Raw genomic sequence first — 41,778 nt, 5'->3', positions numbered from 1 at the left:
TAGCTATAGAGGCGATAAAAAAGCTTCAAAAAGATGAGGGATAGAGGCAAAAAACTCAATAGAATCAAGATTCACCTTTTCCCTTATATTAGACATAACTATTTTATTTTACTTGCTTTTTATTTGCCTAATGAATATACTAACAACTTCATGACATTGGTAAAATTATCCGGCGGGCTATTATTAAAAGAATCAGAAAGTTTTTTGTAAAATTCTTTCCACAAACATTTTTTTCAATAAAGTCACCTAATTAATCAGCCTTAACTTTAGCAAAGATATAAGGCATGTGTTTCATTTATTAAAGCAAATTCTTTTCTTTCAAAAGGTTATAGCCTTCTATCTAACAGCGTTTTTGCTGTAAAATTCAAATTATCTATCTACTCAACTAAAGAACTTTTATTGTTTAGCTTTTGTGCTTTTTTCAAAGAGATGTGGGCTTTCAAGAATAAGCTTTTCTCGTGCTTTTTGTAACTGTTTAATGACTTCATCAATCTTTGACGGAGAACAAAAAGATTCTTGGCTATTCAACAAATGCAGCCTCTCCTTTCCCTCATATAAACATTGCATCTGAGATTGAAGTATTCTAACTTCTTGAAAAAAAAGACGTCCTGTTTCCTTAAAACCATTATTAAGTGCAAAAAGTTGATCAGAAATGGATAGCAGAATTTGTTTTAAAAAACGCTCATTTTCTTGGCGTTTACGATATTCTAAAATAAGAGCATGGCTTATCTCATCTAACTGTTTTTTTGTAGAATCAATTTGACGCAATAAATTTGGTTTTTCCCCCATATCACCTTTTCTCACCTTCACAAGCATAGCATGAATGTCTAATAACTTAATTGCGGAATGAGACAAATAATCAACAACTGTAGGCGTATTAACATAGCGTTTCCGTGCAATCATCACAAACTCACCTAATGACTGTTTTTTACATTCATCCCGCTATTTATTTTTCATTTTACAAGACCATTCTAAAGAAAGTGCTAAAAAATATTACCTCCAATACATTATTCGATGGAGCCCCTTCTCTCTTTTCACGATCAACGTGGAATCCGTGGAGAGAGAAAACGTACAGGTGTATAAAGGATAAGATGTGTTGTTTTTTCCAACACACTACTACCATCAGCAAGAAGGGCTTGACTAGGTGACAATTCTGTACCTTGCATAATTGTGGAAGCCAAAGAACCTTCTCGAGAAAGAGCCATCAACGTTGGCGAAGATGCAAAGACATTGTGTGCTCCCCCATCCACATGAGAAAAATCAAGAACAGCTATTCCATTTTTACGCAACATTTCAATATCTGAGCCATCGCCCACACGATGATGTCCACCCGTAAGACGTCCTGAAACCGCAAGAGCTTTATCTGCTCTGGATACTAAAATAGCGGTTGGCTGCGGAAGTTTTTTTATATCATTAAGTTGGCGCTCAAATACATCAACATCAATATCTGGTGCAGCCATTAATAAACTTGTAATACGACGAATAGGCCTATATTTTCCCTGTAACGCTAACGTTCTAAATGCTTCCATTATAACAAAATTGCCCATAGAATGTGCAATAACCGAAATTTGATCAGCATTGGTTTCACTAATAAGTGTTAAAAGCTCTATCAATCCGTCACGGGCAAAATTAGCACTGTCACGATCATAAATATAAAGAGGAACTGATCCGGCCGAAGGCCAAGAATAATGCACAGCGACAACATTTAAAGAATAATCGTGTGTAAACTGTGCTGTACGAAATGTACCATCTGCAAAATTATTATTATACCCATGGATAAAAAGAAAAATTTCTCTTTTTCCTTTTGGCTTTTTTGCTAAAGCAGCATTTAATTGCTGTTTAAACTGTTCTTTATTATCGTATTTTTGCAATGCTACTGCTGCAAAATACTTATCATGTGTAGGTTTATAGGCATTTATTTCAACAACTCCCTTTACATGTTGCTGAGGAATTCCTACGTCAACACGATTATAATGAACTTTATTTGATCGCTCTGCACCATAAGGTTGAGCGTAATTATTTTGCATCATACGACTCGTTGCAACATACACTGGAACGATGGCTTTTGGAGAAACTGGTTTCCCTTCAACTTCCCTTTCTACGGCAGTCATAGAAGGTGTTGCATGCACCCCATGCCAAAGTACAGCACGTGAATCACTACACGCTGATAATAAAGAAATACAAATAAGAAGTGTTAAATATCTCAGAATCATTATACTTCTCACTGCAACTTCACCCCACCTTATAAAAATATAACATTTCAAATGCATAGATAAAGTAATAAAAAACGAAATATTATTGGCAACACACCAACAAATAACATACAAAAAGATTTTTCTATAATGCCTATAAATCCCCTCTCTCTAACATAACTTCATCTCACTATGGAGAGACTCACTGCGAACTGGTGCGGTCGAGAAGACTCGAACTTCCACGGGTTGCCCCACAGCGACCTCAACGCTGCGCGTCTACCAATTCCGCCACGACCGCACGTGGAAAGAAAAAATCTTGGTTTTTAGCCTTTAACAAATCATAAAGAAAGGTACAAGCCAATTTTCTTTTTCTCATAATTTATTTTATCCGGATGCTTTATAACTTAATAGAGATTACGAGAAATGTGGGCTTTACTATGACCTTTGAACCATCATCATAAAATGTGCTTGTGCCGCTTGATCTTTTTCATAATAACCATGAAAGTTTTTTGTAATTGTTGTAGAGCCCTGTTTTTGGATTCCTCTCATAGCCATACACATGTGCTCAGCCTCAATCAATACTGCTACACCATGAGGCTTCAGATACGTTTTTAACGCGTGAGCCACTTGCGCTGTCATAGCTTCTTGAGTTTGTAAACGACGAGCAAAAATATCTACAACACGTACAATTTTTGAAAGACCAACAATTTTTGCATTAGGAAGATATGCTATGTGTGCTTTCCCAATAATTGGGATCATGTGATGCTCACAGTGTGAATAAAAAGGTATATTCTTTACGATTACGGCTTCATTGTATCCTGAAACCTCTTCAAAAACTGTACCTAAGGTTTCTTTAACCGATTGACTATAACCATTAAAAAGCTCGCGATATGCCTTGGCTATACGTTTTGGAGTATCTAAAAGCCCTTCTCTATTTGGATTTTCCCCTATCCATAAGAGTAATGTACGAATCGCTTCTTCCACCTTTTCAATACTCGGACGCTTTTCTTCAGATAAATTTGTGTCTTCTTTAACAACATTACGCATTCAAAAACTCCAAGCTTACTCTATACAAAGCATTTGCTCCATACCTATCTCATTTTGTATAATCTCTATATAAGCGAATTAAAAGTTTAAACAATCACGACTTTCAAAATTTCAGGCAATAGCGCATGATTGATACTATCTATAATGATAAAATACTTAAATATGCTGCACATATAGGCAAAATTGGGCGTCTTAATAATCCTGATGCAACATCAAGAAAACATGCACACCTTTGTGGTTCGACAATCACTGTAGATTTAAAAGTGGAAAATGGTATTATTACCGATTTTGCTCACGAAATACATGCATGTGTGCTAGGGCAAGCTTCAGCTTCACTTTTAGCATCTCATATCATCGGACAAACAACTCAAGATCTTAAAATATTGCGTGAAGTTATCTACCAAATGCTAACGCAAAATGGTCCTTCTCCTCAAGCTCCATTTGAGGATTTTTCTTGCTTACAGCCCATTAAAGACTATAAAGTGCGCCATGCAGCAACACTACTACCCTTTGATGCAATGATAGACTGCATTCAAAAAATTGAAGAAAAATAAATGTTCAAATCACAATCTAGACAAAAAAAGTTGACTCGGAATTACACAGGCACTTGGCAAAAAACACCCGGACGATTATTGGGTATTTCCTTAATACGTTTCTATCAAATAACACTTTCGAGCCTTATAGGTAATCAGTGCCGCCATGCTCCGACTTGTTCAGAATATACATATGAAGCGATAGCACGCCATGGGCTTTGGGCTGGTGCATGGATGGGACTCTTTCGTATCATGCGTTGTGGGCCCTTTGGAACAGATGGCTTTGATCCAGTCCCTCCATCGCTTGGAAATTCTTGCTGTTTTTATAAACCTTGGCGTTACTGGAAAATTTCTGACAAACACAACAAATAATCCTTTTCTTTTTTCACATGTATTGATAAAAAATTAGTCTATAAGCTTTTTACTCAATTTTCACGAAACCATCCGCAATCGTTAGCGGAATTGGATTAAGAGGGTGTTTTTATGTCTTGCTCTATTTCTCTTTTTTTTCCCGATGGTTCAAAACGTAATTACCCCGCCGAAATGACAGGCTTGGAATTAGCAGAATCTATTTCTAAATCACTTGCAAAAAAAGCAGTCGCCTATAGTCTTGATGGTATCACGCGAGACTTATCGGATCCATTGGGACAATCTGGTCAAGTAGAGATTATTACCCGAGAAGATTCACGCGCTCTTGAGCTCATAAGGCATGATTGCGCCCATGTCCTTGCTGAAGCAGTGCAAGAGCTCTTTCCTGAAACGCAAGTAACAATAGGTCCTGTCATTGAGAACGGATTCTATTATGATTTTGCACGCCAACAACCTTTCACATTAGATGATCTCACCGTCATTGAAAAGAAAATGCGTGAAATTATCCAACGCAATAAACCTTTTAGAAAAGAAATTTGGTCTCGTGAAAAAGCAAGAAAAGTTTTTTCTGAGAAAAAGGAATTTTATAAAGTTGAACTTATTGATAGCATTCCTGAAAATCAAGATTTAAAAATCTATTATCAAGGGGAGTGGTTTGATCTTTGTCGCGGACCGCACATGCAATCTACAGGGCAAATTGGGAATGCTTTCAAATTAATGAAAGTTGCAGGAGCTTATTGGCGTGGCGATGCCAATAATCCAATGCTCACGAGAATTTATGGAACAGCATTTGCAAATGAAAATGACTTAAAAGCCTACCTCCATATGCTAGAAGAAGCTGAAAAACGTGATCATCGCCGCTTGGGACGTGAAATGGACTTATTTCACTTTCAAGAAGAAGGGCCAGGAATGATTTTTTGGCACAAAAAAGGTTGGAAAATGTTCCAAAATTTGATCAGCTATATGCGTAGACGCCTTGATGATCATCAATATGCTGAAGTTAATGCACCACAAGTTCTCGATAGGTCACTCTGGGAAATATCTGGCCATTGGGGTTGGTATAAGGAGAATATGTTCAAAGTAATTTCAGCAGAAGAAGATTCAGATCATGGGAATGTTTATGCCCTTAAACCAATGAACTGCCCTGGTCATGTGCAAATTTTTAAACATGGTTTAAAATCTTATCGTGATTTGCCTATTAGACTTGCTGAATTTGGACTTGTTCATCGTTATGAGCCTTCAGGCTCTTTACATGGTCTTATGCGTGTGCGTGGTTTTACACAAGATGATGCGCATATTTTTTGTACTGATGAACAATTAGCCGATGAATGTCTCAGTATTAATGATCTTATTTTATCAACTTATGCCGATTTTGGTTTTAAAGAAATTAGTCTTAAGCTTTCAACCCGTCCAGAAAAACGAGTTGGATCTGATGCATTATGGGATCATGCAGAAAGTATCATGGAATCTGTCCTTAAAACGATTGAAACAAAATTTGCAGGACAAATCAAAACAAGCATCCTTCCAGGTGAAGGAGCATTTTATGGTCCAAAATTTGAATATACATTAAAGGATGCTATCGGTCGTGAATGGCAATGTGGAACAACACAAATAGACTTTAATCTCCCTGAACGTTTTGGTGCATTCTATATTGATAAAGATTCAGAAAAACGTCAACCTGTTATGATCCACCGTGCTATTTTGGGATCAATGGAGCGTTTTCTTGGTATATTAATTGAAAATTTTGCTGGACATATGCCACTTTGGCTTGCTCCTGAACAAATTGTTGTTGCAACAATTACATCCGAAGCAAATGAATATGCCAAAAAAATAACAGCAAAACTTAAAGCTGTTGGGCTTTCCGCAACAATAGATCTCCGCAATGAAAAAATTAATTATAAAATACGAGAACATTCTTTACAAAAAGTCCCCGTAATTTTGGTATGTGGCAAACGTGAAGCTGAAACAAACAGCGTAAATATGCGCCGCTTAGGAAGTACAAATCAAACCCTTTTATCTGTAGAAGATGTGATTAAACAACTCTCAAATGAAGCAACACCTCCAGATTTGCAACGTGTAATAAATGCATAATATCACGGAAGATGGTAATACGTTAATTTTTTACTATAAATCTTCAGTTTTTGTACAAAATGAAATAATTTGATATTGTAGTGTGTTTTTGTTTCATGCACAATGACCTGTCACCAGAAAGAATAACGTGCTCTCTCTCTACAAGGTGGATTGGTGAAAAAGTTGAATATAAGCTATGAGCTGTTTAAATGCAAAAATCATAGACAATTGAATATTAATAATAACATTAATCTTTTACCTTTATAATAAAAAAATTCTGCTATTATCATGGATAGATCATTACAATAATTATAGCAACATCAAGCAAGAAAACTGAAAACAAGATTATATTTATTAATAAAAAATATGTAAAATTAGCTGAACAATGGTATTTCTTATTCGTAAGATAAGCCCTTATAAAAAGGACAAGATATTGATTTATAATGATAATATATTGTTATTCATATTAAATAAGGTTTCGAATATCATAGGCTTCTCTTATTTTTAATATGTTTATGTTGAATCTATCAAAATCATTTGCTTGCACGAAACAAGCGGAATGAGTGTGTGGATAAAAATTATTGAGAAAGGACTTTTAAAATGCCTACAATGAACCGCCTAAAGTGCTAAGAATTGTTGCAGTCATTGAGAACAGGCTATAATTATAATGATGATGCCGACTTGAACCTTCATAAGTATAAAAATAGCGGTACTCAACGAATTTACCATTAATCATTCACGAGGCATTATGGTAAAATAAGATTAAGAAGCCTGAAGAAACATCTCTTTAAAACAAGCACATGAATTGGTAAGCTAATGGCATTCTACATCCCGCAATCTACACTGATGAGATATTACCTTAATTTTTATAAAGCCAAATCAAAAAAAATGGCAAAACTCAGCGTTTATTCTTTCTCTTCTTCATATTTTACCAAATGAAAAACTCTTATAAAAAACTCGTTAAATATACACATACGATATATGACTACTCGTTGAACGTATAAAATTCTGGGCACATCCATAAAACATCTAAATATCTACGAAACACATATAAAATAAAAAAATATTATTATCGTGCTCTATCAAGAACACGCTTACATTCAATGAGTTCAAACAGAATTTCTTGTAACAATGCTTTATCAGTTTTATCTTTGTAAAGATTCACAGAACCGACAGATGTTTCTCCCTCATTCCTCATGAAACTCAAAAGCCCAAAAGAAGATTTCTTAGGCTTATTGCTAGCATTTTCAGAAGTTTGTACTGCATGTTTCTTCTCTATGACCACATTCATAGCATCAAGATCACCATTACCCAATGCAGTCACAAAAGCAACACCATTTTCTTTCAAAAGGCGTTGCACACCTTTTATCGTATAACCCTGATCATATAGTAACTGCTTAATACCATTGAGCAAATCAACATCGACCGGACGATAATAGCGCCTTCCTCCCCCACGTTTCATTGGTTTAATCTGCCTAAAACGTGTTTCCCAAAATCTTAAGACATGCTGCGGAAGCTCCAATAACTCCGCTACTTCGCTAATTGTGCGAAAAGCATCAGAGCTTTTATCCATTTTGTAACACCTTATTTAAAACAAAATAAATTACTTCACAATGACTCATTCTGTCTCAATTTCTCAACAAGATTAGTCAAAAATAAGACCATCATTGATACCTTACTCACCAGTCTTTTTCTAAAAAATAAAGACCCTTATTTTATACATTTCTTTAACAAATACCAAACATACCATGGCATTTATTTATGAGATATCATTTTTTCTGTTTTGCACGATGCGAATCTAAAATTCTCTGTTTAAGGACATTGGCAGCCTTAAACGTCACAACACGTCGCGGCGGAATCGGTGCTTCAACACCTGTTTTTGGATTGCGTCCAACACGTTCATTTTTACTGCGAACCTGAAAAGTTGCAAAAGAAGATAATTTAACCGCTTCACCTCTTACAAGTGAGTTGCAAATCTCATCCAAAACCAATTCGACTAAAGCTGCTGATTCAGTATGTGACAAGCCCACTCTTTTACAAACTACGCTCGCTAAATCTGCACGCGTTACTGTCTTACTTGTCATTATAACCACCTATTAAAATATTAAAAATTACAAAATGACTTATACGTTTTCTTGAAATATGGTCAAGTAGCCATAATTTACCAACGAATAAGAATTGCTCCCCATGTAAATCCACCTCCCATGGCTTCTAACATGATAAGATCTCCTTCTTTTATTTTTCCATCGCAAACAGCTGTTGTTAAAGCCAACGGAACTGATGCAGCAGACGTATTACCATGTTGATCAACGGTAATCACAACTTTATCTAGTGAAATTCCCAGCTTTTTAGCAGATGCTTCAATAATGCGCTTATTAGCCTGATGAGGTACAAACCAATCTAGTTGTGAAGAATCCATACCTGCAGCTGCAAAACAATCATCAACCACATCCGTTATCATACCAACAGCATATTTAAAAACTTCTCGTCCTTCCATACGCAAATAGCCTGTCGTTTGTGTTGTTGAAGGTCCACCATCAACATATAGCTTATCTATATAAGCACCATTAGAACGCAATTTCGCAGACAATATACCACGCTCAAAAGCAATACCCCCCTCAGTTTCTAGTGCTTCCAAAATAACAGCACCAGCACCATCACCAAACAATACACATGTCGTACGATCTTCCCAATCTAAAATTCGAGAAAATGTATCGGATCCAATAACTAAAATTCTTTTAGCTCCCCCACACCGTAAATAAGAATCTCCTGTTGTTAAAGCAAAAATAAAACCAGAGCAAACAGCTTGAATATCAAAAGCAAATCCATGGCTCATTCCCAAAGCATGCTGAATTTCAACAGCAGAAGCAGGAAAAGTACGATTCGGGGTGGACGTTGCTAAAATAATACAATCGATGTCTTTTATTGTTAAACCAGCATTTGTAAGTGCTGCTTGCGCAGCCTCAACTCCTAAAGAAAAAGTTGTTTCATTTTCACTGGCAATATAACGTTGGCGTATTCCTGTACGCTGAACAATCCATGAATCTGACGTTTCAACAAACTTTGCAATCTCTTCATTTGATAAACTTCTTTTCGGCAAAGCACTTCCTACACCACGTATAATTGACCGAATCATTCAGCTCTTACCTTTTCTTCAAATTTTTCATTTCTATTATAAGAGCTTATCATAAGGACTCTCCATTCATCACCACTTCATCTTCTTGGTCAAAAAGTGTTTCTTTATTTTCATGAAATCGCCGTAAATCAGCCGTTATTTTTTGTAAAAGTCCATTATTAACCATTTTATAACCAACACGGATAGCAGAAGCAAAGCCATTAGCGTTAGCACTGCCATGACTTTTTATAACAACACCATTCAAACCTAAAAGCACTCCTCCATTCACCCTATCAGGATCCATTTTATGTTTCAGTATACGAAAAGCACCCCGTGATAAAAAATAACCAAGAGATGTTAAAAAAGAACTGCGCATTGCAGAGTTTAAAATCTCTCCTATCTGTCGCGCGGTTCCTTCTGCGGTTTTTAAAGCAATATTACCAGAAAACCCCTCTGTCACAACAACATCGACTGTTCCTTTTCCAATGTCATTGCCCTCAACAAATCCTTTATATTCCAATCCTTCTAATTGCACTTCACGCAATATCATTCCTGCTTTTTTTATTTCATAAAGTCCTTTAACCTCTTCCACCCCCACATTTAAAAGCCCAACACTTGGTCTTTCAGTGTGATATAAAGCGCGAAACATACCTGCTCCCATAACCGCCAAATCAACCAACTGACTAGCAGAGGCACCAATTGTTGCTCCAATATCTAAAACAATACTCTCACTGCGCAGTGTTGGCCAGATACCCGCAATACCAGGACGTTCAGCCTCTGCAAGCATTTTCAAACAAAAATAAGACATGGCCATGAGTGCACCCGTATTACCAGCAGAAATGCAAGCATCAGCTTCACCATTTTTTACCGCTTCAATGGCGTACCACATTGATGATTTACCACGTCCATTACGAAGTGCTTGGCTTGGCTTTTCATCCATGCGTGTATAACTTTCTGTAGGGCAAAAGCGCGATACAGAATCCAAACAGGGATATTTTTTTAAAACCGGACGAACAGCCTCCTCTACTCCATAAAATAGAAAATAAATATTTGATAAATATTTTTGTACAATTGCTGCTCCTGCAATAGCTGCTTCTGGACCGTAATCACCGCCCATGACATCCACAGAAATTCTAATCACGCTTGCATATCCCACATCTTCTCATTTACATCTTTAAATACATATTATGATTTTTAGCTCCTGAATACTCACACAGCACATCTTGCGAAAATCGCTCCGCAGAAAATACCGTTTAGCATACAATAGATATTTTTTGTATGCTTTTACAATCACTTCCAATTTTTCAAAACAGAAAATGGAGAGAATTTTCGCTCTGCTTCTTCTAAATTTTCAACCATATTCATCTTTATCCCTTCTTTACGTGGATAATGATTAATAGACAACTCAAAAAACTCTTCCATGATTGCGCCAATATCAATTTTATCATCATAAAACACTTCAGGAGTATCAAGCCCCTCCACATCTAAAAACAATTCCCCTGTATCCTCTGATATTTGGGGCTTCATCAAATTTGAATCTTCAGGAACAAAAACAACCTCAATATTTTCACAAAGGATATTTTCTAATGGTTCTAATGTAACAACACATAACTGTAGTATACGCGCTTGCAACAGACCTTTTATACGCACTCCGCGTTTTTTCCACGGGAAAATATGGAATTTTCCCTCACAAGATTTTACTTCAATTAAATCATGGTTCTGGGCTAAATGTGTACATTCTTTTTTGTTTGCACAAAAATGAACCCTTATACCTTTAGCAGGTAGAGAACGTACAGATATTGGATAAGCCAAAGCAAATGTCATTTGAGGAACATTTTGAACATTCATTGACAACTCCCAAACATAAAAACGCGTAAAGCACTATGTTTTTATTTATCTCAAGTATTTATGCATTTTTTTCTTTTCTAAAGAAATTCTATATGGCATAATTTGCTTTATAACAGGGAAACTCAGTGTAAGCTACGGTAGATTAAGTTAAAATTAGAAAAAACTTGAGGTTGCCTTCTTGTCCTACATCTCAGTATAAAAAGGAGATACCATTGTTTCAAATGCCTCACATAATAGCCTTAATCAAACGTAAATTATTGATTGGTCTATCAATAGCAAGCATAGGAATGCTTGCTGGGTGTAGCCTTCTTGATTCTTCAGGTTCGAGCCAAATTTATAGAGAGGGCTATGTTCTTGATAAAAATGCTCTAAGTTCTATCTCTATTGGCTCAAGTCAAGAGCAAGTTCTTTTAACTTTAGGGACCCCTTCATTAAAAACAAAATATGATAATGAAGTTTTTTATTACATCTCACAGACACGTTATCGTGGGATGCAGTTTATGAAAACAAAGATTATTGATCGCAAAGTTTTAGCCATTTACTTCAATAAAAATAATCAGGTTGCAAAAGTTGCAAATTACGGATTACAAGACGGTCAAGTGTTTGATTTTATTACACAAACAACGCCAACTGTAACGAAAGAACATCCTTTCTTAATTCAAATTATAAAAGGCCCTGCGAATTTGCCACCCCATAACTAAATTATATAGTCTGCATACCGTTTCAATATTATAGGTCTGATAATATCAGATCTATAATAGGGGGATTTGTAGCTCTTAGAGGCGGACTTTTTTTGCCATACTGTCGAGAACTGCATTAACAAGTTTTGGCTCATCACCTTCAAAAAACGCCTTTGCTATGTCAACATATTCATTCATGACAACTGCAACGGGAACATCTTTACGGTTGATCAACTCCCATAAACCTGCTCGTAAAATTGCTCGCAATATAGAATCAAGACGTGAAAGAGACCACTCTGCAGAAAGCTGTTGATGAAGCAGCGGATCAAGCTGCTTTTGATCTTTTACAACACCCGTTATAATAGCCAAAAACCATTGAAAATCAGCTTCAAGATATTGGTCTCCATCAATATCTTTTCCCAAACGATAAGCCTCATACTCAGCTGCCGTTTCCATCACCCCCGAACCCACGATATCCATTTGATAGAGTGCTTGAACTGCAGCGAGTCTTGCTGCTCCACGTTTATTGGCTGAACGCGAAAAATGTCTGCTTTTTATATCAGCCATATTTAACGATTATCTCCAAATCTCTTTTTTAGAGCGATCATACATAAAGCAGCTTCAGCCGCAAAACCACCTTTATTTTTATCATCTAGTTTTGCACGCACCCATGCTTGTTCTTCATTTTCAACAGTCAAAATACCATTTCCAATAGCCAAGTGCTGATGAACAGTTAAATCCATCAATGCACGACAAGAATCATTAGCAACAATTTCAAAGTGATATGTTTCACCCCGAATAACACAACCAAGAGCAACATAACCATCATACGATATCTTGTTTTGTTCAGCAAAAGCTATTGCACTTGGTATTTCTAATGCTCCAGGAACCGTTACAACATCATAACTTGCTTCAGCTTTTTGCAAAGTATTCACTGCACCTCTCAAAAGCGCATCAGAAATCCCCTCATAAAAACGTGCTTCAACAATCAATACGTGAGGCTTTTTACGTATCTCTTTCATCATAATGGAATTCCACAAAAAACGAATCAAAAAAATCAAGGTTATAAAGCATAAAATTCTGAAAACAATCAATAGAGTGTTGGCTTATTCACCTTCTCTTTTTAAAGTAAAAAGCTTTGCAGCATAACGAGCAAGTTGATCAATTTCCAAATTGACCCGATCTCCAATTTTAGCTTGTCCCCACGTTGTCATTTCAAGTGTATGGCGAATAATAAGAACATCAAAAACACAATCCTCAACACCATTAACAGTCAAAGATGTCCCATTAAGAGCAATAGATCCCTTATTAACAATGAAAGGCATAAATTGTCTTGAAACTTTTAAATAAAAGCGAATTGCATCCCCTTCATTTTTTTGATCAATGATTTCAGCCAAACCATCAATATGACCAGAAACTAAATGTCCTCCCATTTCATCACCCAATCGAAGCGAACGTTCCAAATTAACAAAAGTTCCTTTTATCCATTGTACAAGATTCGTTAAACGTAATGTTTCTTCCCACGCCTCGACAACAAACCAATTGGAATCTTCTTGCTTTAATCCTCGCTCTACAATTGTCAGACAAATTCCTGAACAAGCAATTGACGCCCCAATTGCTAAGCTTTCTATAGCATAGCGGGTAGAAATCTTTAAACGAATCCCCTGCTTTAAAGGTTGAACATCTTCAACACAACCAATATCCGTTATAATTCCTGTGAACATAATGTCTTACGTCTCCACTTATAAAAACGGTCATTTCCAAACATTCTTGTCTCAATCTCATGAAACTGCGAGAGATAATTTCCAAAATGAGGGGCTTCAATACGATTTTTGCCTAAAACAATGGGGGTATGAAAACATATCAAATGATCAACACAACCAGCATTCAAAAATTTTTCCCCTGTCTTGACACCCCCTTCCAATAAAACACTATTAATCCCATGTTTATAAAGCATCTGTAAAAGAGCAAAGGGTTCTACACAACCATTATTCATCTCGACCGAATAAACAGACACACCATATTGCTCCAATGCATTTTTTTTGCTTTTCTTTGAAATATCCACATCACAAATAACCCATGTAGGAATTTTTATGGCTGTTTGGACAACTTTTGCATCAAGGGGGATAGATAAATCTGCATCCAAAATAATACGAATTGGTGAGCGCATCTCCATCCCTGGCAAGCGGCAATTGAGTTGTGGATCATCTGCTAATATAGTACCAATACCAACGAGGATAGCATTATTTTGAGCACGTAGAATATGCGTATGGGCATGAGAAAGTGTTCCACTAATTTTTACGCTGCCCTTCTCTCTTTTTCCAACACCATTATCGGCAGAAATTGCCATTTTAAAAGTGACCGCACAGCGTTGTATCTTCCTTATGCACCAATGCGTCCATAAGGATTCAAAAGCCTCTTCAGCTAAAATGCCCTCAACCACTTCAATACCCGCCGCTCGCAAAAGAGCAATACCATGACCATCAACACGCTTGTCACAATCAGTCAGCGCAACAACAACTCGAGAAACACCTGAATCAATAAGCGCATTCACACACGGCGAAGTTTTTCCATAATGCGCACAAGGTTCTAAAGTAACATAAGCTGTCGCTCCTTGAGCCAAAGAACCTGCCATGTGTAAAGCTTGCACTTCCGCATGAGGACTCCCATGAATAGCTGTTACGCCATAGCCAACAATAAAAGCCCCCACAGCACCATTATCGTTTCGCACAATTAACGTACCAACGGAAGGATTCTCACCTGTAAGACCGACATGACGTTCTGCTAAACGAATAGCTGCAGCCATAAACCGTTCATCTTGCACTTTTTTATTCATCAAAACGAGATTCTGTATCCGCGATACCCTTTGACAATTCATCTATAACATCGTGAAAATCGCTTGCATTACGAAAATCTCGATACACAGAAGCAAAACGAATATAAGCAATATCATCAATTCTTTTCAATGCTTCCATCACAAGATGCCCAATTTTTTCTGAAGAAATCTCTGGTTCTCCCAAACTTTCAAGCTGGCGTACAATGCCAGAAATTGCTCGTTCAATATGATCAGGATCAATATTGCGCTTACGTACAGCCACATCAACTGATCGCATTAACTTATCACGATCGAAGGGTTCACATCGTCCACTTTTTTTAGCAACCAAGAGCTCACGCAACTGAACACGTTCAAAAGTTGTAAAACGACCACCACAAACGGAACACACACGGCGGCGGCGAATCACTGCCCCCTCTTCTGCTGGACGAGAGTCTTTGACCTGTGTATCCTCATATTGGCAGTAAGGACAGCGCATCCTTTGTATCCTTAACGAGTGGTAAGATAAGAGTAAAGAGGAAATTGATTCGTTATATCTTTTACCTTTTTCTCAACAGCCATTTCAACGGCATGATTATCTTCATCACTTTTTGCACTCCGAAGACCATCAAGAACTTCTGAAATCAGATGACCAACTTGAATAAACTCTTTTTCTAAAAAACCACGCGTCGTGGCAGCAGGTGATCCCAAACGAATTCCCGATGTTATAGATGGCGTTTCAGAATCAAAAGGAATGCCATTTTTATTGCAGGTAATATGAGCACGTCCCAAAGCCAATTCAGCACGTTTACCTGTTAGATTTTTGGAACGTAAATCAACCAACAACAAATGATTATCTGTACCACCAGAAACAATATTAAAACCATTACCCTGTAATGTTTTTGCTAAAGTTTTCGCATTAGCGACAACATTGGCACTGTAACTCTTGAAAGAGGGACGCAAAGCCTCCTCAAACGCAACAGCCTTTGCGGCAATCACATGCATTAAAGGACCACCCTGAAGACCAGGAAAAATTGCAGAATTAATTTTTCTGGATAAAGCCTCATCATTTGTCAATATTAAACCACCACGAGGACCTCGAAGCGACTTATGTGTTGTTGTTGTTACAATATGCGCATGTGGAACAGGTGAAGGATGCACGCCACCAGCAACAAGACCAGCAATATGAGACATATCAACGAGTAAATGAGCACCGATTTCATCTGCAATTTCACGGAATCGTTTCCAATCCCATAGCCGTGGATAAGATGAGCCCCCTGCTATAATAAGTTTTGGCTTACGTTCTTTTGCAAGCTGCTCAACCTCATCCATATCAATAATCTGATCTTCTTGACGCACACCATAGGAAACAACATCAAACCATTTTCCTGACATATTAACAGGTGAACCATGCGTAAGGTGACCTCCAGCATTTAAATCCAACCCCATAAATGTGTCACCAGGCTGAAGTAAAGCTAAAAAGACAGCTTGATTCATTTGGCTACCAGAATTAGGCTGTACATTCGCAAACGCAGCACCGAAAAGCTGTTTTGCCCTTTCAATAGCTAAATCTTCAACGACATCAACAAATTGACACCCACCATAGTAGCGCTTTCTTGGATAACCTTCTGCATACTTATTGGTTAAAACAGACCCTTGCGCTTCAAGGACCGCTCTTGAAACAATATTCTCTGAAGCAATCAGCTCAATTTCATGTTGTTGACGCTCAAACTCCCCTCTAATTGCGTCAAAAATTGCACCATCAACAGTTTGTAAATTATCATTAAAAAAGCGCTTTTGTGCGTCATTTTCTTGCTGAGTCATAAAACACATTCCTAACATAAAAAAATAAAGTCAAAGAACGATAACACAGCAAACCATGCAAACCAAACATTTTAAACTACTTACACTCAAAAATAATGAGGCAAATATTTATCTTATTCTTTGTTATAAAAACAGCGAAAAACTTTCCTCTCGAGAATAGTAAAAAATGAGATTACATTTCTTTTTTTACACTCTTATTTGTTTACACCTTTTACAAAAAATATCTATAATCTAAAGAAATTCAATAATTTAATGATTAAAAATAATTTATAATGTGAAAAGCTGAATATAATAGGCAAAGTTAATACGAAGGCAAATAAGAATGCTAACCAAAGTTTTTATTGATGGTGAACATGGCACAACCGGACTACAAATACAAAAACGCTTAGAAAGGCGTACAGATTTAAAACTACTCTCTCTTGCTCATAAAGATCGCCATAATGTTCATCTGCGACAAGACTATCTTAATCAAGCCGATATTGCTATTTTGTGTCTTCCAGATGATGCTGCACGCGAAACGGTTCATTGGCTTCAAAAAAATAAAAACATTAGGATTATTGATAGCTCGACAGCCCACCGTGTTGCACCAGACTGGGTTTACGGTTTTCCTGAAATGACAGCAGGACAAAGAAAGCGCATCCAAGCAGCACATTATATAACCAATCCCGGATGCTATCCTACCGGTGCCATTAGTTTGATTCGCCCACTCCGTGAAGCAGGACTGTTAGACGCCGATTATCCCATCTCGATTAATGCAATCTCCGGCTATACCGGTGGTGGAAAACAGTTGATTTTACAAATGGAAAATCAATCTCAACAAAATATTCAGGGCAATTATTTTATCTATGGTCTTAATCTTGAACACAAACATGTGCCAGAAATCAAGATCTATGGACAAATCAATCAAACCCCAGTTTTTATACCAAGTGTGGGTCGTTTTCCCCAAGGAATGATTGTGAATCTTCCTCTGCACCGCCATTTATTCACAAAATCAGCAAACTGTTCTGATTTGCGCGAAATTCTTGCAAACCATTACGATGGACAAAATACCATTTTAGTTGCATCACAAGAAGAAACTGTTTCACTTGAAAGACTTAATCCAGAGTGTTTAGCCAATAAAGATGGTATGAAACTGTTCGTATTTGGAAATGATCGTGAAGGTATTTTTAATCTCAGCGCCATATTCGATAATTTAGGAAAAGGCGCATCAGCTGCAGCTATCCAGAACCTCGATTTAATGCTTGCAAGCGACTAAACCTCCCTACCCACAAACTTTTATTCAACAACGCGATATGCCCCTTTCGTTGCTCGCCAGTGTGCAACCGCAAAACATAACACGGCTAGTGCCATACTTTGATGAATGAGCCCTAAACTTATCGGAACCTCATGTAACACTGTTAAGATACCCAAGACTGCTTGGATAATAATCATAACACAAATAAGAAATGCACGACGAGAATGAGTTGAATGTGGAACATTTTTTTGTACATAGAAAGCATGAACAACTGAGACAATAAATAAAAAATAAGCAAAAAACCGATGAATAAATTGAACCATTAAGGAATTTTCGAATAAATTGAGCCAAACAGGACGATGCTGCAACAATCCATCAGGAATAATCTGCCCATCCATAAGCGGCCATGTATTATAGACTTTTCCAGCATGAAGCCCTGCAACCAAAGCTCCGAAATAAATCTCTATCAAGACGAGAATAACAAGCCATGCCGCAAAATATTGCACCTTTTTATTTGCTGGCTTTTCTGAATATTCTGCAAGCCCTCGAGATAAATAAGTAACAAAAACAATAACAAAACATGCCGTTATAAGATGAAATGCCAAACGATATTGGCTCACACTTGTTAAATTACTTTGCCCAATCCCTGAAGCAACCATCCACCAACCAATAAAGCCTTGAAAGGCGATAAGAATAGGTACAACAATAAGCGGGAGTAAGATATTTTTTTCAACACGCTTAGTCGCCCAAAACCAAATGAGCCCCAATAAAGCGACAAGACCAACAAGACGCCCAAGAACACGATGCGCCCATTCCCACCAAAAAATGACCTTAAAAGCACTTAAGGTCATATCAGGATTAAGCAGCTTATATTGTGCTATTTGTTGATATTTTAAAAATTCCTCTTGCCATTGATCCTCACCAATCGGTGGAATAACGCCGTGTATTGGCTTCCATTCCGTTATAGATAATCCTGATCCCGTCAAACGAGTAGCGCCACCTACTAAGACAATTGCCAAACAAAGCAATAAAATAGAGTAAAGCCACACCTGTATATGTTTTCTATTTTCCTTTTGCACAGGCGTTAAAATGCTATTGTTTAATCTCTTTACTGCCATATCTGATTGCCCCACGCTTCTCTCCAACTAAAATGCATTTTAAAATTTAAACATTAACTCTTTGTCTATTTTAGTATGTACTACAATTTTAGCAAAAAACAAGCGTACCACTATAACATGCGATACATATTTCTTTTTTACGAAGCTTATGATGCTACAACGCGATAAACAGTCTTTGGAAAGCTGTCTACCATACGCATCATCCATTCTTGTTCATTAAGAACAGTATTACAAATATAATAGTCTGTTAGCTCTGCAAATTGCTCAACCCCATATTTTGGTTCGCTTGCCATCTCTAGGATGATAAAATCATATTCTTTTTTAAATTCTTGTAATATATGAAAAATATCATTTGAAAAATCTTGTGCTGAAATAGCACTTGTTAACCCCTGAGGAAGAATATCAACCCCCGTATCATAATCACGGTAAATAACATCATGCAACTTGGCATTGCCCGTTAAAATATCACTCAGTCCGCGATGTGGGCCAATGACTTTCTCTATTTGTTGACCAGAAATATCGACCAACAAAATTGTTTTGTTCTCTTTTGTGAGATGAAGTGAAAGCTTTGCCGCTGTCCGTGCAGCTTCTGGTCCAATGATTGAAATAATGGTTGAAGCACGCCATTTCAAAACATCAGATAATCCCTCTATCGTAATAAAAGCTTCAAAATTTTTCATTTCTTGAGAGACTAAAATACTCTCATTCTTCTTAAGACCATTTTCTTTTGATCTCAAATCCTCTTCTGAGATTTGGTCTTTTTTCCTTTTAAAGCACGGATAGAATAACAATATTCCTAGCAAAAGAGTAAGGAAGCTGGCCAATGCACTCACAAGAATATTTTTTCCATAAAGAGCCATAAAAGAAATTGGTGCTAACGTTGTTGGCACGACCACGTGGATATTTGTATTTTGTAAGAGAAAAGGATCATCACTCAATCTCCGATATGAATCAATAATTTTTTCTCTTCGTTGAGCAGACTTGCTCATCGCTTCATTTTGGGCATCGACTGCTGCTTTTATTTTATTTTCAAACTCGTTAAATATTTCATTCAAAGATTGGGATTGATCTTTTACAAAAAAACTCACCCTTTTTTGAAGCTGTTTTTCTAATTCCGTTGCAATAACCTCATCTGAATGAACTTGATAAACGATTTGTAAAATTTTATTTTTTAATTGATGAGAAACTGTCTCTAATTCTGCAGTCATCGCTTTAATTTGAGGATGTGTCCACCCTAATTGTGCAGCCATATGTGCTCTTTGTGTTTCCAAGAGATCACGTTTAGATTCCAGAGCAGCAATTGCTGAATTGCCTGCAATAAACGATAAAGACAGTAAAGACTGCCCATTTTCACGCATCATGTTAATCGTTGAATTCAAACTTGTTAAATGAATACGTTTTAAAGTTGCTTGCGTTAATTGCATCGAAAGATCATAAAGCTCTGTTTGTTTTACACCACGCTGAATAAAAGAATCAATAGATTTACGAAATTCCTGCACGATATTAAGGATTGCAATATTATCATATTGTTTGTCTTCTAATTTATCATTTAACAAGAATTGTTTCTGTTTTATGATTGCTTGTGAAAATGCGGAAAACCAAGTTTCCAACCCACGTTGAGCTGCTTCAAGTGTCTCGGCTTCAAAAGTAAGATCGATAAAATCACCATGACGCGATAAACGGATATTTTCATGATTTTTTTTCTTATAAGAAGCACTTAAAGAAAAATTCGAATCATTGAAGAACATAGGCTGTGAAAACAAAAAGGCGATAACATTGTCTTGCTTTTTAATTGGTAATGGCTTTCCTACAGAATCAGATAATGAAAATGTTAAAGTTGCTTGGTAACCACGGGGCTGGACAAAATAATACAACCAAATCAAAGATACACATAGCATTTGTAATAGCAAAACAATCAAAATGCTTCGCCATACGGTACGTACGAATAGTCTTTTATTACATGTAAGACTCATCTTTATTTTAACCAGCAAAATACTTCTTCATATTGTTTTATTAAGAGAAAGTAGTAACTATCCTCTTAACTTGCTGTCATATTATTTTGAGATAATAAAAATATAAAATTTAAGCACAAATGTTCAACAATAGCTTTAAAGAACTTAATTCATATTTTTTTTGAGGCTCTCTAGTTGTTTTTTTGCTTCAGAAGTAACAACCGCTCTAATGGTAATAGACCCATCATCATGCCCTTCTTGCACTATTTCCGCAGAGTTTTCATAAAACCAATCAATAAGCGACATTTCATGAGGTTGTAAAAGATATTCAATGCTTTGCACCTCTCCAAAAATTCGCTTTTCAATGGCTCTTAATAATTGATCGAGTCCATCCCCCTTAAGTGCTGATACCATGAGAGCAGGATTTAATCGCGTCTTTGCGCTTGTTTGTAAAACATTCAATGCTTGCTCATCTAACATATCAATCTTATTCCAAACTTCTATGATATGCTCCATATCATCAATATCGATATCAAGACTTGAAAGCACTTCTAAAACATCTTGGGCATGTGCTCGATGATCAAGATCTGACATATCTCTTACATGAAGAATGAGATCTGCTTCAACCACTTCTTCAAGGGTTGCTCTAAAAGCTGCAATCAAATTCGTTGGCAAGTTAGAAATAAACCCTACAGTATCAGACAAAAGAACAGTTTTTCCATGGGGAAGCACAACTTTGCGCAAAGTCGGATCAAGCGTTGCAAATAACATATTCTTTGCTAAAACATCTGCACCGCTTAAACGGTTAAAAAGAGTTGACTTTCCTGTATTCGTATATCCTACCATTGCTACAACAGGATAAGATGTTTTTTTCCTTTTTGCTCTATGAAGTGCACGTGTTTTAATAACCGTTTGCAATTCGCGGCGAATACGAATAATTTTCTCTTGTAAAAGACGCCTATCTGCTTCAATTTGCGTCTCACCAGGTCCACCTAGGAAGCCACGCCCCCCCCGTTGCCTTTCCAAGTGCGTCCAACTCCGCACAAGCCTCCCTTTTTGATAGGACAAACGCGCTAACTCTACTTGCAAAACTCCTTCTTTTGTTCGTGCACGATCCCCAAAAATTTCAAGAATCAAAGCCGTTCTATCGATAACTTTGCAATTCCATAATTTTTCTAAATTACGCTGCTGTACTGGCGTTAAAAAGTGATCTACAATCGCAAGCTCAATAGAATATTCATCTATATAACAGGTTAACGCATCTACTTTACCTTTTCCAAAGAGAGTCGCAGAGCGAGGCGTTGCAATATTAATCGTTTCATAATTAACAACTTCTAACCTTATAGCACGCGCTAACCCCAATGATTCTTTAACACGAGAAGATATAGAACACTCTCTCAAAGAGCTTTCACTTCTATTTTCTTGAAAAATCGGTATCAGAACAAGTGCGCGCACCTGTTCTGTATTCTGCGAAAATACCCCTCCTAATCTCTCATTTTCATTTATCATAGCAATCTAAGTACTTTTAAATGGGATAAGAGGTCTATCTTAAAATGATATGTTTACTCAGGACTTTCACCCTCAAACATCTGTACAGGCTGTCCAGGCATAATCGTAGAAATAGCATGCTTATAAACCAATTGCGCGTGTCCATCTCGGCGCAAAAGAACACAAAAATTATCAAATGAAGTTACAATACCCGTGAGTTTAACGCCATTGACAAGAAAAATTGTAAGGGAAATTTTTTGCTTACGCACCGTATTTAAAAACACATCTTGCAGGTGTTGTGATCGCTCTGCCATTATTCTTACACCTTTATCTAGATTGCATAAAAATATTCGTGCATGCATATCGACTGAAAAATATCCAATTGTCAACGTAGAAGCTTAAAAATTCAGCAACAAACAACTGAAATTAGAGAAAAAACGGCTCTTTAAGACAATAATAAAGTACAACTTACGAAAAGCTATATTAAATTAAAAACTTTTCTACGTTTACTTTTTTATGAGCTTACAATTCAAAGGCATACTTTTATACATCCTAAGCTATTACGGACTATATGTGATGATGAATCTGCTTCGTTTAGAATCAATAAAAGTAAGCGGACAACAACATTTATTAACGATTATCGATATTAAAGAAAGGCATTCGCACCTTACTGTATATATAACCGCTATTAAATTGTCCTTATTTCAAAGACTGCTGGCTTATAAAGCTTTCTATAAACACAAGTTGTAAACAGTATTTTTGTTTTAGTTAGATTTAAATAATAAATTGTTTTTACTATATTTTATAACATTTTTAAACAGGGTACAAGAAACCGCGTTAACTTTATCTTGATAAGTTTTTAAAATTTTTCCCTAAGCATATTCCTTTCTAAATAATTAACAGCTAGTATGTAGAAATTATGTGGAAGAGGACGTATCCCTTTTCCGGCTGTAAGAGTACGAGGCGAGTATGGCACGCAGAACAAAATTGCAAACATTTGAAGTCGAAGTTGAAGAAGCCCTCACAAAAGCTATGAACTTTGATTTCGATGACACAGGATTTGAAACGATATCATCCAATAATTCTGAAAATGTTGTTAATGTCGATGATCTGATTCAAAAAATTGCAATGGCAGAAGAAGAATTTTTTGCTGAAAACGGTACGTCAACTTTTGTTTCTAATATTCATGATGAAGCTGTTATTGATAAATCCGTTGTTGAACAGCTTTTTGCTCCAAAACCTTCACCTGATATTTCAGGTGGAACTGTTCATAATACATTATTGCCTACAAAACTTCTTCCCGCAAATGATGATATAACAACCCCTGTAAATTTTGGACCATTCAAGCAGCGTTCTTCCTCTCGAGTCTACTGGTATACAACAGCGCTTAGTGCTTTATGGGCAACGGGAGGAGCTTTTATTGCGCATAAGCTCGCACCTACCGGACTCAGCTCCTTATCCAACATCAGCACTTTTGTTACCTCCCCAACAGGACTTGCTGTAGCAGCCGGAACAGCAATTCCTATCCTTATATCTTGGGGCGTTGCTCAATTAACAAAACGTTCAAACGACTTGCATAATATTGCGCTTCTTATGACCAATGCTGCACAGCGCCTTAGTGAACCACAACATCTATCTGAAAAACAAGCTATTGCTATAGGGCAAACCATTCGTGAAGAAGTAGCGGCAATGAACGAAGGTATTGAACGTACTCTCGGACGTGCTGTTGAACTTGAAGCAATCATACAAGGTGAAGTTCACAATCTAGAACAAGCCTATGCTGAGAATGAATCACGCATTCACACATTAATCAAAGAATTAAGTAACGAACGTATAGCCATTTTGAATCATGCAGATCGCGTACAATCAACAATTAAAGGAACCCAAGAACAACTGAGTGATGAATTTGGTTTGGTTACCTCTAACATTGTAACCAATGTTGAAAAGCTTGCACAAACCCTTTCTCAAACTTTACAAAAACAAGGCGAAGACCTCGTTGAAAAACTTTCCTATGCTGGTGATGGCGTAACAAATCAGCTTGTTGAAAAATTTAACAAAACAACAACACAAATTCAGCAGAAAAACACGGAATTTTTTCATGAATTAGCAAAAAACTTCGATGGCTTTGCAAAACGATTTGATCATAATGAAAAACAAATAGAAAAAACTTTTAATGAAACAGCTGAAAAAGCAGAAGTACATGTTGCTAAAATTGCAACACATATACAAGCAGTAACAGATCAAACTTTGCACGCTGTTGATGAAAAGTTTAAAGCCTTGGATAAAGCTCTTATTGATCGTAATAATCAATCTCTACAGAATTTTGATGAGAAGATCTTAAAGCTCGACGACCAAGCACATAAACTCTCTTCTAAATTTGATAACGTAACCTCGCAAGCAATTGGAGCCTTTGAACAACGTTTAGCAACTGTTGATCTTTCTCTTAAAGAACATAGTGATTCCATCATTGATTCCTTTATAGAACGCAGTCAGGCTTTAGAGGATAATGCTGAAAAACTTGGTAACTTCTTGGAAGCTCATGTCTTGAAAATAAATGAGAACCTCCAAGAAAAAACAGCAGACATTACCCATGCATTTACAAATGGACGTGAAGCTATTCTTTCTGCAATTGATAAAAGTAAAGAAAGTCTGAGAGAAGAAATTCAATATGTCGACAATGCCATTGTTGATATCATACAAGAACGTTCACAAGATTTTAAAGTACAACTTTCTGATCAACGAGCTCTTATGGCAGACATGCTCGATAACGAGAAAAATAAAATTGCGGATACATTAAGAAATCAAATTGATGTTTTGTCCCAAAATACTTCTCATATTGAAAAAGTTTTGGCTGATAATGTTCAAGTCGTTGATAAACAAGCTGAAAATCATATTACAAACATCATCCAATGCACTGAAAAGTTACAAGATGTCATTGTACAAAGTTGTAATACAACCCAAGATGCTTTAGAAGCACAAGCGAGAAATATTGATATCCGTGCCGATGCTCTGCGCGATTCTTTAGCGATTAATAGTTTTTCTCTCAATGAAGTTCTTGCCGATCAAGCACGCACACTTGAACAACGCATGGAAACAATCCATAATCTCATTGCAAAAAGTGATATACGTGTCGATGTTGCATTGAAACAACAAATAGATTTAGTTGAGAGTGCAATTGTCGCCAATAATAAAAACATTACTGAAACGGTTCAAGATCATATCAAAAACCTTGAAAGCCATGCCGAAATTTTAAAAAATACGCTCTCTCAATCGAGTGGTGTTTTCTTTGAAACCCTTGAAACACGTATGGAATCATTCGATACAGATCTAGAAGATCGTGCACACAAAATTTTTGAACGGACAACAACGCTAGAGGAAACATTATCTGAAAAATTTAGCCAAATCTGTGAAGCCATTGATATGCAAACATCTGTTATTGAGGAACGTTCTGACACATTAAAAACGTCTCTCATGATTAGTAATGAGCAAAGTCAGATAATTCAACAAGCGCTGGAAAGCAGTGTTGACAATATGCGTATAACCTTAGAAGACTCTGTTAATACAGTGACAGCTAACCTGCATAATAAGATTATAAAAGCTTCTGATATTCTTTCTTCTACGAGTGAACAAATTCTTTCATCTGTTACAAATGTTACTGCACAAGCAGAAAATATTCTCTCAGAATCAGGCAATCGCATTGTATCAAATGTCAAAAAAACTGTTTATGATACCAGTGAAAAAGTTCTGTCAGTTCTGTCTGAACAAACAGCGCATACTGTCGAAGCTTTCGCAACAGCCAGCCATAATGCACAAGCATTATTGAATGAAACTATTCACACATCAACAACAGCAATAGAACAAGTTCTTAATGAACGCTGTGATGTTCTTCATCACTCTATGCAAAATCTTAAAAATAATTTAGGATATCAGCTCTCTGATGTAACGAGCCGTCTGGAAGATGCTGGAAATCAAACAACAACACAAATTTCACAACATGTTGGAAAAATAACAGAGCTTACAAATCACTTAAATCAAGCAGCGCAAAATACGACAGAATCAATTGATTCTTTAACACAGCATATCGGTGAACAACTCTCTCTTTCCACACAAGATGCTGAACAAAGAATTTATGCGCATAATGAATCTTTAGTGAATAGCTTAACCAAAGCTAACTCTGAAACACTTCAAACAATAACGATTATGAAGGAAGAGCTTGTTAATAATGTCTCATCCATCTTAACACAGTTGAATCAATCAATTTACAATTTTCAGGAAAATAGTAATGTTTTATTATCGGCTGTTCAAAATATTGATGGGCAGTTTAATGAGAGTACGAATAATTTTTTCCGCAACACGGACCAAGTAGCAGAGCGTTTGTCAGCTTCAAATCAAGCGCTCAATACTAATGTTGAAATTCTGCAAGGACTTTCAAAGAGTACCTTTGAACAAATTAATCATATAACGAGCAGTTTTGGTGAACATGCAAAGACACTTTCCCAAACTATTCATGTTCTTGAACAGTCTGAAAATTCACTTAGTGCAACACTTGAAGAAAAACATAATACGCTTTCTGTATTAAGCGATGCTCTTGTTTCAAAGTCTCATGAAATTAATCAAATGATTGGGCATTATGAAAAAATCTTCAACTTAGCACTTGAACGCTCTGATAAGAATGCGCGTAACTCCACAAATTCATTCCAACAATCACTTAATAAGCTTGTTAGTGAAGCATCAACGCGTTTTTCAGAAGCAGCAGAAGATATACGTAGCTCGGCTGATGAAGTTCGTTTAGAGCTTTCAAAGATTAATAATGATATCAATGAAAATGTAAAAAAACTTCCAGAAAAAACAAAAGAAACAACGCAAATAATTCGCACAGCTTTGAATGAACAGATTACAGCGTTACAAGATTTAGTCAGTGTTATACAAAATGATCAAAAGAGCGCACAAAAACAGCTAATATCAGCATTTCCTACATCATCAATGTTTAATCAAAAAAGTGACAGTTCCACTGAGTCTGTTAAAAAGATTGTGCCACCTAAGCCTATTTTGCAACAAGATCAAAGCAAAAAAAGACCAAATAAATGGGTATCAAATCTCTTAGAAAGAGCTTCACGTGAAGAAACATTTTATGATGCTCCCCCTAGTGATGATGTTTTAACATCAGTGCAAACAAAACCATCTCCTGCAAACTGCTCTCTTAATTCATTAGCTTCTGGTATAGTGCAAGCTATTAATCACAATGCCATTATTGAGCTATGGGATCATTATCAACGTGGACAAAAAAACATCGTAACAGAACGCCTTTATACCTTAAATGGACAAAAAATATTTGAAATGATTAAGAAAAAATATATGAGCGATTTTGGGTTTAAACGTTCAGTGAATCAATATGTTACAGATTTCGAAAAGCTCTTACGTGATATATCGCGCAGTTCTGGCTCTTCCAACTCAGTTCGCAAGTACTTGATATCAGATACCGGAAAAGTTTATACTATGCTTGCTCATGCAAGTGGTCGAATCCAATAACAAATAAGAAAGTGGAAAAAGATATTTTTTCCACTTTCTCTCTCCAGTTGTTTTAATGGCTCATCATAGAATGCTTTTTTTTCAACTGTAGCTTTGTACTTCAAAGGTTGGGATAATTGGCATGCGGTTTTCTTTGATATCCTAAGCAATAACCCTAAAGAAGCGTAATGGCTTATCAAACAACGTATCATTCTAAGAATGATAAAGCATGTTTTCTATTTCCTTATCTTTTTCTTAACTCCTTTATTTTTCATAGTTTCATAAAGGTACAAAATCGGTAATAATTATTTTTATTAATTGTGAAAAAAATTCATGCTTTTGTATTAAAATAGCTCATAGAAACACTTCTATTTATTTTTTTAATGTTTTTTATCCACATATTACTCTCGTTTGAATTATGTAAGTAAATATTTTTTATTATATTAGATGAATTTGAGCTAAAAGAATCTTATTGTATTCAAATTTCTCATTCAACATACGAGATGTTTCATTATAAATTATAAAGTTTGCATTATTAAGAGTTCAATTGAATAATAAACAAAACAACTCCCATTTTTAAAGTTCCAATTTCCTTTTAAATAGCTGCAAAAATAATTTATAAATTGCAAATTGTTATTTAAAATTTCTTCTACCTCCCTATAGAAATTTAAATAAAGAAGATGAAGTTAATAGAAAACACTCTTCTTTTCTTTCCTTAAGTTGTAAGCATTGCAAAAAAAATAATGGCTTGGTAATGTAATTATTAGTAATATTTTATTCGTTTGTAGACTAATCAATTTTTACGCGTTTTATTAAGGAAAGAAAAAACTAATCGTGCTTCTATCAATGAAATTATTCATGCACAAAAACAAAAAGAATCATCAAACTGGTTTTACGATCCAGAAGAGTTTTCTCATACTCATGCATTTTGATATTCAGAGAAATGAGGATCTATTAGTGGACAAAACCTTATCGTAGATGGAACATCTCATATACACATACGCTAACTTGGATATCATAAAAATGTCTAGAGAACGAAATAGTGATTTCAGTTCACCAAAAGCTGAACTTGACAGTGCCGCACTTTTTTATCACCAGTACCCTAAACCTGGAAAATTGGAAATACAAGCAACAAAACCTCTTGATAACCAACGTGATTTAGCTCTTGCTTATTCTCCAGGTGTTGCTGCACCATGTCTTGCAATTCATGAAGATCCTAATCTTGCTGCTCAATATACCTCCCGTTCTAATTTAGTCGCTGTTATATCCAATGGAACTGCTGTTCTTGGTTTAGGAAATATTGGCCCTCTTGCTTCAAAGCCAGTTATGGAAGGTAAAGCCGTTTTATTCAAAAAATTTGCGAATATTGATGTCTTTGATATTGAAATTGATGCATCCGATATAGAACAAATGGTACAAACGGTATCGACTTTAGAACCTACATTTGGTGGTATTAATCTTGAAGACATTAAGGCTCCTGAATGTTTTGACATCGAAGAAAAGCTTCGTGCTAAAATGAAAATTCCAGTTTTTCATGATGACCAACATGGAACTGCCATTATTGTTTCTGCGGCTGTATTAAATGCCTTAAATCTTTCAGGAAAAAAAATTGAAAATGCAAAAATAGTTACCTCAGGTGCAGGTGCTGCTGCCCTCGCTTGCCTTAATCTTTTGGTTCGTCTTGGGGCAAAAGTTGAAAATATTTGGCTTAGTGACTTAGAGGGAGTTGTTTATGAAGGTCGCAAGACCCTTATGGATCGTTGGAAAATCAATTACGCACAAAAAACGGACGCACGAACTTTATCTGATATTATTGATGATGCGGATATTTTTCTAGGCCTATCTGCAGGTGGTGTTTTAAAGCCTGAATATCTTAAAAGAATGGCTCAAAATCCACTCATTTTAGCACTGGCTAATCCAGTACCAGAAATTATGCCTGAAGAAGCACGCTCTATACGACCAGATGCAATGATCTGCACAGGACGCTCTGATTATCCCAATCAAGTTAATAATGTCCTTTGTTTTCCCTATATCTTCCGTGGTGCATTAGACGTAGGTGCTAGTGCAATTAATGAAGAAATGAAAATGGCCGCTGTTCATGCGATTGCTGCCCTTGCACGTGAAGAAACTTCAGATGTTGTAGCACGTGCATACTCAAAAGAACCACCCAATTTTGGACCAGACTATCTAATCCCCTCTCCTTTTGATCCGCGTTTAATACTGCGTATTGCCCCCGCTGTTGCTAAAGCAGCAATGACAACTGGTGTCGCCATTCGTCCCATTGAAGATATGGAGGCCTACTATGATATCCTCAATCGATTTGTCTTTCTTTCTGGTTTAACAATGAAACCTGTTTTTGCTGCAGCAAAAACAGCAAAACGTAAACGCGTCATCTATGCCAATGGTGAAGATGAACGCGTCCTTCGTGCGGCACAAGTTGTCATTGAAGAACAAACAGCAACGCCCCTCCTTATCGGCCGTCCACATGTCGTAGAAGCAAGATTAAAACGCTTTGGTTTAAGAATTCGTCCCGGTATAGATTTTGAATTAACAAACCCTGAAGATGATCCACGTTTTCGTGATTATGTTAATTTATTTTTTCATTATACAGGAAGGCGTGGTGTTACGCCTGAAATGGCAAAAACAGTAGTGAGAACATCAACAACGGCTATTGCTGCCCTTGCCGTTATGCGTGAAGAAGCAGATGCAATGATTTGCGGCTTAGAAGGACGCTTTGAACGTCAACTTGAATTGATTGAACAAATTATCGGTCTTGATCCTCATGTTCACCGTTTTTCTGCTATGAGTTTGCTTATCTCTCAACAACGTACTCTTTTCCTTACAGATACTTACGTCAATGAAAATCCTTCTGCAGAAGAAATCGCTGAAATGACTGTGTTGGCAGCTCAAGAAGTTGAAGCATTTGGAATAACACCAAAAGCAGCCTTATTATCACACTCAAACTTTGGTTCTAAAAACACAGAAAGTGCGCGTAAAATGCGACGTGCAACAGAAATTCTTGCCAAATTACACCCTGATTTAGAAGCAGATGGTGAAATGCATGCTGATGCTGCCCTTTCCAAAGTTTTTCGTGATCGTGTTTTTCCTAATTCTCGTCTTAAAAGTGAAGCTAATTTGCTTGTCTTTCCAACACTTGATTCAGCCAATATCACGCTCAACACTGTTAAAAGCCTCACAAATGCACTCCATGTTGGTCCTATTCTAATCGGGGCAGCACGTCCCGCCCATATCTTAACACCTTCAGTAACTTCCCGGGGAGTTGTTAATATAACAGCCCTTGCTGTCCTTGCTGCCAATAGAAAAAATAGTCTCGTAAAATAAATGCGTAATAAAATTTCAAAGTTTTTTAAATATTGAGATATAGTATTTCATGTACTGTAAACCTCTTTTCTCTATAGATAAAGACAGCTATATTCTGGATTAAGTCTTTTTTTTAAAGAGAAAAAAGGCTAGAAGAACAATATTAAATGTATTTTGAATTTACTAACTCTATAATAAGGAATCCGTACATTGCCTTCCACGTTTGATAAAGTTGCTGATATCATTGCAGAAATCAGTGAAATTGATCGCAATACAATTACACCTGAGAGTCATACAATTGACGATTTAGGAATCGACAGTCTTGATTTTCTTGATATTGTTTTCGCTATTGATAAAGCTTTTGGAATAAAAGTCCCTCTAGAACAATGGACACAAGAAGTCAACGAAGGTACCGTTGCAACAGAAGAATACTTTGTTCTTAAAAACCTTTGTGCAAAAATTGATGATCTCGTTGCCTTAAAACAGGCGGAGTAGTTTTTTCGCCATGCATGATCAATCTGTATTCATCACTGGTATAGGTCTCATAAGCTCTCTGGGGGAAGGAACTGATCAACATTGGAATCTCTTAAATGATCCAATCCGTACACCAAACCTAGATTATACAACTTTTTCACCTTACACGGTTCATAAATTGCCCGAAATTGATTGGAGTTTACAAATTCCTAAAAAAAGTGATCAACGGCAAATGGGAACATGGCAGCGTCTTGGTACCTATGCGGCTGGTCTTGCTCTTGATGATGCCGGCATGAAAAATAATGAACAACTCACTTCAACAATGGATATGATCGTAGCGGCAAGTGGGGGAGAACGTGATATTACTGTTGATACACAGATTCTTTCTAAAGCGCGCGCTGTTGCCGATCATGCTTCTATGTTAAATGTTGCTCTTTCAACTGAACTTCGTCCAACATTATTTTTGGCACAACTTTCAAACCTTTTGGCAGGAAACATTTCAATTGTTCATAAAGTCACTGGATCATCTCGTACATTTATGGGAGAAGAAGGCAGTGGTCTTTCTGCACTTCAAATTGCTGTAGCTCGTATTAAATCAGGTCAAAGTACCCATGCTCTTGTAGGAAGTTCCTATAATGCACAAAGTTATGATATGTTGTTGGCGCATGAGCTTGGTGGTCTTTTAACCCATAATGGATGGAGCCCAGTGTGGGATCGTGGAATCTATCCAGGCGGCGGTGTCATAGCAGGTTCTGGTGGGATCTTCCTAGTTATTGAAAGTGGAGAACATGCCAAAAAACGCAACGCACGTGCTTATGCTGAAATTAGCCAAATTATTACAGACCAAACAGATAGAACCAAAATTCCACTTAGAGATTCAATTGCAACAATGTTAAAAACTGCGGGCGCTAAATCTGCCTTAGCCATTTCAGCAGCCTCAGGAGCTCACGAAGCAACAAAAGCAGAACAAAATGCTCTTGATAATGCTGATCTATCTTACCGTGGCATTACAACATTATTTGGTTATATGCGGGAAGCACAATTTCCTCTAGCTCTAGCTCTTGCAGCACTTTCAATTGAAAAAAAACGCGGTTTTCCAGCGTTAAGTCCTCATGAAAAACCTTTTTCTAAAGAAGTACGTGAAATATTTGTTACAACGATTGGTATAAAAAGAGCTGAAGGTATTGTGCGTCTTACTGCTGTTTGAAGGGGAATTTCTATAGTGAAATATCATGATCATTTTGGGCGTCCACTTGTAGCAATAACTGGTGCAGGCATTGTCACATCACTGGGACAAGGGAAACATGAAAATTGGCAAAAATTAACAAGCGGTGTAAGTGGTATCCACAAAATAACACGTTTTCCCGTTGAGGGATTAAATACATATATTGCTGGAACAATTGATTTTCTTAAAGAAAGTACACTTGGTGCTTCAGCTCTCTCTGAGAAGCTTGCACATCTTTCTGCTGAAGAAGCTTTAGAACAAGCTGCTATTGATAAAAAAAACTTTAATGGACCACTCTTTCTAGCTGCTCCTCCTGTTGAACTTGAATGGAAAGCACGTTTTAGTCTTGATCAAGAGGAAGAATTCAATAATGAGCCTTCTTATGCACATCTTCTTAAAGTCTGTAAGGATAAACTCCATGAGACGCTTTTTGAATCCACACAATTTGGTGCAATTGCAGAAAAACTTCAAAAAACATTTGGCACAAAAGGACTTCCTGTTACACTTTCCACTGCCTGTGCATCTGGTGCAACAGCAATTCAATTAGGTGTTGAGTCTATTAGACGGAGAGAGACAAATAGAGCTCTCATAATTGCGACAGATGGATCAGTTTCAGCAGAATCTCTTATTCGTTTTTCGCTACTATCTGCTCTTTCAACTCAGAATGAGCCTCCAGAAAAAGCAGCAAAACCCTTTAGCCGTGATCGAGATGGTTTTGTTATGGCAGAAGGCTCAGGCGCTCTTGTTCTTGAATCTCTTCAAAGCGCATTAAACCGTAATGCTACAGTTTTAGGAATTTTAGCTGGCTGTGGAGAAACCGCCGATGACTTTCACCGTACACGTTCAAAACCCGATGCATCACCAGCAATTGAATCCGTTCGCAAAGCTTTAGACGATGCAAAAATAACCATCAATGAAATTGACTATATTAATGCCCACGGAACTTCAACACCTGAAAATGAAAAAATGGAATATCTTGCATTATCAACAGTATTCGGTGATCTTTTAGAGCATATTCCTGTCTCTTCTAATAAATCAATGATTGGGCATACATTAACTGCTGCTGGTGCAATAGAAGCGGTTTTTTCGCTTTTAACCATTCAATCGGGAATACTTCCACCAACAATAAATTATGATAACCCTGACCCTACTATCCCCTTAGATGTTGTTCCTCATCATAGCCGTAAGTCCTGTGTCAATGCGGTTTTGTCAAACTCATTTGGATTTGGTGGTCAAAATATGAGTCTTGTTATCACTGCATATAAAGGATAATCCTGTAATAATAAAATTTTATAACGCTAACCAATAATATATTTAAGGGGGATGATAATGCGTGCACTGCAACTCTTCGATGATCGTCGGCTTGAAATCACCAATATTTCCCCGCCATCTTCACCTAGTATAGGTGAAGTAACTGTGCGGATAAAAGCCGTTGCTCTTAATCATATTGATGTATGGGGATGGCGTGGCATGGCTTTTGCGAAAAGAAAAATGCCACTCATCATTGGTGCAGAAGCCTCTGGTGAGGTTATACAAATAGGAGATGGCGTTGAACATCTCCAACTTGGACAGATTGTCTCAATTTATGGTGCACAAACCTGCGGAGTATGCCAAGCTTGTCATGAAGGACGGGATAATCTTTGCAGTAATGTAAAGGGAGTCTATGGTTTTCACCTTGATGGATTTGCGTGTGAGCTTGTCAATTTGCCAGCACGTTTATTAGTTCCATCACCTCCCCAATGTGATGAATTGCAAGCAGCAGTTGCTCCAATTACTTTTGGTACCGTAGAACATATGCTTTTCGATAACGCAAAACTACAAGCAGGAGAAACAATCCTGGTACAGGCTGGTGGCTCAGGTATTGGTTCTGCAGCCATTCAACTTGCAAAACACATGGGCTGTACAGTTATCACAACTGTAGGTTCAGATGAAAAAATTGCAAAAGCGCACTCTCTTGGGGCAGATCATGTGATTAATTATCGTAAAGATCGTTTTGAAGGTGTAGTGCGTAAATTAACCCAAAAAAAAGGTGTTGACGTTGTTTTTGAGCATGTTGGTGTCGATACATGGAACGGTTCTCTGTTATGTATGAAAAAAGGAGCACGCTTAGTGACTTGCGGTTCTACCTCTGGTGTTTCAGCACCAATAAATCTCATGCAATTATTCCAGCAACAGCTTAAAATATTCGGTTCATTTGGCTGCCGTATGGAAAATATGAAAAATGCCATGCAAAAAATGGCACAAAAAGCCGTACACCCTGTCATTGATACAATTGTTGGGCTGGATGAAATTGATACAGCTTTAAAACGAATGGAGAGTCGTGATGTTTTTGGTAAAATTATCCTTAAAATCGATTAAATCATGATGAAGCTTTCTCTTAAAAATCTCATATATCGTATTAAAATTATAGCTAAAAAAATATCCTACTTGTTATGGGCATATCTACTCTTTGGTTCTTTATTTATTCTAAAATGTTTTCCAGCCAAAATGGGAATTTCTTTTTTTGCTTGGTTAGCAAAAAAAATTGGTCCCCTTGTACATCGTCATCAAATCACACTTGCAAACCTTAGGAGTGCATATCCAGAAAAAACAGAGCAAGAACTCCGTGCGATTGCAATAGAAATGTGGGAAAATATAGGACGTTTCCTAGCCGAATATATTTTTCTTGATAAAATTTTTGATTTTGATCCTCATGCAGACGAGCCAGGTTTCATTGAGGTTAAAGGCATTGAAATATTTGAGCGATTAAAAAATGAAAAAAAACCACATATTTTTTTCACCGCACATACTGGCAATTTTGAACTTCTGCCTATTTGTGCACAAAGTTTTGATCTTAATGTTACGGTATTATTTAGACCACCCAATAATCCCTATGTTGCCAAACGAATCCTTAAAGCACGACAAACTTCTATGGGACATCTTGTTCCCTCCAAGGCCGGTGCCGCATGGGCATTAGCAGCCAAATTAGAAGAAGGTGAAAATGTTGGTATGCTCGTTGATCAAAAATTTCGCCGCGGTATCATGGGAACATTTTTTAACAGACCTCTTAAAACAAACCCCTTAATTATAAAACTTGCTCGACAATATGACTGTGATATTTATCCAGCACGTTGTATTCGTTTGCCTAGTGGACGTCATCGTTTAGAGTTATATGACCATGTAGAACTTCCACGTGATGAAAAAAATGATATCGATATAGCTGCTTCTACGCAAAAATTAAATGATATTGTTGAATCTTGGGTCCGTGAATATCCTGGACAATGGATGTGGTTACATAGACGTTGGGACATCTAACATAAGCTCTATTGCTTACAAAGGAAGTGCAAAATGTTAGCCTCAAAAGATATCAAAGATCTCACTGCAATTATCACTGCATTACGAAACTCTGATAATGGTTGTATCTGGCATAAAAAACAAACTTTTGAATCCCTCATACCCTATATGCTCGAAGAAGTTTACGAAGTCATCGATGCCATTGAACGAAAAAATCGAAAGGATCTCTGTGAAGAACTTGGGGATCTTCTTTTACAAGTTGTCTATCATGCTACCATAGCACAAGAAGAAGGCAGCTTTACTTTTGAAGATGTTGTTTATGCAATCACGGAAAAAATGATTCGACGCCATCCTCATGTTTTTGGAAATACCGAGCAAAAAAAACGAGGATTTATAAAAGAGGAGTGGGAATATATAAAAAAAAGAGAACAGGTTGAACAAAAAAGAATGTGCGAAGAAAAAAACAACAATTCCTCCATAGGCATACTCGCAACAGTAAAACAAATCCAGCCAGCAAACCAAGAGGCACTTGCTTTACAAGAAGCAGCAGCTAAAGTAGGTTTTGATTGGCAAAAAAGTGATAAAGTTTTTGAAAAAATAGAAGAAGAACTCGAAGAGCTCAAAGAAGCCATCAAAAATAAACAAAACTCAGAGATAGAAGCAGAGTTTGGAGATCTCTACTTTATACTCCTTAACCTCGCGCGCCACTTAGCGATTGATTCACAAAAAGCATTAAAAAAAACGAATATAAAATTTCGAAATCGTTTCGCCTATATTGAAGAAAAGCTATCCACTCAATCTAAAACACTCACTGACACATCCTTGAATGAAATGGAAGCACTTTGGAAGCAAGCTAAAAATGAACGATAAAAAATAGTAGATTTCTTCTACCTAAAAGAACAAGCCCCTCTAAAATTACTAAATTATAATTTAGCTCAGCTCAATTTGTTTTATATTGATCCTGCGTAGCAGGACGAAGTTCCACCGATTCGCCACACCCGCATGCTGAAACTTGATTAGGGTTTTTAAAGACAAAACCAGACTGAAGCGTTGTCACTTCATAATCCATCTGCGTCCCTAATAAAAATAATACCGCATCATGTGCTACAAAAACACGGGCACCATTCACTTCAACAACATCCGCATCTATCCCCTTTTCTTTGACAAGAGTAATTGTATACTCCATCCCTGCACAACCACCTTTTTTGATACCAACAAGAATACCCTGTGCATCTTTTGCATCCATAATCGCTTTAACACGATCCACTGCTGCTTGCGTCAAGTTTATTACCGAAAAACGGCTCATCCTTTACTCTTTTCTTAGTTCAATAGACACTTTGAAAGTTTTTCCTCTATAATATTTTATCTGATATTTTAGAAAAAAAACAACAAAACATAAATTAAAGCATTCTGATCTTGCTTATTTGGATAAAAATACATACCCGTAAAATGAGATTTGTGATTATACAATCCAGAACTTACAATTTTTTATCCATATAAAATGAAAATACCTCGTCTATAAAACTCTAAAAAACGAAAACTTTTCAAAACCATACATTCACTCCTCTTCTTTTGAAAATCTTTATCTTTTTAGAAAAGTAACGATTAGGTAAGAAAAAAATATACCTTCAGCACTCATTTGCTCCAATTCATACCCCTAAATTCACCAATCTTACCCCCTCCTCACAATCTCAAAAGTAATTAAATGCATACATCTATTAACTATAGAGCTAAAAATTTAATGATCACAAAGAATTTTACAAATTCGTTATTTATCTTGAATTAACAACAAAATATTGATGTCCAAAATTTTTACTTTCAAAAGCTCTAAGTGCAAGAGCATTTTAGATTTTATTCTGTTTATTTTTTCTCTTGCCTTTAAAGAAACAGTCATTTAATCGTTTTACACGAACTCGGAGCGTAGCGCAGCTTGGTAGCGCACTTGACTGGGGGTCAAGGGGTCGTGGGTTCAAATCCCGCCGCTCCGACCATTTTTAAAATGCTATAAATAAGCTTACTTAAAAAGTGAATCATTATGCATTTCAATTGCACACACATGAACTTTTTCTTCAACGTAGAATAATGTGCAATGATATTTTATCATAAATTCGAGATAAGCTTTTTTATTAAAATGCGCTTCGTTCTTAGGAAAACACATACGAAACGCGAGACCTTTTGCCTCGCGTTTTTTATTTTTCAGAAAAATTTATAATTATCCGATCTCATATTTTCTAAATTTTCTTTACACGATAACGTCGCTGTTATCATTTTTTGTAATGGATGGTGACATCTGTACGGTTATCTTTTTGGGTTTTAATTCAGCTGGCATTTCCCTTTTAAGCTGAATATGAAGAAGCCCATCTCCAAGTTCTGCCCCAATAACCTTAACATGATCAGCCAAATGAAAACGCCGTTCAAAAGCACGCGAAGCAATGCCTCGATAAAGGAATTCTCGCTCTTCATCATCATTTTTAGACTTTCTGTCTCCCTTAACGATCAGCTGGTTACAATGCGTTTCAATATCAATTTCATCTTGAGAAAAACCAGCAACCGCCATAGAAATTCTATAAGAATCTTCAGTTAAACGCTCGATATTATAAGGGGGATAAGAAGAAACTTCGTCTGGTTGTGTTCTAGAATCAAACCAGTTAAAAAGATGATCAAAACCTACTGTGGAACGATAAAATGGTGAAAAATCTACTTGACGCATAATATTGCCCTCCTCTAGAGCGACTATAATTTATAATTAATTCACAAAGTTCCCATATGGCAAACTTACTTGTGAACCTGCGGCCCCATCATGGCAACCGCATTATATTATCTAGTAATCGTTTTTCTTTATTTCAACTCTTTGGGACCTAAATTGATAAAAACTATCTAAAAAGCAATATACCCCTTTTTTAATCCTCTTTCTTCATTACATAAATGTCAAAGCACTAAGCGGCAAATACACTGTAAAGGATTTCAATTGGAAACACCTCTTTATCCCATAGACTGGGGTTCCACTTTTCTTAATATCCATCATGATACTCTTAAAATAGCAATAGATCACGAAATTCGTTTTGCTATAACATATCCTGAGGTGGAAAAATCTAAGGGAACAATTGTTATTCTCAAAAGCTACGCAAATACTTTAGAAAAATATTTTTTATTAATAAATGAAATTTCTAAACGCGGTTTTCATACAGCAATATTTGACTGCTTTGATCAAGAAAAAACATCCTTCAAGATAAGAAAACAAAGCCGACATCATTGTTTTGATATAAATAATGATATTAATGACTTATATAAATTTCTTAAAAGTATTGTTTATCCTAATTGTCCGCCGCCTTACTCTATGCTCGCCTATGGCATAGGTGGATTGATAGCACTTAGCGGATTAGATCTCATTAATCATCAGTTTAATAGATTGCTCTGTGTTTCTCCCCTTTTTGCTCCATTCGGCAATAAAACGAATGGTTTTCAACATAAGTTAACACAATTTCTTTCTGATATAGGTCTTGGCTTTATACCAGCGAAAGATAGTAAAAAATTAAACAAGACAAAACAAAAAAATATACAATTGGGACACATACATAAAGTGCCGCTCCCTTCCATTAAGCCCCCAACATCCCAATGGATGGCTTCAGTATTTAATGCAATTGATTCTATGAAGAGAAATGTACTTCATGGAGATTTACGAATCCCAACACTCTTTATTCTTGCCAATCAAAACAATATTGCAAACAACATTGAAGTGCGGCAATTATGCCAACACACACGTCTAACAGAAAGTATTACTATTACAGGCGCTGAACTGGATACAATTATGATTAACGAAGATTATAAAAAACAATTTTGGGCTGCATTTGATGCCTTTATTCCCGATAATGTATCTGTAAAATAACATTAAACCTTAATTTCCGCTCCGCCCCATCAAAAAAGAAAGTTTCTACGAGCATTGGATCTACAAACACTTTTAAATATAATAGATTTTTCTTTCCAACCACTCATATGATTTGTTTTCTAGCCTTTACAGGCAAGCCATAACCTAAATATTCACCACGCATTCTACTAAAAAACTAATATACAAAGTATATCATTACATTAAACAATATTATTTACATCATAAAAAATAACTTAATAAAAAAACTATTTATATAAATAAAAATAATAAATCTATCTTAATATAACATGATACATATTTACAAATAAAGCATCAAAATACTATTTTTTATCTGTTATTAAGTGATAATTTAATATTATTCTAGAAAAAAATAGTTTTCATCTATTTAAGGAAAAAACTGGAAATAAAGCACATTTATAATATTTATTACAAATCTCTATAAAAACAAATAACTATAAAATTTCTATTTCTTAGGAGAAATTTTTAAAAACAATAAATTAACATAATATTCTTCTAATTTCTCGATATATGAAAACCCTACAATAACGGTTTTCATAAGTTTTTTAATGGAGTTCTGATAATAATCAGTAACTTTAAAAGAAAAAATAGTAAAGAATCATCTTAGTAGTTTTAGAGACCCCCTTCTTTTTTCAAAATCACATATATTTCGAATTTAACCAACTCACAACGAATATGCTGTATTTTGAATCAGAATGTAAGAATTAACCATTTTGCCATTCATTTCAATTATGAGCATTTTACCATCTTTTTTATAAATACTCTATATTGTATAATTGATGCGGCAAAACTCTGACAAATGGAGCCATTGGAATATAATCATGAAACGAATCCTGCTCGCAGAAGATGATAACGATATGCGTCGCTTTCTCGTAAAAGCCCTAGAACGTGCAGGCTACGAAGTCGCCGACTTCGATAATGGTATTAGCGCATATGAACGTTTACAAGAAGAACCATTTTCCCTTCTCCTGACTGATATTGTGATGCCAGAGATGGACGGAATCGAACTCGCACGACGTGCTACTGAGATTGACCCTGATTTACGAGTAATGTTCATTACAGGTTTTGCAGCGGTAGCACTCAATTCAAATAGTGATGCCCCTCCTGATGCAAAGGTTCTCTCTAAGCCATTTCACTTACGTGAACTCGTCAATGAAGTTGAAAAGATCCTTATCGCTGCTTAAAAAGTATTTTTTAAAGTTATTTGCATCTGTTGAAAGAGAAAATTAAATTAGGCATTGACGTTTGGCATTCTATATGGTGTATGCAACATCAATGAATGGGCGTGTAGCTCAGCGGGAGAGCACTACGTTGACATCGTAGGGGTCACAGGTTCAATCCCTGTCACGCCCACCATTGCATTTTATATCAACAATAATTTATTGATTTTACATATGTTTTTTTAAGTGAGGGACGCGTAAATAAAAGTTAGGGAATAGGATTTTTAACATTTCTCTATAAAGCACGCTTCGCACAATGTTTCTAATATTTCTTTGAAGTCTACTAACGCTTCTTGATGTAAGCCATCTAAAAGTCTCATAAACGCAACAACAATTTCACGTTGCAACGGAGTAGAAGGCTTTATGATGATGCTTTTTCGATAAGAATAGGCTTCTTTTTTTAAGAGAGAAGCCTTCTCTTTATCTAAACCATAAAGCTCTATGATCTTTTCCTCCAGTCCTACAGGAACAGATTTTTTGCCAATCTCGACAGAAGATAAAAATGATACAGATATGTCTAATTTCTTAGCCATATCTAAGAGGCGTTCGGAGTGATCAATGCGAAGTTTCC

The 41,778-nt window shown here is 36.4% G+C and carries 36 protein-coding genes and 3 tRNA genes; 17 read left to right on the top strand and 22 right to left on the bottom strand.

Going from position 1 to position 41,778, the window contains the following annotated elements:
• Window positions 1–396: 396 nt before the first annotated feature.
• The 4 genes from ACFING_RS07005 to folE form a co-directional block, all read right to left on the bottom strand.
• Window positions 397–903, bottom strand: coding sequence for a hypothetical protein (locus ACFING_RS07005; protein WP_015856440.1), 507 nt, complete (start codon window positions 901–903; stop codon window positions 397–399).
• A 137-nt stretch (window positions 904–1,040) separates the two neighbouring features.
• Window positions 1,041–2,213 (bottom strand): alpha/beta hydrolase, encoded by a 1,173-nt coding sequence (locus ACFING_RS07000; protein WP_375607121.1) that lies wholly within the window; start codon window positions 2,211–2,213, stop codon window positions 1,041–1,043.
• 192 nt (window positions 2,214–2,405) lie between these two features.
• A tRNA-Leu gene (locus tag ACFING_RS06995) sits at window positions 2,406–2,490 on the bottom strand.
• Window positions 2,491–2,627: 137 nt separating this feature from the next.
• Entirely contained in the window at window positions 2,628–3,239 is a 612-nt protein-coding gene (gene folE / locus ACFING_RS06990) for a GTP cyclohydrolase I FolE (RefSeq protein WP_375621295.1), read from the bottom strand.
• Between the two features lie 125 nt (window positions 3,240–3,364).
• On the opposite strand from folE, the gene ACFING_RS06985 reads away from it, so the two are divergent.
• The 3 genes from ACFING_RS06985 to thrS all read left to right on the top strand — a co-directional run bounded on the left by ACFING_RS06985 (window position 3,365) and on the right by thrS (window position 6,232).
• Entirely contained in the window at window positions 3,365–3,793 is a 429-nt protein-coding gene (locus tag ACFING_RS06985) for an iron-sulfur cluster assembly scaffold protein (RefSeq protein ID WP_375621296.1), read from the top strand.
• Window positions 3,794–4,144 (top strand): membrane protein insertion efficiency factor YidD, encoded by a 351-nt coding sequence (gene yidD / locus ACFING_RS06980; protein ID WP_375630276.1) that lies wholly within the window; start codon window positions 3,794–3,796, stop codon window positions 4,142–4,144.
• Window positions 4,145–4,255: 111 nt separating this feature from the next.
• A complete protein-coding gene (gene thrS, locus ACFING_RS06975) occupies window positions 4,256–6,232 on the top strand; it encodes a threonine--tRNA ligase (protein ID WP_375621297.1) in 1,977 nt (658 codons plus the stop codon).
• A gap of 1,048 nt (window positions 6,233–7,280) precedes the next feature.
• Here thrS and ACFING_RS06970 read toward each other — a convergent pair.
• The 5 genes from ACFING_RS06970 to ACFING_RS06950 all read right to left on the bottom strand — a co-directional run bounded on the left by ACFING_RS06970 (window position 7,281) and on the right by ACFING_RS06950 (window position 11,174).
• Window positions 7,281–7,784 (bottom strand): MerR family transcriptional regulator, encoded by a 504-nt coding sequence (locus ACFING_RS06970; protein WP_375621298.1) that lies wholly within the window; start codon window positions 7,782–7,784, stop codon window positions 7,281–7,283.
• A 196-nt stretch (window positions 7,785–7,980) separates the two neighbouring features.
• Window positions 7,981–8,295 (bottom strand): integration host factor subunit alpha, encoded by a 315-nt coding sequence (locus ACFING_RS06965; RefSeq protein WP_273791377.1) that lies wholly within the window; start codon window positions 8,293–8,295, stop codon window positions 7,981–7,983.
• A gap of 77 nt (window positions 8,296–8,372) precedes the next feature.
• A complete protein-coding gene (locus tag ACFING_RS06960; protein ID WP_375630275.1) occupies window positions 8,373–9,347 on the bottom strand; it encodes a beta-ketoacyl-ACP synthase III in 975 nt (324 codons plus the stop codon).
• A 49-nt stretch (window positions 9,348–9,396) separates the two neighbouring features.
• Entirely contained in the window at window positions 9,397–10,467 is a 1,071-nt protein-coding gene (gene plsX / locus ACFING_RS06955) for a phosphate acyltransferase PlsX (protein WP_375611574.1), read from the bottom strand.
• Between the two features lie 149 nt (window positions 10,468–10,616).
• Complete coding sequence (locus tag ACFING_RS06950) at window positions 10,617–11,174, bottom strand: DUF177 domain-containing protein (RefSeq protein ID WP_375611573.1); 558 nt, start codon at window positions 11,172–11,174, stop codon at window positions 10,617–10,619.
• 221 nt (window positions 11,175–11,395) lie between these two features.
• On the opposite strand from ACFING_RS06950, the gene ACFING_RS06945 reads away from it, so the two are divergent.
• The gene (locus tag ACFING_RS06945) at window positions 11,396–11,875 is read left to right on the top strand and encodes an outer membrane protein assembly factor BamE (RefSeq protein ID WP_375607172.1); all 480 of its coding nucleotides are present in this window, start codon (window positions 11,396–11,398) and stop codon (window positions 11,873–11,875) included.
• Window positions 11,876–11,950: 75 nt separating this feature from the next.
• Here ACFING_RS06945 and nusB read toward each other — a convergent pair whose 3' ends face one another.
• The 6 genes from nusB to glyA form a co-directional block, all read right to left on the bottom strand.
• Window positions 11,951–12,421, bottom strand: coding sequence for a transcription antitermination factor NusB (nusB, locus tag ACFING_RS06940; RefSeq protein WP_375621299.1), 471 nt, complete (start codon window positions 12,419–12,421; stop codon window positions 11,951–11,953).
• Window positions 12,422–12,423: 2 nt separating this feature from the next.
• The gene (locus ACFING_RS06935; protein WP_375621300.1) at window positions 12,424–12,879 is read right to left on the bottom strand and encodes a 6,7-dimethyl-8-ribityllumazine synthase; all 456 of its coding nucleotides are present in this window, start codon (window positions 12,877–12,879) and stop codon (window positions 12,424–12,426) included.
• Between the two features lie 81 nt (window positions 12,880–12,960).
• A complete protein-coding gene (locus ACFING_RS06930; RefSeq protein WP_375621301.1) occupies window positions 12,961–13,578 on the bottom strand; it encodes a riboflavin synthase in 618 nt (205 codons plus the stop codon).
• Window positions 13,560–14,690 (bottom strand): bifunctional diaminohydroxyphosphoribosylaminopyrimidine deaminase/5-amino-6-(5-phosphoribosylamino)uracil reductase RibD, encoded by a 1,131-nt coding sequence (gene ribD, locus ACFING_RS06925; protein ID WP_375613062.1) that lies wholly within the window; start codon window positions 14,688–14,690, stop codon window positions 13,560–13,562. Before ribD ends, ACFING_RS06930 begins: the two co-directional genes overlap by 19 nt.
• Window positions 14,683–15,165 (bottom strand): transcriptional regulator NrdR, encoded by a 483-nt coding sequence (nrdR, locus tag ACFING_RS06920; RefSeq protein WP_375611570.1) that lies wholly within the window; start codon window positions 15,163–15,165, stop codon window positions 14,683–14,685. Before nrdR ends, ribD begins: the two co-directional genes overlap by 8 nt.
• 11 nt (window positions 15,166–15,176) lie before the next feature.
• Complete coding sequence (gene glyA / locus ACFING_RS06915) at window positions 15,177–16,490, bottom strand: serine hydroxymethyltransferase (RefSeq protein ID WP_375621302.1); 1,314 nt, start codon at window positions 16,488–16,490, stop codon at window positions 15,177–15,179.
• 322 nt (window positions 16,491–16,812) lie between these two features.
• Between glyA and argC the strand changes: the two genes are divergently transcribed.
• Window positions 16,813–17,745 (top strand): N-acetyl-gamma-glutamyl-phosphate reductase, encoded by a 933-nt coding sequence (gene argC, locus ACFING_RS06910; RefSeq protein ID WP_375621303.1) that lies wholly within the window; start codon window positions 16,813–16,815, stop codon window positions 17,743–17,745.
• Between the two features lie 20 nt (window positions 17,746–17,765).
• Here argC and ACFING_RS06905 read toward each other — a convergent pair whose 3' ends face one another.
• From ACFING_RS06905 to hfq, 4 genes are all read right to left on the bottom strand, one after another.
• Entirely contained in the window at window positions 17,766–18,842 is a 1,077-nt protein-coding gene (locus ACFING_RS06905) for a COX15/CtaA family protein (RefSeq protein ID WP_375630278.1), read from the bottom strand.
• Between the two features lie 146 nt (window positions 18,843–18,988).
• A complete protein-coding gene (locus ACFING_RS06900) occupies window positions 18,989–20,815 on the bottom strand; it encodes a hypothetical protein (RefSeq protein ID WP_375611566.1) in 1,827 nt (608 codons plus the stop codon).
• A gap of 144 nt (window positions 20,816–20,959) precedes the next feature.
• The gene (hflX, locus tag ACFING_RS06895) at window positions 20,960–22,303 is read right to left on the bottom strand and encodes a GTPase HflX (RefSeq protein ID WP_375611565.1); all 1,344 of its coding nucleotides are present in this window, start codon (window positions 22,301–22,303) and stop codon (window positions 20,960–20,962) included.
• Between the two features lie 53 nt (window positions 22,304–22,356).
• Window positions 22,357–22,596, bottom strand: coding sequence for an RNA chaperone Hfq (gene hfq / locus ACFING_RS06890; RefSeq protein ID WP_005773461.1), 240 nt, complete (start codon window positions 22,594–22,596; stop codon window positions 22,357–22,359).
• Window positions 22,597–23,251: 655 nt separating this feature from the next.
• Between hfq and ACFING_RS06885 the strand changes: the two genes are divergently transcribed.
• The 8 genes from ACFING_RS06885 to mazG all read left to right on the top strand — a co-directional run bounded on the left by ACFING_RS06885 (window position 23,252) and on the right by mazG (window position 36,953).
• Entirely contained in the window at window positions 23,252–27,811 is a 4,560-nt protein-coding gene (locus ACFING_RS06885; RefSeq protein WP_375630274.1) for a hypothetical protein, read from the top strand.
• Window positions 27,812–28,813: 1,002 nt separating this feature from the next.
• The gene (locus tag ACFING_RS06880) at window positions 28,814–31,132 is read left to right on the top strand and encodes an NADP-dependent malic enzyme (RefSeq protein ID WP_375611563.1); all 2,319 of its coding nucleotides are present in this window, start codon (window positions 28,814–28,816) and stop codon (window positions 31,130–31,132) included.
• Window positions 31,133–31,321: 189 nt separating this feature from the next.
• The gene (locus ACFING_RS06875) at window positions 31,322–31,606 is read left to right on the top strand and encodes an acyl carrier protein (RefSeq protein ID WP_005773457.1); all 285 of its coding nucleotides are present in this window, start codon (window positions 31,322–31,324) and stop codon (window positions 31,604–31,606) included.
• A gap of 10 nt (window positions 31,607–31,616) precedes the next feature.
• On the top strand, window positions 31,617–32,792 hold the full coding sequence (locus tag ACFING_RS06870) for a beta-ketoacyl-ACP synthase (RefSeq protein WP_375613070.1): 1,176 nt from the start codon (window positions 31,617–31,619) through the stop codon (window positions 32,790–32,792).
• Between the two features lie 15 nt (window positions 32,793–32,807).
• On the top strand, window positions 32,808–34,082 hold the full coding sequence (locus ACFING_RS06865; RefSeq protein ID WP_375613071.1) for a beta-ketoacyl-ACP synthase: 1,275 nt from the start codon (window positions 32,808–32,810) through the stop codon (window positions 34,080–34,082).
• Window positions 34,083–34,139: 57 nt separating this feature from the next.
• A complete protein-coding gene (locus ACFING_RS06860) occupies window positions 34,140–35,168 on the top strand; it encodes a zinc-binding dehydrogenase (protein ID WP_375613072.1) in 1,029 nt (342 codons plus the stop codon).
• A gap of 6 nt (window positions 35,169–35,174) precedes the next feature.
• Window positions 35,175–36,104, top strand: a complete 930-nt coding sequence (locus tag ACFING_RS06855; RefSeq protein ID WP_375630277.1) for a lipid A biosynthesis lauroyl acyltransferase — start codon at window positions 35,175–35,177, stop codon at window positions 36,102–36,104.
• A 33-nt stretch (window positions 36,105–36,137) separates the two neighbouring features.
• On the top strand, window positions 36,138–36,953 hold the full coding sequence (gene mazG / locus ACFING_RS06850; protein ID WP_375630273.1) for a nucleoside triphosphate pyrophosphohydrolase: 816 nt from the start codon (window positions 36,138–36,140) through the stop codon (window positions 36,951–36,953).
• Between the two features lie 70 nt (window positions 36,954–37,023).
• Here mazG and ACFING_RS06845 read toward each other — a convergent pair whose 3' ends face one another.
• Window positions 37,024–37,389, bottom strand: a complete 366-nt coding sequence (locus tag ACFING_RS06845; RefSeq protein ID WP_375613074.1) for an iron-sulfur cluster assembly accessory protein — start codon at window positions 37,387–37,389, stop codon at window positions 37,024–37,026.
• 608 nt (window positions 37,390–37,997) lie between these two features.
• On the opposite strand from ACFING_RS06845, the gene ACFING_RS06840 reads away from it, so the two are divergent.
• Window positions 37,998–38,074 (top strand) — tRNA-Pro (locus tag ACFING_RS06840).
• A 251-nt stretch (window positions 38,075–38,325) separates the two neighbouring features.
• On the opposite strand, the gene ACFING_RS06835 is transcribed toward ACFING_RS06840, so the two are convergent.
• A complete protein-coding gene (locus tag ACFING_RS06835; RefSeq protein WP_375613075.1) occupies window positions 38,326–38,793 on the bottom strand; it encodes an Hsp20 family protein in 468 nt (155 codons plus the stop codon).
• A gap of 258 nt (window positions 38,794–39,051) precedes the next feature.
• Between ACFING_RS06835 and ACFING_RS06830 the strand changes: the two genes are divergently transcribed.
• From ACFING_RS06830 to ACFING_RS06820, 3 genes are all read left to right on the top strand, one after another.
• Window positions 39,052–39,969, top strand: coding sequence for a serine aminopeptidase domain-containing protein (locus ACFING_RS06830; protein WP_375630272.1), 918 nt, complete (start codon window positions 39,052–39,054; stop codon window positions 39,967–39,969).
• An 839-nt stretch (window positions 39,970–40,808) separates the two neighbouring features.
• Window positions 40,809–41,171, top strand: a complete 363-nt coding sequence (cpdR, locus tag ACFING_RS06825) for a cell cycle two-component system response regulator CpdR (RefSeq protein WP_005773448.1) — start codon at window positions 40,809–40,811, stop codon at window positions 41,169–41,171.
• A 97-nt stretch (window positions 41,172–41,268) separates the two neighbouring features.
• Window positions 41,269–41,343: transfer RNA gene (locus ACFING_RS06820), tRNA-Val, on the top strand.
• An 88-nt stretch (window positions 41,344–41,431) separates the two neighbouring features.
• Here ACFING_RS06820 and ACFING_RS06815 read toward each other — a convergent pair.
• On the bottom strand, window positions 41,432–41,778 hold a 347-nt coding region (locus ACFING_RS06815; protein WP_375630271.1), incomplete at its 5' end, for an XRE family transcriptional regulator.

The sequence above is a fragment of the Bartonella sp. AP150HLJHH genome (assembly GCF_042196385.1).
In the GTDB taxonomy this organism is placed as follows: domain Bacteria; phylum Pseudomonadota; class Alphaproteobacteria; order Rhizobiales; family Rhizobiaceae; genus Bartonella.
Note: the sequence above shows the minus strand (reverse complement) of the source record. Positions and strands in the feature narration are given on the sequence as shown.

Bases quoted from the DNA above. Each gene is read 5' to 3' on its own strand.
- nrdR (WP_375611570.1), bottom strand. From the start codon at position 15,165: ATGCGCTGTCCTTACTGCCAATATGAGGATACACAGGTCAAAGACTCT.
- ACFING_RS06880 (WP_375611563.1), top strand. From the start codon at position 28,814: ATGTCTAGAGAACGAAATAGTGATTTCAGTTCACCAAAAGCTGAACTT.
- ACFING_RS07000 (WP_375607121.1), bottom strand. From the start codon at position 2,213: ATGATTCTGAGATATTTAACACTTCTTATTTGTATTTCTTTATTATCA.
- argC (WP_375621303.1), top strand. From the start codon at position 16,813: ATGCTAACCAAAGTTTTTATTGATGGTGAACATGGCACAACCGGACTA.
- ACFING_RS06860 (WP_375613072.1), top strand. From the start codon at position 34,140: ATGCGTGCACTGCAACTCTTCGATGATCGTCGGCTTGAAATCACCAAT.
- nusB (WP_375621299.1), bottom strand. From the start codon at position 12,421: ATGGCTGATATAAAAAGCAGACATTTTTCGCGTTCAGCCAATAAACGT.
- ACFING_RS06885 (WP_375630274.1), top strand. From the start codon at position 23,252: ATGGCACGCAGAACAAAATTGCAAACATTTGAAGTCGAAGTTGAAGAA.
- ACFING_RS06930 (WP_375621301.1), bottom strand. From the start codon at position 13,578: ATGTTCACAGGAATTATAACGGATATTGGTTGTGTTGAAGATGTTCAA.
- ACFING_RS07005 (WP_015856440.1), bottom strand. From the start codon at position 903: ATGATTGCACGGAAACGCTATGTTAATACGCCTACAGTTGTTGATTAT.
- ACFING_RS06870 (WP_375613070.1), top strand. From the start codon at position 31,617: ATGCATGATCAATCTGTATTCATCACTGGTATAGGTCTCATAAGCTCT.
- ACFING_RS06960 (WP_375630275.1), bottom strand. From the start codon at position 9,347: ATGATTCGGTCAATTATACGTGGTGTAGGAAGTGCTTTGCCGAAAAGA.
- mazG (WP_375630273.1), top strand. From the start codon at position 36,138: ATGTTAGCCTCAAAAGATATCAAAGATCTCACTGCAATTATCACTGCA.
- hflX (WP_375611565.1), bottom strand. From the start codon at position 22,303: ATGATAAATGAAAATGAGAGATTAGGAGGGGTATTTTCGCAGAATACA.
- ACFING_RS06945 (WP_375607172.1), top strand. From the start codon at position 11,396: ATGCCTCACATAATAGCCTTAATCAAACGTAAATTATTGATTGGTCTA.
- ACFING_RS06965 (WP_273791377.1), bottom strand. From the start codon at position 8,295: ATGACAAGTAAGACAGTAACGCGTGCAGATTTAGCGAGCGTAGTTTGT.
- yidD (WP_375630276.1), top strand. From the start codon at position 3,794: ATGTTCAAATCACAATCTAGACAAAAAAAGTTGACTCGGAATTACACA.
- ACFING_RS06950 (WP_375611573.1), bottom strand. From the start codon at position 11,174: ATGAATGTTCAAAATGTTCCTCAAATGACATTTGCTTTGGCTTATCCA.
- thrS (WP_375621297.1), top strand. From the start codon at position 4,256: ATGTCTTGCTCTATTTCTCTTTTTTTTCCCGATGGTTCAAAACGTAAT.
- ACFING_RS06970 (WP_375621298.1), bottom strand. From the start codon at position 7,784: ATGGATAAAAGCTCTGATGCTTTTCGCACAATTAGCGAAGTAGCGGAG.
- ribD (WP_375613062.1), bottom strand. From the start codon at position 14,690: ATGAATAAAAAAGTGCAAGATGAACGGTTTATGGCTGCAGCTATTCGT.
- ACFING_RS06900 (WP_375611566.1), bottom strand. From the start codon at position 20,815: ATGAGTCTTACATGTAATAAAAGACTATTCGTACGTACCGTATGGCGA.
- ACFING_RS06935 (WP_375621300.1), bottom strand. From the start codon at position 12,879: ATGATGAAAGAGATACGTAAAAAGCCTCACGTATTGATTGTTGAAGCA.
- ACFING_RS06835 (WP_375613075.1), bottom strand. From the start codon at position 38,793: ATGCGTCAAGTAGATTTTTCACCATTTTATCGTTCCACAGTAGGTTTT.
- ACFING_RS06905 (WP_375630278.1), bottom strand. From the start codon at position 18,842: ATGGCAGTAAAGAGATTAAACAATAGCATTTTAACGCCTGTGCAAAAG.
- glyA (WP_375621302.1), bottom strand. From the start codon at position 16,490: ATGACTCAGCAAGAAAATGACGCACAAAAGCGCTTTTTTAATGATAAT.
- cpdR (WP_005773448.1), top strand. From the start codon at position 40,809: ATGAAACGAATCCTGCTCGCAGAAGATGATAACGATATGCGTCGCTTT.
- folE (WP_375621295.1), bottom strand. From the start codon at position 3,239: ATGCGTAATGTTGTTAAAGAAGACACAAATTTATCTGAAGAAAAGCGT.
- ACFING_RS06985 (WP_375621296.1), top strand. From the start codon at position 3,365: ATGATTGATACTATCTATAATGATAAAATACTTAAATATGCTGCACAT.
- hfq (WP_005773461.1), bottom strand. From the start codon at position 22,596: ATGGCAGAGCGATCACAACACCTGCAAGATGTGTTTTTAAATACGGTG.
- ACFING_RS06845 (WP_375613074.1), bottom strand. From the start codon at position 37,389: ATGAGCCGTTTTTCGGTAATAAACTTGACGCAAGCAGCAGTGGATCGT.
- ACFING_RS06855 (WP_375630277.1), top strand. From the start codon at position 35,175: ATGAAGCTTTCTCTTAAAAATCTCATATATCGTATTAAAATTATAGCT.